This is a genomic window from Agromyces aerolatus, from assembly GCF_031432255.1.
Classification (GTDB): domain Bacteria; phylum Actinomycetota; class Actinomycetes; order Actinomycetales; family Microbacteriaceae; genus Agromyces.
Map to the genome: position 1 here is coordinate 549,487 of NZ_JAVKGQ010000001.1, position 44,010 is coordinate 593,496.

The 44,010-nt window shown below is 71.4% G+C and carries 39 protein-coding genes (1 of these 39 only partly in view); 18 read left to right on the top strand and 21 right to left on the bottom strand.

What is annotated here, in order from left to right; translation table 11 throughout:
• The 11 genes from RH864_RS02510 to RH864_RS02560 all read right to left on the bottom strand — a co-directional run.
• Positions 1 to 611: the 5' portion of a zinc-binding dehydrogenase gene (locus tag RH864_RS02510; RefSeq protein ID WP_310515918.1), read on the bottom strand. It extends 493 nt beyond the left edge of the window; 611 of the gene's 1,104 nt are visible here — the first part of the coding sequence; the start codon lies at positions 609 to 611; its stop codon lies beyond the left edge, outside the window.
• Positions 608 to 1,420 (bottom strand): SDR family oxidoreductase, encoded by an 813-nt coding sequence (locus RH864_RS02515; protein ID WP_310515919.1) that lies wholly within the window; start codon positions 1,418 to 1,420, stop codon positions 608 to 610. Before RH864_RS02515 ends, RH864_RS02510 begins: the two co-directional genes overlap by 4 nt.
• A gap of 31 nt (positions 1,421 to 1,451) precedes the next feature.
• On the bottom strand, positions 1,452 to 2,834 hold the full coding sequence (locus RH864_RS02520) for an FAD-binding oxidoreductase (RefSeq protein ID WP_310515920.1): 1,383 nt from the start codon (positions 2,832 to 2,834) through the stop codon (positions 1,452 to 1,454).
• Positions 2,835 to 2,851: 17 nt separating this feature from the next.
• Positions 2,852 to 4,414 carry an FAD-binding oxidoreductase gene (locus RH864_RS02525; RefSeq protein ID WP_310515921.1) on the bottom strand — a complete coding sequence of 521 codons (1,563 nt, stop codon included), beginning with the start codon at positions 4,412 to 4,414 and terminating at the stop codon, positions 2,852 to 2,854.
• On the bottom strand, positions 4,411 to 5,166 hold the full coding sequence (locus RH864_RS02530; protein WP_310515922.1) for a carboxymuconolactone decarboxylase family protein: 756 nt from the start codon (positions 5,164 to 5,166) through the stop codon (positions 4,411 to 4,413). Before RH864_RS02530 ends, RH864_RS02525 begins: the two co-directional genes overlap by 4 nt.
• Positions 5,163 to 6,134, bottom strand: coding sequence for an NAD(P)-dependent oxidoreductase (locus tag RH864_RS02535; RefSeq protein ID WP_310515923.1), 972 nt, complete (start codon positions 6,132 to 6,134; stop codon positions 5,163 to 5,165). The genes RH864_RS02530 and RH864_RS02535 overlap by 4 nt, the downstream gene beginning before the upstream one ends.
• On the bottom strand, positions 6,131 to 6,622 hold the full coding sequence (locus RH864_RS02540) for a carboxymuconolactone decarboxylase family protein (RefSeq protein WP_310515924.1): 492 nt from the start codon (positions 6,620 to 6,622) through the stop codon (positions 6,131 to 6,133). The genes RH864_RS02535 and RH864_RS02540 overlap by 4 nt, the downstream gene beginning before the upstream one ends.
• Positions 6,619 to 7,521 carry an NAD(P)-dependent oxidoreductase gene (locus RH864_RS02545; RefSeq protein WP_310515925.1) on the bottom strand — a complete coding sequence of 301 codons (903 nt, stop codon included), beginning with the start codon at positions 7,519 to 7,521 and terminating at the stop codon, positions 6,619 to 6,621. Before RH864_RS02545 ends, RH864_RS02540 begins: the two co-directional genes overlap by 4 nt.
• A 1-nt stretch (position 7,522) precedes the next feature.
• Entirely contained in the window at positions 7,523 to 8,338 is an 816-nt protein-coding gene (locus RH864_RS02550; protein ID WP_310515926.1) for an N-acyl homoserine lactonase family protein, read from the bottom strand.
• A gap of 3 nt (positions 8,339 to 8,341) precedes the next feature.
• Positions 8,342 to 9,268, bottom strand: coding sequence for an SDR family oxidoreductase (locus RH864_RS02555; protein WP_310515927.1), 927 nt, complete (start codon positions 9,266 to 9,268; stop codon positions 8,342 to 8,344).
• A 135-nt stretch (positions 9,269 to 9,403) separates the two neighbouring features.
• On the bottom strand, positions 9,404 to 10,240 hold the full coding sequence (locus RH864_RS02560) for an SDR family NAD(P)-dependent oxidoreductase (protein WP_310515928.1): 837 nt from the start codon (positions 10,238 to 10,240) through the stop codon (positions 9,404 to 9,406).
• Positions 10,241 to 10,418: 178 nt separating this feature from the next.
• Here RH864_RS02560 and RH864_RS02565 point away from each other — a divergent pair, with 178 nt between their 5' ends.
• The 6 genes from RH864_RS02565 (at position 10,419) to RH864_RS02590 (ending at position 16,063) form a co-directional block, all read left to right on the top strand.
• Positions 10,419 to 11,120, top strand: a complete 702-nt coding sequence (locus RH864_RS02565; RefSeq protein ID WP_310515929.1) for a GntR family transcriptional regulator — start codon at positions 10,419 to 10,421, stop codon at positions 11,118 to 11,120.
• A 208-nt stretch (positions 11,121 to 11,328) separates the two neighbouring features.
• Positions 11,329 to 12,357 (top strand): ABC transporter substrate-binding protein, encoded by a 1,029-nt coding sequence (locus RH864_RS02570; protein WP_310515930.1) that lies wholly within the window; start codon positions 11,329 to 11,331, stop codon positions 12,355 to 12,357.
• A gap of 85 nt (positions 12,358 to 12,442) precedes the next feature.
• Positions 12,443 to 13,279, top strand: coding sequence for an ABC transporter permease (locus RH864_RS02575; RefSeq protein ID WP_310515931.1), 837 nt, complete (start codon positions 12,443 to 12,445; stop codon positions 13,277 to 13,279).
• Entirely contained in the window at positions 13,279 to 14,130 is an 852-nt protein-coding gene (locus RH864_RS02580; RefSeq protein ID WP_310515932.1) for an ABC transporter permease, read from the top strand. Before RH864_RS02575 ends, RH864_RS02580 begins: the two co-directional genes overlap by 1 nt.
• Before the next feature lie 11 nt (positions 14,131 to 14,141).
• Positions 14,142 to 14,963, top strand: a complete 822-nt coding sequence (locus tag RH864_RS02585) for an ABC transporter ATP-binding protein (RefSeq protein WP_310515933.1) — start codon at positions 14,142 to 14,144, stop codon at positions 14,961 to 14,963.
• A gap of 11 nt (positions 14,964 to 14,974) precedes the next feature.
• Positions 14,975 to 16,063 carry a zinc-binding dehydrogenase gene (locus tag RH864_RS02590; RefSeq protein ID WP_310515934.1) on the top strand — a complete coding sequence of 363 codons (1,089 nt, stop codon included), beginning with the start codon at positions 14,975 to 14,977 and terminating at the stop codon, positions 16,061 to 16,063.
• Positions 16,064 to 16,071: 8 nt separating this feature from the next.
• Here RH864_RS02590 and RH864_RS02595 read toward each other — a convergent pair whose 3' ends face one another.
• Positions 16,072 to 16,551 carry a MarR family transcriptional regulator gene (locus RH864_RS02595; RefSeq protein ID WP_310515935.1) on the bottom strand — a complete coding sequence of 160 codons (480 nt, stop codon included), beginning with the start codon at positions 16,549 to 16,551 and terminating at the stop codon, positions 16,072 to 16,074.
• 132 nt (positions 16,552 to 16,683) lie between these two features.
• Here RH864_RS02595 and RH864_RS02600 point away from each other — a divergent pair, with 132 nt between their 5' ends.
• Positions 16,684 to 17,913: an acyl-CoA dehydrogenase family protein gene (locus RH864_RS02600; RefSeq protein ID WP_310515936.1), complete on the top strand. Its 1,230-nt coding sequence runs from the start codon at positions 16,684 to 16,686 to the stop codon at positions 17,911 to 17,913.
• A 165-nt stretch (positions 17,914 to 18,078) separates the two neighbouring features.
• Here RH864_RS02600 and RH864_RS02605 read toward each other — a convergent pair whose 3' ends face one another.
• The 3 genes from RH864_RS02605 to RH864_RS02615 all read right to left on the bottom strand — a co-directional run bounded on the left by RH864_RS02605 (position 18,079) and on the right by RH864_RS02615 (position 21,151).
• Positions 18,079 to 19,071 carry an alpha/beta fold hydrolase gene (locus tag RH864_RS02605; protein ID WP_310515937.1) on the bottom strand — a complete coding sequence of 331 codons (993 nt, stop codon included), beginning with the start codon at positions 19,069 to 19,071 and terminating at the stop codon, positions 18,079 to 18,081.
• Positions 19,068 to 20,300: an acyl-CoA dehydrogenase family protein gene (locus RH864_RS02610; RefSeq protein ID WP_310515938.1), complete on the bottom strand. Its 1,233-nt coding sequence runs from the start codon at positions 20,298 to 20,300 to the stop codon at positions 19,068 to 19,070. The genes RH864_RS02605 and RH864_RS02610 overlap by 4 nt, the downstream gene beginning before the upstream one ends.
• Before the next feature lie 137 nt (positions 20,301 to 20,437).
• Positions 20,438 to 21,151: an SDR family NAD(P)-dependent oxidoreductase gene (locus tag RH864_RS02615; RefSeq protein ID WP_310515939.1), complete on the bottom strand. Its 714-nt coding sequence runs from the start codon at positions 21,149 to 21,151 to the stop codon at positions 20,438 to 20,440.
• A 269-nt stretch (positions 21,152 to 21,420) separates the two neighbouring features.
• On the opposite strand from RH864_RS02615, the gene RH864_RS02620 reads away from it, so the two are divergent.
• Complete coding sequence (locus RH864_RS02620; protein ID WP_310515940.1) at positions 21,421 to 22,863, top strand: amidohydrolase family protein; 1,443 nt, start codon at positions 21,421 to 21,423, stop codon at positions 22,861 to 22,863.
• A 117-nt stretch (positions 22,864 to 22,980) separates the two neighbouring features.
• On the opposite strand, the gene RH864_RS02625 is transcribed toward RH864_RS02620, so the two are convergent.
• From RH864_RS02625 to RH864_RS02635, 3 genes are all read right to left on the bottom strand, one after another.
• The gene (locus RH864_RS02625) at positions 22,981 to 23,739 is read right to left on the bottom strand and encodes an LLM class oxidoreductase (RefSeq protein WP_310515941.1); all 759 of its coding nucleotides are present in this window, start codon (positions 23,737 to 23,739) and stop codon (positions 22,981 to 22,983) included.
• A gap of 3 nt (positions 23,740 to 23,742) precedes the next feature.
• Positions 23,743 to 24,855 (bottom strand): phosphoribosylformylglycinamidine cyclo-ligase, encoded by a 1,113-nt coding sequence (purM, locus tag RH864_RS02630; protein ID WP_310515942.1) that lies wholly within the window; start codon positions 24,853 to 24,855, stop codon positions 23,743 to 23,745.
• A 63-nt stretch (positions 24,856 to 24,918) separates the two neighbouring features.
• Positions 24,919 to 25,368, bottom strand: coding sequence for a hypothetical protein (locus RH864_RS02635; RefSeq protein ID WP_310515943.1), 450 nt, complete (start codon positions 25,366 to 25,368; stop codon positions 24,919 to 24,921).
• A 115-nt stretch (positions 25,369 to 25,483) separates the two neighbouring features.
• On the opposite strand from RH864_RS02635, the gene RH864_RS02640 reads away from it, so the two are divergent.
• Positions 25,484 to 26,095: a zinc-binding alcohol dehydrogenase gene (locus tag RH864_RS02640; RefSeq protein ID WP_310515944.1), complete on the top strand. Its 612-nt coding sequence runs from the start codon at positions 25,484 to 25,486 to the stop codon at positions 26,093 to 26,095.
• Between the two features lie 20 nt (positions 26,096 to 26,115).
• On the opposite strand, the gene helR is transcribed toward RH864_RS02640, so the two are convergent.
• Positions 26,116 to 28,281: an RNA polymerase recycling motor ATPase HelR gene (helR, locus tag RH864_RS02645; RefSeq protein ID WP_310515945.1), complete on the bottom strand. Its 2,166-nt coding sequence runs from the start codon at positions 28,279 to 28,281 to the stop codon at positions 26,116 to 26,118.
• Positions 28,282 to 28,453: 172 nt separating this feature from the next.
• On the opposite strand from helR, the gene RH864_RS02650 reads away from it, so the two are divergent.
• The 4 genes from RH864_RS02650 to RH864_RS02665 all read left to right on the top strand — a co-directional run bounded on the left by RH864_RS02650 (position 28,454) and on the right by RH864_RS02665 (position 34,865).
• Positions 28,454 to 28,888 carry a PaaI family thioesterase gene (locus RH864_RS02650; protein WP_310515946.1) on the top strand — a complete coding sequence of 145 codons (435 nt, stop codon included), beginning with the start codon at positions 28,454 to 28,456 and terminating at the stop codon, positions 28,886 to 28,888.
• Between the two features lie 104 nt (positions 28,889 to 28,992).
• A complete protein-coding gene (gene purF, locus RH864_RS02655) occupies positions 28,993 to 30,453 on the top strand; it encodes an amidophosphoribosyltransferase (RefSeq protein WP_310515947.1) in 1,461 nt (486 codons plus the stop codon).
• Between the two features lie 104 nt (positions 30,454 to 30,557).
• Positions 30,558 to 34,475: an RHS repeat-associated core domain-containing protein gene (locus tag RH864_RS02660; protein ID WP_310515948.1), complete on the top strand. Its 3,918-nt coding sequence runs from the start codon at positions 30,558 to 30,560 to the stop codon at positions 34,473 to 34,475.
• A 45-nt stretch (positions 34,476 to 34,520) separates the two neighbouring features.
• Positions 34,521 to 34,865, top strand: coding sequence for a potassium transporter Trk (locus RH864_RS02665; RefSeq protein WP_310515949.1), 345 nt, complete (start codon positions 34,521 to 34,523; stop codon positions 34,863 to 34,865).
• A 188-nt stretch (positions 34,866 to 35,053) separates the two neighbouring features.
• On the opposite strand, the gene RH864_RS02670 is transcribed toward RH864_RS02665, so the two are convergent.
• Entirely contained in the window at positions 35,054 to 38,809 is a 3,756-nt protein-coding gene (locus RH864_RS02670) for an HtaA domain-containing protein (RefSeq protein ID WP_310515950.1), read from the bottom strand.
• A gap of 163 nt (positions 38,810 to 38,972) precedes the next feature.
• On the opposite strand from RH864_RS02670, the gene RH864_RS02675 reads away from it, so the two are divergent.
• The 4 genes from RH864_RS02675 (at position 38,973) to RH864_RS02690 (ending at position 43,016) form a co-directional block, all read left to right on the top strand.
• The gene (locus RH864_RS02675; protein WP_310515951.1) at positions 38,973 to 40,211 is read left to right on the top strand and encodes a heme/hemin ABC transporter substrate-binding protein; all 1,239 of its coding nucleotides are present in this window, start codon (positions 38,973 to 38,975) and stop codon (positions 40,209 to 40,211) included.
• Positions 40,208 to 41,293 carry a FecCD family ABC transporter permease gene (locus RH864_RS02680; protein WP_310515952.1) on the top strand — a complete coding sequence of 362 codons (1,086 nt, stop codon included), beginning with the start codon at positions 40,208 to 40,210 and terminating at the stop codon, positions 41,291 to 41,293. The genes RH864_RS02675 and RH864_RS02680 overlap by 4 nt, the downstream gene beginning before the upstream one ends.
• Complete coding sequence (locus tag RH864_RS02685; RefSeq protein WP_310515953.1) at positions 41,290 to 42,117, top strand: heme ABC transporter ATP-binding protein; 828 nt, start codon at positions 41,290 to 41,292, stop codon at positions 42,115 to 42,117. Before RH864_RS02680 ends, RH864_RS02685 begins: the two co-directional genes overlap by 4 nt.
• Positions 42,118 to 42,179: 62 nt before the next feature.
• The gene (locus RH864_RS02690; protein ID WP_310515954.1) at positions 42,180 to 43,016 is read left to right on the top strand and encodes a hypothetical protein; all 837 of its coding nucleotides are present in this window, start codon (positions 42,180 to 42,182) and stop codon (positions 43,014 to 43,016) included.
• Between the two features lie 222 nt (positions 43,017 to 43,238).
• On the opposite strand, the gene RH864_RS02695 is transcribed toward RH864_RS02690, so the two are convergent.
• Positions 43,239 to 43,631 (bottom strand): sterol carrier family protein, encoded by a 393-nt coding sequence (locus RH864_RS02695; protein WP_310515955.1) that lies wholly within the window; start codon positions 43,629 to 43,631, stop codon positions 43,239 to 43,241.
• 96 nt (positions 43,632 to 43,727) lie between these two features.
• Here RH864_RS02695 and RH864_RS02700 point away from each other — a divergent pair.
• Positions 43,728 to 44,010, top strand: a 283-nt coding sequence (locus RH864_RS02700; RefSeq protein ID WP_310515956.1) for a hypothetical protein, incomplete at its 3' end; no start/stop codon positions are given.

Consider the following 44,010-nt stretch of genomic DNA (forward strand, 5'->3'; position numbering starts at 1 on the left):
CGCGCGGCCTGGAGCATCCAGAGCCCGAGGTGCCCGGCGCCCACGATCGCGACCGACTCACCCGGCTGGACCTTCGCCACGTTGAAGACGGACCCGACCCCGGTGGTGACCCCGCACCCGAGCATCGAGAGCACGTCCGAGGGCAGATCAGACTCCACCGGGAAGACCTGGTTGCCCGAGATCGACATGTAGTCGGCGTACCCGCCGACGCAGCCCGCGCACGAGATCGGCGCACCGTCGTCGCCCCGCGCGATGTCGGGATAGACGCCGCCGAGGTCGAAGAGCTCGCTGCACTGCCACGGCTCGCCGATCGAGCAGTAGTAGCAGTGGCCGCACTCGGGCGTGCCCGGCACGACGACGCGCTGGCCGACACTGACGCCGTGCACGTCCGAGCCCACCTCGACGACCTCGCCGATCGAGGCGTGCCCGAGGATCGTCGGCGGGATCTTGTAGAGCAGGCCTTTCCAGTTCTTGACGTCGGTCGAGCAGAACGGGCTCGCGTGCGTCTTCACCAGCACCCGCCCGGGGTCGAGCGGGAGCATCTCGACCTCCTCGATCGAGAACGGCTCCCTGAGCGTGCGCAGCACGCCGGCCCTGCCCCGGACGCTCATGCCGACTCCACCGGGTACTGCTCGAATGCGTGCTTCACGAGCTGCTGCCGTCCTTCCACGAGGTGCCACCAGTCCGGATGGGTGATGGCGTAGAGATCGTCGTTGCGGATCGCCCGGGTGACGATGCGGCCGGCGTCGATCGGATCGATCCAGCGGAGGTCCGCACCCGGGCCCTCCGAGATGTCGACGTCCTGAAGGGCACCCGCCGCCGAGTCGGGCCGATTGCGCAGGCTGTGCTTGATGTTCGTCCGAACCGTGCCGGGCGCGAGCAGGGTCACGTGGACGTCGCTGCCGTCCTCCGCGAGCTCGATCGCGAGCGCCTCGGTGAGCGCGGCGACCCCGAACTTGGTGACCGCATACGCACCCGCGCCCGACATGGGCGCGAAGGAGGCCATCGACCCGGTGTTGACGATGTGGCCGCCGTCGTGATTCGCGGTGAGGATCGGCAGGAACGCCTGCACCCCGTGGATGACGCCCCAGAGGTTCACGTCGATGAGCCAGCGCCAGTCGGCCGTGGTCATGTCGGCGAGCCGCGCGAGCGGACCGATGCCGGCGTTGTTCACGACGATGCCGACGGATCCGAAGCGATCGACCACGGCGGCCGCGAGGGCCTCCACACTCGAGGCATCCGTCACGTCGACCTGCATCGGGACCGCGCCGATCTCCGCCGCGGCCGCGGCGAGCGCGTCCTCCTGGACGTCGGCGATGACCACCTCGGCGCCCTCGGCGATGAGCTGCTCGGCGATGCCGCGCCCGATGCCCGAGGCGCCGCCGGTGACGACGGCGACCCGTCCCGCGATGCTGGTCATGCTGTCCTCCCCCTCACGCCGATCGATCCACTCAATTCCCGAAGGCGAACAGCCGGTCGGGGTCGTAGGTCGCCCGCACCTCGGCGAGCCTGCTGGCCGTCTCCGCGGGCCACAGTCGCGCGAAGACCTCGGCGGTCGGATGTCCCGCCCAGTTGTAGTTGACCTCGGCGTGGGCGTAGCCCGCGACCCGGTCGAACAGCGCCGGGCCCGCCACGGGCAGCGCCTCGTCGTTGAGCCCGGGGATCACCGCGGCGATGGCGAGCAGCGAGTAGGCGGCGTGCCGGCCGCCGATCGCGCTCGGCTGCTCGGGCTCGCGGCCCGCGGCCGCACCGAGCAGCCGGGTCTCGACCGTCGCGAACGGGGCGTCCACCCCGGCGCCCGCATGCTCGAGCAACGCGGAGACGTAGTCCTGGTCGACCTGGTCGAGGAACTCGCCGCGCTCCCAGATGGGCAGCGGCCCGAATGGCTCGGCGTGGATCGTGCCGACCTCGGCGGTCGGCAGGATCCCGACCCCGTCGAGATGCACGGGCGCGATCGCGCGGATCGTAGCCAGGTGCGACTCGCCGCGCTCGGTGAGCTCCGCGGCCGTCGCGCCCGGCTCCACGTAGGCGAAGCGCACGTGGGCGAGCGTGCGGCCGGCGAGCGGCTCGGGCACGCCGACGGGCGGGAGGCGGAGGATCGCGATCGAGGTGTTCACCTCGTCCGGCAGCTCCGCCGTCCAGTCCAGCCAGCCGCGGTGCACGGCCTCGATGTGCTCCTCGGCGAAGAACAGGCCACCGCCGTACACCTCGGGCAGCGCGAGGGCCGAGAGCGTCAGCTCGGTGACGATGCCGAGCCCCACCTTGCCGCCCTTGAGCGCCCAGAACAGGTCGGGGTGCGCATCCGCCGACGCGACGACGACCGAGCCGTCGGCCACCACGACGCGATAGGCGACCGCACGATCGGCGGCCCAGCCCAGCGTCCGGCTGAGCGGGCCGACCCCGCCGCCGAGGGTCAGCCCCACAGCGCCCACGCTCGGCGACGAGCCGGTCACGGCGGCGAGGCCGTGCTCCGCGAGCCGCGGCAGGATGTCCATCCATCGAGCGCCCGCGCCGATGGTGAACGTCCGCGTCGCGGGATCGACGTCGACCCGGTCGAGGCGGTGGGTGCGGATGAGGAGGCCACGATCCACCGGCCGGTAGGAGCCGTGACCCGTCGCCTGCACGGTCACCTCGAGGCCGTGTTCGGCCGCGAACCGCACCGCGAGCTGCACGTCGCGCTCGTCGGCCGCGCCGACGACCAGGTCGGGCGCCATGGGCGAGAGCGAGTTGAAGCCGTCGATCTCGGCCTGGTAGCCGTCGTCGTCCCGGGCGTGGACGGGTCCGGTCAGCGCGTCCCTGAGCTCTGCGACGGCGGTGTCATGTGCGACTGGCATGGGGGTGCTCCTTGTCGTTACCTGCGGTTCGCGGGCCAGATGCCGTGCCGGCCCGGCGAGAGGATGCCGTTCGGGTCGACCGCGTCCTTGATGCGTTCGCAGAAGCGGCGGTACGCGTGATCGCCGAACGAGTACTGCTCGGCCGCGAGCTCCATGAAGTCGAGGTGGGCGCGGTACTCGCCGTAGCCGAGCTTGCCGGCCTCGCGCACCATGGCCTTCGCGGTCTCGAACGCCGTCCTGGTCTGCCGCTCGTCGGTCGTGTCGAAGGCCAGGCCGCTCACGATGAGCGCGCTGCGCTCGCTCGCGACGCAGATGCCGGCGACGAAGTTCACTCCGGCCTGGTTGACGACGATGTCCTCCAGGAGGTCGACCACCTCGCGCACCTGCTCGCCCACGAGGGGCACCGCCGGCGAGAAGCCCACGTGGCCGACGTGATCCGGCAGCGACTCGAGCATGTCGAGGTTCGGGATGCCGGCCTGCACCTTGTCGACGAACGTGACGATCTCGTCCCATTCGTCTCGCAGGAAGGTGCGTTCGTGATCGACCCGAGCGCCCTCGATCGCCGACCAGGCCTCCGTGATGCGGGCCACGTGGTGCGCGACGACGGCCTCGTCACCCCACACGGCGGTGCGCATGCCCCAGCGGCCGACACCCGAGACATCCGCCAGCTCTTGCAGCTGCGCCTCGCTCAGCGTGGCGTTCGCGCCCTGCATCTTGCCGAGCAGCTCGGGGAAGTGCGACGCGAGGGTGATCGTGTTCTGCATCACCGGCACGCCGCGGATCACGCCGTCGAGCCGCAGCTCGCGGAGGATGTCGATCGCCTGCTCGAGCTGGGTGTCCTTCGGCACCGTGAGGAACAGCGGGGCGTATGCGGCGGGCTTGCGCATGAGCCAGTAGCCCATCCGCGTGACGATCCCGTAGTTCGACTGCACGAACAGCGGATCGAGCACCGGCCCGAGGCCGCGCTTGTACACGTGCCAGGCCTTCGAGTCGGGGATCGCGCCCATGCCCGTGCGCAGCAGCGAGCCGTCGGCGAGCACGACCTCCATGCCGGTGGGCGCCTGGAAGTCCGTGCCCAGCGGGAGGTAGGTGACCCCGCTGTCGAGCGTGTTGCCGATCACCGAGCCCCAGCCGAGGTCCGGCACCGAGACCATGAGGTCGTCGTGACCGCCCTCGCGGAGCGCCTCGTAGAGGTCCATCCAGGTCACGCCCGGCTCCACGACCGCGTACGCGAGACGCGGATCGATCTCGAGGACCCGGTTCATGCGCCTGAGGCTCACGAGCACCGAGCCCGCGACGCGGGGCGACGGCCCGCCGTAGCCGTTGTTCCGGCCCTGCGAGGACGTCCAGAGCGGCACCCCGAACTCGTTCGCGATACGCACGACGGCTTGCACCTGCTCGGTCGAGCCCGGGTACAGCACGGCGGACGAGTCGTAGGTGAGGTCGCCCTGGAACCAGTACGGATCGCGGTACGCATCACGGCCGGCGCGGTCGACGACCACGGCGTCGTCGCCGAGGACGTCGCGGAAGCGCTGCTCGACCGCCGGGTCGAGCACAAAGGGCTCGTCGCGGGCGCTCATCGTGCGCGCCTCATCTCCTCCGCGAGGATCGGCGCGGCCTCGAGCACGCCGTGCATGCCGAGCGTCGCCGCGATCTCCATGACCTCGATCAGCTCGGCGGCCGTCGCCCCGTAGCGCACGGCATTCTCCAGGTGGAGACGGAGCCCCTTCGTGTAGAGGTGCGTCGCCGAGGTGTCGAACGCGATGTAGATGAACTCCTTGACCTTCGGGTCGAGGGTGCCGCTCACCCAGGGCACCGACGAGAACTCGGTGTACGCGTCGAAGAACTCCGGGGCGAGCTCGAGGATCTCGTTCCAGAACTCGTGCCAGTAGCCGCGCTTCTCGGTGAACTCGGCCTTCAGGCGCTGCTGGTACTCGTCGAGCTCGGCCGGGCCGGTGCGTACACCCGCCTCCTCGAGGACCTCGGCGAGGATCGGCACCCCGATGTTCATGGCGTGGATGCCGAGCGTCGCGCAGCACTCCAGGACCTCCATGACCTCCGCCGGCGTGGCGCCCGCGTCGAGGGCTCGGCGGATGTGTCCGCGCACGGGCTTGATATAGAGGTGCGTCGCGTTCGCGGCGACCGCGAGGCGGATGAGGTGCTGGAGCTTCTCGGGCAGCACTCTCGTCCTGGCGGGGACACCCTCGAGGCGCGAGTAGGCGGCCAGGAACTCCGGGTCGAGGTCGAGCACGGCCTGCAGCTCGCCCGTCCACTCGCCGTGGGTCTCCTCGTACTCGCGCCGGATCTCGGCGCTCCGGGTCTCACTGGTCACGATGCACGCTCCTGTTCCTGGTCGGTCGCGCCGGGGGCGGCCGCCGTCTGCTCCCGATCCGCCTCGGGCAGCCGCCGGCGGAGCCAGCGCGCCACCTCCGTGTGGTCGGCCCCGGCACCGAGCTCCTCGCTCGCCGCACCCCAGTGCTCGACGACGACGTCGCTCACGGTGTGCGGGATGCCGAGCCGCTCGGCGAGCCCGGTCGCGATCCGCATGTCCTTGAGCATCAGCGCGAGCGCGAAGCCCGAGTCGTAGGTCTCCCCGACGATGAAGTTGGGCCACTTGTGCTCGGTCGATCCGCTTCGGCCGCTCGACCGGTTGATCGCCGCGAGCATCACCTCGGGGTCGAGCCCGAACGCCATGCCGGTCAGCATCGCCTCGCTCGTGACCCACAGGTGCGACGCCGACATCAGGTTGTTGATCGACTTCAGCGCGTGCCCTGCGCCCACCGGGCCGACGTGCGTCGGCGTGCCGAGCACCTCCAGCACCGGGTTCGCACGTGCCGCGTCGTCCGCCGCGCCGCCGACCATGATCGTGAGCGTGCCGTTGACGGCGCCCTTGACGCCGCCCGAGACCGGCGCGTCGATGAGCCGGGCACCCGCGGAGACGACCGCGTCGGCGAGCGCCCGCGTGCGCAACGGCTCCGACGAGCTCATGTCGACGATGAGCGTCCCCGGCGCGACGGCCTCGAGGAGCCCGCCGTCGCCGGTGAGCACCGCTTCGACGATGTCCGAGTTCGGCAGCATGAGGATCACGAGGTCCGCGGCGCGGGCCGCGTCGATCGCGGTGGTCGCCGAGGTGCCACCGGATGCCTCGAGTTGGGCCCGTGCGGCCTCGGACACGTCGAACCCGGTGACCCGGTGACCCGCGGCGATCAGGCGGTCGGCCATGGGCGAGCCCATGTTGCCGAGGCCGATGAAGGCGACCGGGGCACGGTCGCCTGCGGCGATCCGGGCTTCGGCGCTCACAGCTCGCCCGCCGCTTTCATCTCCTCGAGCTTCGCCTCCGCGATCCGGAACGACTCGAGCGCCGCCGGCACGCCGATGTAGATGGCCGCCTGGAGCAGGCTCTCCTGGATCTCCTCGATCGTCACGCCGTTGCGGATCGCGCCCCGCACGTGCACGCCGAGCTCATGCCCCCGGTTCAGCGCCGTCAGGGTGACGAGGTTGAGCAGGCTCCTGGTGCGCCGGTCGAGCCCGTCGCGGTTCCACACCGCGCCCCAGCAGTACTCGGTCACGAGCTCCTGGATGGGTCGTGAGAACTCGGTGACCTGGCCGAGCGAGCGGTCGACGTGCGCGGCGCCGAGCACCTCGCGTCGCACGCGGAGCCCGTCCTCGTAGGTCTGCTGCCTGGTGGTGTCCTGGTCCGTTCGCATCGTCGCCGGCCCTTCTGCTCGTGGTTCATGTCGTGACGGGGTGATCTGCTCGGCGCGTGCGGCCGCGGGGGCCTCGCTCATGCCTCGGAGCCTGATTCGTGCAGCCGGATCCGGCCGGAGATGTCGCCGATCGCGTCGACGACGGTGTTGCTGATCTCGTCCTTGTAGCCGAGGGCGTTCGCGAGCCCGAAGCTCGCCATCGGGCCGGCGGCGTTGAGCGAGTTCACGCCCAGCTCGTGGAGGTGGTCGACGTAGAGCACGACGTCCTTCATCATCAGCGCATTCGTGAGGCCGCCCTTGAGGTAGTCGCCGTGGATGATCTTCGGGAACCGGTTCTGCGTCGCGAAGTTCACCCCCGAGCTCGTGTTCAGCACCTCGAGCACGGTCTCGAGGTCGAGGCCGGCCTTCTTGGCCGCGACCATCACCTCGGCCGTGGCCGCGAGGCTGATCGCGTTGAGGAAGTTGTTCAGCAGCTTGGTGCTGTGGCCCGAGCCGCTCGCCCCCATATGGAAGATGTTCGTGGCGACGTGCGCGAGCGCCGGCCGGACCCGGTCGAGCGCGTCCGCGTCACCGCCGACCATGAGGGTCAGCGCACCGCGCTCGGCGGCGGCGGCACCTCCGGAGATTCCGGCGTCCAGGTACTGGACGCCCGACTCGGCGAGGCGGGCATGGATCGACTGGGTCGAGCTGGGCGCGGCGGTGCTGAGATCGACGACGACCATGCCGGGACGCAGCGCGGCCGAGAACCCGGCGTCGCCGAGCACGACCTGTTCGACGACACGGCTGTCGGGCAGCGAAAGCAGCACGACGTCGCTCGCGGCGACGAGCTCGGCCGCGCTCTCGGCCGGCGTGGCACCCGCCACCTCGACCGCCGCACGGTTCATGTCGAAGCCGAGCACCGGCATGCCGCCGTCGACGAGTCGCCGGGTCATCCGCCCGCCCATGTTGCCGAGGCCGATGAATCCGATGCGGTCGTTCATGTCATGCTCCTGTTCGATCTGACGTGCCGATGGTCGCGGCGATCCCGGCGAGCGGGCCGTCGTCGATGCGCCGGAAGCGGTCGAGCGTGGCGGGATCGTGCCCCGGCACCACGTGCGCGACCCCGTCGGCCATGAGCTCACGGACGCGGTCGAAGCCGGCGTACATCTTCGGGAGGTCGGCGACGAACGCGAACGGCAGGTCGTCGTCGAGCTCCTCGTAGTAGTGCACCGCGTCGGAGGCGAGGAGCACGTCGCCCTCGCTCGTCGCGACGCGTACGGCGGACTGCCCTGGCGTGTGCCCGCCGAGCTCGATCAGCTCGACGCCCGGCGCGAGCTCGAGCGACCCCGTGAACGTGCGGACCCGGCCCTCGGCGTGCGCGAGGCGCAGCTGCTCGATCTCCTCGTCCTCGGTCGACCAGCGGAACTGCGCCCGCTCGCCGAGGCCGCTCGTCCAGAAGTCGTACTCGGCCTGCGCGATCACGATCTCGCCCTTCGGGAACATCGCGAGGTTGCCGATGTGGTCGTAGTGCGCGTGCGTCACCACGATGGTCTGCTCGGCCTCGGTGTCGATGCCGAGGGCGGCGTAGATCTCGGACGGGTCCTTCACGAACGTGCGCTTGCGATTCGCGCCGCCCGCCCGGGAGAACCCGGTGTCGACCAGGATGGTGCGCTCGTCGTTCCGGATGACCCACACGAAGTAGTCCATGCCGATCGGCCCGTCGGGCTGCCCGTAGATGTGATAGTTCAGGTAGACCTCGGCACGGTGGCCCTGTCGGGTGCCGTACTGGGCGATCACGACCTCGTACTGTTCGGGCATCGTTCAGGCCTCCTGGGGCACGGGCGGCCAGGTGTGCCGCCGTTCGAGCATGAGATCGCGGAGCGACCGCGGCGGTCGCCCGGTGAACCGCTCCACCACATCGGTGAGCTTCGCGAGGTGTCCGGCCCGGATCATCCGGCCGAACGTGACCATGCCGTCGCTGCACCACGGCACGGGCGAGGCCGAGAAGTCACCGGTCGCCTCCCGCGGGACGCCGAGTGCGTCCCACATCGCGTACATCTCGTCGTCCGTGAGGTCCACGATCTCGATCGGCGCACCGCTCAGCTCGGAGATCATCTCGCCCACTTGACGGTAGGTCAGCAGCTCGGGCCCCGTGACGTCGTAGCCGGTGTCCGGCTCGCCGTCGCCGAGGAGCAGGCTCGCGGCCACCCCGGCGACATCGTCACGGGAGACGAAGCCCACGAGCCCGTCGGCGGTGTTCCCGATGCTCCGCCCGGAGGTGATCGCGATCGCCGCCTGGTTCTCGGCCATCGCGTCGGCGTACTGGTTGTTGCGCAGGAAGTTCCACGTGAGTCCGCTCGCGGTGACGAGCGCCTCCGTGAACTTGTGATCGGTCACCTCGACCGAGTCCACCTCGGGCTTCTCGGTGCCGATGAACGACGTGTACACGAGGTGCCGAACGCCCGCGGCCTGGGCGGCTTCGACGGCGTTCCGGTGCTGCTGCTGCCGGCGCGGCCCGACCTCCATGGTCGAGATCATGAGCAGCCGCTCGCCGCCACGGAACGCCGCCTCGAGCGACGCCCGGTCCGCGAAGTCGGCGACGCGCACATCGACACCCCGAGCGCGCCAGGTCTCGAGCGACGCCTCGTCTCGGCTCGTGACGATCACCTGATCGGCGGGCACCCGCTCGAGCAGACGCTCGGCCACGGCACCCCCGACGTACCCGCTCACTCCGGTCACGACATACATGCGGCTTCCCCTTTGAAACAGCGCGAATACTCTGGACGACAAGCCCCCGACGGCGAGGTCGCGCCGCCACCATCGTTTCTCGTCTTACGGTCTGATGTCAATACTGTATGACAATCACACCAAATGTGCTCGTCCTCATCCTCGGCCGAACGCCTCGAGCAGCGCGGCGTCGACCGGGGCCGTGTCCCAGAGGCCCGCGCCACCGCCGTAGCGGTTGGTGTTCTGAATGCTCGCGCCGCCGTCGACCGAGAGCACCGTGCCGGTGATGTAGGACGCGTCGTCGCTCAACAGGAACGCGACCGCGGCCGCGACCTCGTCCGGCTCGCCCGCGCGGCGGAGCGGTGACGTGCTCGCGCGCTTGCGCATGTCCTGGATGCCGGCCTCCCCGAAGATCGGTGTCGGGACGATGCCGGGCGCCACGCCGTTCACGCGCACCCCGATCGGCCCCGCGTACACCGACGCCCCGTGGACGAGCCCCACGACACCGTGCTTCGACGTGGTGTAGGCGAGCAGGTCGGCCGCGCCGCGAAGGCTGGCGATGGAGGCGGTGACCACGATGGAGCCGGTCGTACCGGTCGCGACGAAGTGCCGCAGCGCGGCGCGCGTCCCGAGGAAGGGCCCGCGCAGGTTCACGCCCATGACCGCATCCCACTCGTCGACCGTCGAGTCGGTGAGCTGGATGCCGGGCGTGCCGGCGATGCCCGCGTTGAGGTGGTGCAGGTCGGCCGACCCGTAGGTCTGGATCGCCGCCTCGAGATACGCGTCGACGCCCGCCTCGGTCGAGACGTCGGCCCCCACGCCGATCGCCTCGCCGTCCAGCGCGTCGGCCGCCGCCTTCGCCCGATCGGCGTCCAGATCGACGATGACGAGCCTCGCCCCGGCCTCGGACAGCCGAGTCACCACCGCCGACCCGATGCCGCCCGTGCCACCGGTGACGATCGCCACCTTGCCGTCCAGACCTGCGTACGCCATCGTTCCGCTCCATTCCCCGGCCCCCATCGGCCGATCCCGGATCCCGCGTCGAACGGGTTCATCTCAGATTGTCTGACGATAATATATATGGACCAACGAGCCCACCGCCCCGGCGAGCCGCCGTCCGGCAGACGGGCCGACGGTATGATCGCCACCAAGCTGGCAGTAAGGATCCACGATGGCGTCTCCGAACACTCTCGCCCAGGCCTGGCCGAACGCAGCGGTCGACCGCGTGGCGGCCCCGCTGCGCGAGCAGGTCATCACCGCACTGCGGACCGCGATCCTCGAGTTCCGGCTGCGCCCCGGGCAACGGCTCGTCGAGCGCGAGCTCATCGACCAGCTCGGCGTGTCCCGCACGACCGTGCGCGAGGCGCTGCGCGAGCTCACGAGCGAGGGGCTCGTGACCGTCATCCCTCAGCGCGGCGCGGTCGTGACCGCCCCGTCGCTGGCCGAGGCCGAAGACCTGTACGAGATCCGAACCGTGCTCGAGTCGATCCTCGTCGAGCGCTTCGTGGGCCGCGCGACCGACGATCAGCTCGTCCGACTGCGCGAGGCCGTCGAGTACTTCGCCGAGACCACGGCGGACTCCGAGGACATCCTCGTCATCCTCGAGGCGAAGGACCGGCTCTACGAGGTGCTCATCGAGGGTGCGGCGAGCCCGGCGCTGAAGAACATCATCGAGGGGATCCAGGCTCGCGTGCGCCTCCTGCGCGCGACCTCCATGAGCGAGCCCGGCCGCGCCGACGAGGCCGCCGCCGAGCTCAGGCTGGTGGTCGAGGCCGCGCAGGCGCGGAAGGCCGCCGATGCCGCCCGCCTGTACGCGGTACACCTGCGCAACGCCGCGAAGACCGCACTCAAGCAGCTGCGGCAGGCCGGGTAGCTCCCGGCGCAAGCATCGCCGCCCGGAACCGACCCGCCCAGGCGCCGGACGTGACACCCCGCCGGCCTCGACGGCGGTGGCGTTCGGCGAGCCTCTCGCGTGCGCGCCCCGATCGTCGCGGCCTCGACACGCAGCTTGACACCTGACGACATGACCGTACTATTGTCGGACAAAGATAGCTTCTGTGTCTCAATGGAGAGGACTGCACATGACTGCCCCTGCACTGCACCCCCGACGTACCCGCGCCGGGCGGCTCCTCGCCGGCACGGCAGCACTCGGCATCGCAGCACTGCTCGCCGGCTGCTCCGGAGGCGGCGGATCCGACTCCGCGGCGCCCATCGAAGCGGCCGACGTGGACCCGCACGCCCCCGAGGTGACGGAGGTCGCCCTCGCCGGCATCAAGGGCCCGGGGACCATCCCCCTGCAGGTCGCGGCCGATGAGTACGGCAGCGAGTACGGGCTCACGATCGAGCCGTACTTCGTGGACAACAGCGGCGTCGCCGTGACCGCGGTGATCTCGGGAGACGCTGCCGCGGTGAACACGAGCTACTTCGGCGCGATCGATGCCATCAACGAGGGCCTCGACCTCATCGTCATCGCGGAGGGCTGGGCGAGCACGCCCGGGACCGGCTCGCTCGAGGCGCTGCCCTCGTCGGGCATCACGAGCCTCGAGGACCTCGAGGGCAAGACGGTGAACGTCATCTCGCTGACGAGCAGCCACGCCATCAAGCTCCGCGACACCATGCTGAAGGAGGGGCTCGACCCCGAGGCGGTCGACTGGGTCGAGCTGCCCTACGGCGAGGTCGCCGCCGCGCTCGAGCAGGGCACGATCGACGCGTCGAGCGCCGTCGGGCCCACGCTCGCGGCCGTGAAGGGCCTCGACAGCGTGACGGTGTTCGACTACGGCGACGGCGAGTACGTCGACATGGCCGAGTCGGGCTGGGTCGCCTCCCGCGCGTTCGTGGAGCAGAACCCGAACACCATCGCCGCCATCCAGTGCTCGATCTTCGCGGCGCAGGGCGCGCTCGCCGAGGACCGCGCGTTCTTCGAGACGCAGTTCTCCTCGTTCCTCGGCGCGCCGGAAGCGGTCGCGGCCAACGAGGTCATGCTCGAGTACCAGACGACGAACCGCGAGGACATGATCCAGCGCAACGCGGAGGTCTACCACTCGAGCGGTCGCCTGGCCGAGGAGTTCGACTTCGCGCCGTACATCCTCCCCGTGCCCGACAACTGCTGAACCCGGCCGATCGGGCGGGCGCCGCGCGTCACGCGTGCCGCCCGCCCGATCGCCCCGCCCCACCAGAATGACGAAGGAGTCGACGTTGGCGATCGCCACTGACACCAGGCCGGCCAGCCGGCCGTCCGGCCCCAGGCTGAGCCGCCGAGCGACCGCGATCTGGCGGGGCATCGCCGGCGTCGCGGGCCTCGCGGTGATCCTCGAGCTGATCTCCAGGTCCGGCCTGGTCAACCCCGCCTTCCTGCCGCCGTTCTCGAGCGTGGTCGCCGAGGCCTTCGCCCTGTGGGGCGAGCCCGCGTTCCGCGAGGACGTGTTCGCCACACTCCTGACGTACGTCTACGGCATGCTCATCGCGAGCGTGATCGCGATCCCGCTCGGCATCCTCTTCGGCCTGTTCCGTCCCGCGTATCGCGCGGCCAGGGCCACCGTCGAGCTGATGCGCCCCATCCCTCCCGTGGCGCTCATCCCCCTCGTGCTCCTGATCCTCGGCGCCGGCCTCGAGATGAAGCTCGTGATCGTGGTCTTCGCCGCGGTCTGGCCGATCATGTTCAACACCCTCTACGGCGTGAACGACGTCGACCCGTACGCCAAGGAGATGGCGCGCAGCTTCGGGGTCGGCCGGTTCGGCGTCGTGCGCCGGATCATCATCCCCTCCTCGGCGCCGTTCATCGTGACGGGCATCCGGATCGCGTCGTCCATCGCCCTGATCGTGGTCATCACCGTGGAGCTCATCGCGGGCGGCGCGCAGGGCATCGGCGCCTTCATCTCGCGGGAGCGGGCATACGGCGACGCCGACTCGTATCTCGCGGTGCTCGCCGCGACCATCACCGCCGGCATTCTCGGCCTGCTGATCAGCCTCGCCATCGGCTGGGCCGAACGGCGCTACTTCGGCTGGGACTCGACGACCCGGGAGAGCAACTGATGACCGCCACGACTCCGCGTTCCGTCTACACGCACAGCATCCCGGTCGCCCGTCGCCCGCGACGCGGCAAGAAGGCGCTCGTCAGCCTGGCGTACTTCGCCGTTCCGCTCATCGTGCTCGTGGCGCTCTGGCAGCTCGCCACGACCCTGGCGCCCTCCCCCTTCTTCCCGCCGCCGATCGCGATCGCCGAGAACCTGTGGACGCTCCTGTTCGGCGGGGATCAGCTGGTCACCGAGGTCTTCAGGAACGACTTCCTCGCCACCGTGGGCCGGATGCTCCTCGGCTTCGCGATCGGCTCGGCGTGGGGCATCGCCGTGGGCACCGGCATGGGCCTCAGTCGCGCCGCCCGCGAGACCGTGACCCCGATCGTCGAGTTCCTGCGGTCCATCCCCGCGACGGCGACACTGCCGCTGTTCATCATCCTGCTCGGCGGAGGCGACGACATGCGCGTGGTCTTCATCGCGTACGGCGTCTCGTGGTTCGTCCTCATCAACACGGCGGCCGGCGTGGGCTCGATCCACAAGACGATGCTCGACCTCGGCCGCGTGTTCCGGGTCTCTCCGGCCCGCCGGCTCTTCACCATCATCCTGCCCGCGGCGATGCCGAAGATCTTCGCCGGCCTCAGGATCGCGAGCACCGCGGCTCTGCTGCTCGCGATCGTGTCCGAGTTCATGCTGGCCACGAACGGCATCGGCTACCAGCTCGTGCAGGCGCAGGGCCGGTTCCAGCTGCTGAACATGTGGTCGTGGATGCTCGCGCTCGCGATCCTCGGCCTGCTCCTGAACTCCCTGCTCGACTTCATCGAGGGCCGTGTCCTGTCGTGGCACAAGCTCTCCCGCTCCAAGATCTAAGAGGACCGACCATGACCGACACGCAGGCCACCACCACCACCACCTCCGACCAGGTCCCGGGCGAGCCCGGCGCGCTCGTGGTCGTCGACCACGTCTCACACGTCTACAGCGGCGCGAGCGGCACCCACCACGCGATCCGCGACCTCTCCTTCTCGGTGCAGCCGGGGGAGTTCGTCTCGATCGTCGGCCCCTCGGGGGCGGGCAAGACCACCCTCCTGCGGACACTCGCCGGTCTGCTCGTGCCGACGTCCGGCGCGGTCTGGGTCGCGGGCAAGCGCATCACGAACGTGCCTGAGGGCATGGCGATGGTCTTCCAGGACTACAGCCGCTCGCTGCTGCCCTGGCTCACGGTCGAGAAGAACGTGGCGTTCCCGCTCGCCGGGTCGGCCCAGTCCAAGGCCGAGCGCAACGCCATCGTCGAGGAGTCCCTCGCCGCGGTCGGTCTCAGCGGGTTCGAGAAGCGGTACCCGTGGCAGCTCTCGGGCGGCATGCAGCAGCGCGTCGCGATCGCACGAGCGCTCGCGTACCGGCCGAAGCTGCTCCTCATGGACGAGCCGTTCGCGTCGGTCGACGCGCAGACGCGCGAAGGCCTCGAGGACCTCGTGCTGCAGATCCGCCGCGACTACGACATGACCATCCTCTTCGTCACGCACGACATCGACGAGAGCGTCTACCTCGCGAACCGCGTGCTCGTGCTCTCGCGCCCGCCCGCCACGCTCGCCGAGGACCTCAAGATCGACCTGCCGGAGCCGCGCGACCAGATCACGACCCGCGAGGAGCCCGACTTCGTGCACCTCCGCGGGCATGTCGCACGACTCATCCACGGCGCCTGACCACGGCCGCCATGACGACCCGCGCGGCGGTGCTCACCGCGTTCGAAAGCGGCTTCACGCTGGGCGAGGTGCAGCTGCGCGAGCCCGGCCACACGCAGCTCGTCGTGCGCACGACCGCGGCGCCGTTCTGCGCGACGGACTGGATGGGCTGGCGCGGGATGCGTCGCAAGGTGCCGCCGGTCATCCTCGGCCACACGGCGGTCGGCGTCGTGGAGCGGTGCGGCGACGAGGTGGCGGACCTCCGCCCGGGCGACCGGGTCCTCGTCGCGGCCACGCCCCAGTGCGGGCACTGCTACTACTGCGGGATCGGACGCCCCGACCAGTGCTCGGTGCTCATGGACTCCTCGGACCCCGTCGTCGCGGCGTTGCCCGACGGCCGTGAGGTGCGCGCCGCCGGCCGGGTCGGCGCGTACGCCGAGCACCTGCTCGTCGACCGCATCCAGCTGCACCGTCTGCCCGACACGCTGCCGGACACCACCGCGGCGCTCCTCGGCTGCGGCATCTCCACCGCCATGGGCGCCGTGACCACGATCGCCGACGTGCAGCCGGGTCAGTCCGTGGCCGTCGTCGGGCTCGGGCACCTCGGTCTGTGGGCCGTCCAGGGCGCTCGATCGGCCGGCGCGGGCACGATCATCGGCATCGACGGCCACCCCGGGCGCCGTGCAGCGGCGCGGCAGCTCGGCGCCGACGAGCTCGTCGACGCGGCCGGCGAGGATCCGGTCGAAGCCGTTCGGGCGCTGACCGGGGGCCGCGGCGCGGATGTCGTCATCGAGGCGGCCGGGCCCGAGCTGGCGACGCGCCAGGCGGTGCTCATGGCTCGCCGGGCCGGGACGATCGTGCTCATGGGCGTCGCACACTCGGCGACCGAGGTCGTGCTCCCGCAGCTGCAGCTCACGGTTCACGGCAAGCGCGTGATCGGCTGTCAGAACGGGCAGATCACCCCGGACGTCGACATCCCGCGCTGGATCGGCATGCTCGAACGCGGCGAGCTCGATGCCGGCCCGATCCTCACTCGCGAGTACTCGCTCGACGAGATCGACGACGTCGTGCGCGCCTCCGTCATGCTGGACGATCTCAGCGGCGTGTTCACCTCGTTCTGAGCCGGGGTTCAGACGTCGGCGATGCCCGCGGGCCTCGTGCGCGATGTGGCGGCGAGCGCCTCGGCGAGCTCTTCGAGCACCTCGACGGCGATCGCGAGGTGCTCGTCGTCGGCCGTGGAGAGCGAGCCGAGCTGTGTGGCCCACACACCGCGATACCTCGCGAGGTTCGCGACCGCGGCCTCCGTGGGATAGATCCGCACCTCGCGGCCGTCGCCCGGGGCGGTCTCCTTGCGGGCCAGGCCCTTGTCGACCAGCGCGGCCACGCGGGTGCTCGTGTTGCTCTTGTGCTGCCCGAAGGAACGCGCGATGTCGGTGACGGTCGTGCCCGGCTCCTCCATCAGGATGCGCATGATGTCGGCCTCGGAACGCGTCACGTGGATCAGGCCTTCGCGGGGCACGGTGACCTCGCGCTGGAGGTAGCGGAAGGTGTCGATGATGCGCTCACCGAGCGCGCCGAGCAGCTCGTCGCGCGTCGCCTCCCCGGTCATGCGTCGAGTGTAGCGGGGGTCTGACATGCGGCTCCTTGCGTCGGAGGAGGGCGGACCCTATAGTTATAACACGTATAATAAACAGTCCGGCGACCTGCCGGACCGCAACGACGCGAAACCGGAGACGACCCCATGTCGCTGCTGCAGGAAGACCTGGCCACCGACCGCCCCACCGCCGAGCAGCTCGTCGCTCGCGCGGCCGCGCTCCGCGACCGGCTGCGCGAGCTGCAGCCCGAGCACGCGGAGCTCGGCACGTACTCGCCCGAGATCCACGAGGCCTTCGTCGAGGGCCGGCTGTACGACCTCCTGCGGCCGAAGCGGTACGGCGGCCTGGAGGTCGACCTCGAGACCTTCTTCCGGGTCGCCATCGAGATCTCCCGCGGCGACCCCGGCGTCGGCTGGTCCTGGGAGCTCGGCGCGAGCCACGCGTACCAGTTCGCGTCCCACTTCCCGGAAGCGGCGCAGGAGCAGGTGTTCACCGTCTCGCCGTTCGTCGCGCCCTCTCGCGCGTTCCCGCAGAAGGCGCAGGTGACGAAGGTCGAGGGCGGGTACCGGCTCTCGGGTCGCTGGGACTACAACTCGGGCTGCACGTACAGCACGCACTTCATGCCGGTCGCGCCGATCGAGCAGGAGGACGGCAGCAACCCCCTCTTCATGTTCATCGTGCCGCGCGAGGACTACACGATCCTCGACGACTGGGGCGCGGGCCGCACCATCGGCCTGCACGCGTCGAGCTCGAACTCGATCGAGATCGAGGACGCGTTCGTGCCCGACTTCTGCGTCGTGCCGTTCAACTTCAAGGACATCGTCTGGGGCGAGGAGGGCACGCCCGGGTATCGCCTGCACGGCAACCCGCTCTACCTCGGCCGCACCTCGGCCTTCTTCATCGCCGGGCTCACGCAGACCCAGGTCGGCGCGGCGCTCGCCTGCATGGACGAGTACGAGCGCCTCATGGAGCGCGGGTCGAGCTTCCCGCCGCGGATCCCCCGCTCCGAGTCGCCCGAGTACCAGCTCTGGTACGGCAAGATCACCTCGCTCGCCGAGGCATCCCAGACGCTCCTGCTGGGCGCCGTCCGCGAGCTCGAGCGCCGGAACCGGGAGTGGACCGAGGGCGGCCCGGAGTTCACCACCGCCGACGACGTCCGCATCCGAGGCCAGATCGTCCAGGCGGCGAAGCTCGCACAGGAGGCGATCGAGATCGCGTTCACGACGGCCGGCACGACCTCGGCCGCGCTCGCGGGCGCCCGGATGGGCAAGTACTACCTGGACGCGGCCATGTACCGCACCCACATCGGCGCACAGCACGATGTGCTGCTGGCCTCCGAGGGCCGGGTGCTCCTGGGCCAGCCGCTCACCATGTGACCGCTGGGCTCCGCGCACGCAGCTCAGCAGGGTCGCGAATGGTCGCTCGATTCGGGATCGAGCGACCATTCGCGTCCCCACAACCGGATGCCTCGGGCGAGCGCGAGCGCGGGCGCGCGATGCTTCGGGCGGGTGGGCGGGCGGATGCCTCGGGGGCGCGCCGGCTCAGTCGATGCGGGCGATCCAGTCGAGGATGGGCTGAACCGCCTCGTCCGAGTTCTTCTCGAGCATCATGGCGTGACCGTTGCCGCGCACGCCGTGTTCGCCGAGGTTCATGAACTCGGCGCTGCCCCCCGCGGCGTTCACGTAGTCCACGATCTGCGGCGCCCACGCCGTGAACGGCGAGGTCTCGCCGACGACCACGACGACGGGCAGGCCCGAGAGCGCGGGCACCCGACGTCCGGCGCCGAGCTCGGCGGGATCGGCGACGGGCGGATCGTACGTGAGCGGTGCCGCCGTCAGGCCCCAGTCGAGCCGCGAGCCGGGCGCGAACTCGTGGAACGGCGGCCCCATCGGCTCGATCGCGACCACGGCCCGCACCGCCTCACGCCGGGCGTCGGCGGCGAGCCAGCCGGCCGGTCCGCCCGCCGAATGCGTGACGAGCACCGCGGGGCCGATGCGATCCAGGAGGCGTGCGAGTCGCTCCTGATCCATGCGCTGAGACTCGGCGAGGTCCTCGGAGAGGAATCCCATCGAGGCGATCAGCTGGTCGAGTCCCGGGTCGCCGATGCCGCCACCCCAGGTGGACTGGTCGTGGCCTGGGATCGGCGTGTCGAAGAGCCCGATCGCCATCTCGTAGCTGAACTGCGGCCCCGGTGCGCCGACGACGTCGGGATGCGCCCACGACCGCCCGTGCGCGGGCCGGTCGACGAGGTACACGAGGTATCCGGCGTCGACGAAACGGTCGGACCAGCCGGGCCGCCCGTCGGGCGTGCCCCGCCAGTCGGTGATCTGTCCGCCGCCACCGTGCACGAGGACGAGCGGGTAGGGCCTGGTGATCTGCTCGGGCGCCTCCCACTCGACGAACATGGGTGCGCGCTGGACCGTGCCGTTCGCGCCGTCGACGCGTTCGCCGGCGATCCAGAAGTGGCCTCGGCGGACGGTACGGAGCGGGTAGCGGGCGAACTCCTCGGGAAGCGTCGCGGTGGTCATCGTCATGCGATCCCGAGCGCGTCTTTGGCGATCATCCGGAACGTCACATCGCGAAGCTGGGGGTTCCGGTGCCCGGCCGCCTGCGCCATGTCCCGGAAGATGCGCTCGAAGCGTTCGCCCTTCTTCGAGGCGGACGAGCCGATCGTGCGGTAGAGGTCCCGCTCGACGACCTCCCAGGCCTGGAGCATGACCTCTCGGCCGATGCCGCCGAGCAGGTTGTCCTTCGCGGCGCTGAACGGGGCGATGCCCGCCGTGTTCTCCTCCGCGTACCGCAACCAGGTCTCCAGGGCGTTCCAGGTCGCCGCCTCCCCCGTCGCGAGCTTCACGAGCGCGCCGCCGAAGTAGCGCAGGAAGTCGGGATCCTCGGTGCGCGGCACGAACGGCGGCACCGTCGTCTTGCGCGTCCGCATCTGCGCCTCGAACTCGTCGAGCGCTCCGTAGGCGCCACCGAGGCAGAGCACGGCGAGAGCGAGCGCGAACGAGCTCATGTGCCGGGCCGAGTACATCGGGTTGCCGTACGCTCGCGAGCCCGGGCTCTCGCCGTCGTACGCGTAGTCGACGAGGTTGGCGTCCTCGACCATGAACCGGGCGGGCAGGAAGGCCCCGTCGAAGCGGATGCTGTTCGAGCCCGACGAGTTCAGGCCGAGCATGTTGCCCCAGTCGTCGAGGATCTCGTAGGTGTCCTGCGGGGCGACGTAGAGCCCGACCCGCGGCCCGCCGCCCTCGGCGCCGCCCGGCAGGATGCACTGCCCGAGGAAGTACGTCGAGTACGGGATTCCCGAGCAGTAGTTGACGGTGCCGTTCAACTCCCAGCCGCCCTCGACCGGCGTCGCCTTCACGGTCGGTGCGTACATCGACGCTGCACGGAAGTCGCCGCCGTTGTAGACCTCCGCGTGGATCTCCTCCGGGAACCAGTTGGCGAACATCAGCGCGTGGTTCGCGGAGAGGCAGAAGCACCACGCGATGCCCATGTCGCCGCGGGCGAGCTCCATCACCACCTTGAAGAACGTCGTGGGCGAGACCTCGTACCCCCCGTGTGCGCGGGGGATGTACATGCGGTAGAAGCCCGCCTCTTCGAACTTGCGGTGCAACGCCTCGGGGATGTGCGTCACCGCCTCGGCGTCCGCCGCGCTCGCGATCAGCTCGGGCCGCAGGTCTCGCGCGGCCTGGACCAGGCGGTCCTCGAGCGCCTGGGTGTCGATGGCGACCCCACCGGCCAGCTGCGCATCAGTCATGTCGTTCCCCTTCGTCATTGAAGCCGTGGCCGCCGCGGGCTCGGCGAGGCAGATGCCCGCCGGGCCCGCGGTGTCGGTTGATCATACAATCCTACGAACCACGCGAATGCGCAAGAGGGACCCGGCGGATGCCCCGATCAGGTGAGCGCGGAAGCCCGGTCGACGTAGAGGTTCACCGCTGAGACGCCACGGTTGCGCAGCAGGAACTGGGTCGCGTCGACGACGTCGGCCATCGTGGCAAGCGCCCCGCCCGGCGTGCGCCGCTCGTGACCCTCGAGCACCTCGGCGGGCTTGTTCGCCCAGAAGGGACTGTCGCCGATGATCCCCGGGTGCAACGCGTTGACCCGGATCGGCGCGAGCTCGAGCGCGAGCGTGTTCACGAGGCCCGTGACCCCTCCGTTGATCGAGGACACGGTCGTCGAGCCGGGGTACGGCAGGTCTTTCGCCCGGCCACCGAAGAGCACGATCCCCGTCTCGACCGAGGGCTCCATCCGGTCGAGGAGGGCGTGCACGGTCTCCGTGTAGCCCACGAGCTTGAGCGTCACGAGACGGATCGCCCGATCAATGTCGTAGTCGCGGATGGTGTTCGCGTCGCGCTCGATCGCCGCGAGCACGAGCCCGTGCACCTCGCCGACGGGCGCGAGCTGGCCGGCGATCGTCGACGGCTCGGAGATGTCGAGCGCGACAGCGGTGGCCTGCGGCCCGAGCGAGGCCGCGACCTCGTCGGCGCGCGCCTGGTCGCGTCCGGTGATGACGACCCGGTCGCCCCGCGCGATGCTGTCCCGTGCGATCTCGAGCCCGATCCCGGACGTCCCGCCGACGATGAGAATCGTCTTGTCACTGCCTGCCACTCCGCTGCCTTTCCCTGCGTGATCCGAAGCCCGCGCGGTGCAGCGGGCGAACGACGCGCCGGCTGCCCCGGTCGGCACACCGCGGCCCACTCGACGGGCGCCGGAGGGCGGATTGAGCCAAGTGATACTGGACAACCGTGTTCAGCAGTGCTTAACCTGAGTCAAGTCGACCGGTACGGCAAAGTCAAGCGACGCACATCGCTGGCCGCCCCGGGGACGTGCGCGCGAGGCGTGCACGCGACAGCGAATCAAGGAGGATGAGCGTCAGTATGAGCGACAAGCCGGCCCCCCAGCCCGGTCAGCCCATCGTGTTCCGCAACGGGATCGTCTTGACGATGGACGATGCCCACACGGTCCTGCCCGAGGGCGACGTGCTCGTCGTCGACGGCAAGATCGCCGAGGTCGGGCGGCAGCTCCAGGTGCCCGACGGAACCTTCGAGATCGATGCCAAGGGCGGCATCGTCATGCCGGGCATGATCGACACCCATCGGCACATGTGGCAGACCGCCATGCGCGGTTACGGCGCCGACTGGACCCTGACCCAGTACTTCGTCTGGTACTACCTCGAGCACGGCATGAAGTTCCGCCCGCAGGACGTCGCCGCCGGCAATCTCGTGTCGGCTCTCGACGCCGTCGAGTCCGGTGTCACCACGAGCGTGGACTGGTCTCACGGCCTGCGCACGCCCGAGCACGGTGAGGCCGCGTACGAGGCCCTCGCCACGTCGCCCGGCCGTTTCGTGTTCGCCTACGGCAACCTCGCGGGTGCGCCCTGGGAGTGGCTGCGGGATCCCGCGGTGCGCCGCGTCATCGAGCGCGCGCGCGACGACTCGCGTCTGCTCGGCGCCCAGATCGCGTTCGACGTGCCGGGCGACGAGAGCTTCCCCGAGCGCCCCGCGTTCGAGGCGGCACGCGAGCTCGGCCTGAAGATCACCACGCACGCGGGTGTGTGGGGTGCGACGAACGACAACGGCATCCGGATCATGTACGACAACGGCGTCATGCAGGAGGGCAATGTCTACGTGCACGCCGCGACGCTGAGCGACGAGTCGTACCAGAAGATCGCGGCGACCGGCGGAACCGTCTCGCTCTCGACCGAGAGCGAGCAGACCTGCGGCCAGGGCTACCCGCCCGCGCACGCGCTGCGCAAGCACGGCATCGGCGCCTCGCTCTCGGTCGACACCAGCGTGTGGTTCAGCTCGGACATGTTCTCGGCCATGCGCACGACGATCGGCGCCGACCGTGCGCTCGAGCACTACATCGCGCACCAGACCGACGACACCGTCACGCACGCGACCATCCGCGTCGAGGAGGTCGTCGACTGGGCGACGCGCGGCGGCGCGAAGGCGCTCGGTGCGTACGACAAGGTCGGCAGTCTCGAAGCGGGCAAGCTCGCCGACGTCGTGCTGATCAAGAACGAGTACTCGCCGACCATGACGCCGATCCTGAACCCGTACGGGCATGTGGTGTACCAGGCGGGCCGCGGCGACGTGCACACCGTGCTCGTCGGCGGCTCCCCGGTCAAGCTCGACGGCCGCCTGGTCGCGGGCGACCTGCCGTCGGTCCGGGCGAAGCTCGAGGACACGGTCTCGTACCTGCAGGGCGAGCTCGGCGACGACACCTGGAGGGCGGGCATGAACCCGGAGATCCCCGAGACGGAGATCCTCAGCAACCCGTACCAGTACCGCAAGGCGGACGCGGCGCAGGCGAACTGACCCGCACGCGCCGACGCGACACGCACCGAGCAGGCCCCGCGCACGCGGGGCCTGCTCGGTGCTCACTCCGGTTCGGCGGGTCCGCGCTCGACGGTCACGCTCTGCGCGTCGGCCTCGTCACGCATGCAGCCATGTCGCCGTCGTCTCGGCGAACCGCTCGAGCTCGGCGAGCGATCCGGTCGGGGTGATCGCGCGCAGCACGAGCTCGTCGACGACCTCGAACCCGGCGAGGCGCTCCGGTCCGTCGAGCGTCGCCTCGAGCGGGGTGATGCCGAGCCGCGCGAAGTTGGCGGCGTAGGCCGGGATCGCCCCGTACGACGCGGCCTCGCGTTCCAGCGCGGGGCGCGCGGACTCGTCGGCGATGGTGCGCACGTAGAGGATGCTCCGCACGGCATGTTCGCCCGCGTCGCGCCGGAGCTCGCGGTCGGCCTCGGCCGCGGCAGCCGGACTCAACCAGTTGAGCAGCACCCCGTCGGCCCGCTCGGCGGCGAGCCGCCGCATCCTGGGCCCGAGCGCGCCGACGACGAGCCGGGCCTTCGTCCGCTCCCGGAGCTCGGCGAGGCCGCCTTCGATGAGCCCGAGCGGGCGACGCGCACCACCCGATCCGATGCCGAGCGTGGTCCGGTCGGCGGGCAGGCCCGAGAGGTCGAGGTCACCGACCGGCCGGCGATCGAGCGGGATCACGCCGGTCGCGAGCCCCAGGGCCGTCGTGGCCTCGGCCGCGACGCGCAGGCCCGCGAGCGAGTCGCCGCCCGGCACGTCGTTGATCCAGAGCGTGGCGAACCCGAGGCGTTCGAGGCGCGGCGCGAGCGCGCGCACCGCGTCGGCCGGAGTCCGGCCGTGGATGCCGATCGAGACCGCGGTGCGCCTGGCCACGGTCTACCCGGCGTAGCTTCCGACGAGGCGCACGGCTCCGCCGTCGACGCCCTTCGCGCCCTGCTCCCAGGTCTCGCCCGATCGCGGCCGCTCGCCGAGGCTCACGGTGCCCGTACGCCACGCGGGCAGTCCGAGGGCGCCGAGCTCGGCGATGACCGCGTCGGCGGTGTCGGCGGCGACGACCGCGAAGAATCCGACTCCGAGGTTCCACGTGCCCTCGGTCGACTCGAGCGTCGTGCCCGCGAGGTCGTTGAGCACGCGGAACACGGGCGCTGGCGACCACGTCGAGCGGTCGACCTCGGCCCACGACCCGCGCGGCAGCACGCGCGCGAGGTTCGCGGCGAGTCCGCCGCCGGTCACGTGCGAGAGGGCGTGAACGGATGCCCCGAGCCGATCGTGCGCGAGCAGCTTCACGAGCGGGCCGGCGTAGAGCCGCGTCGGCTCGAGCAGGGCCTGCCCCCAGGTCGAGCCGAGCTCGGCCGAGGCATCCGTGTACCCGATGCCGCGCTGGGACAGGATGTGCCTGACCAGCGAGAAGCCGTTGGAGTGCAGCCCGCTCGACTCGATCGCGATGATCGCGTCGCCGTCGGCGACGCGCTCGGCACCGAGCACGCGGTCCGCCTCGACGACGCCGACCGCGGCGCCCGCGACGTCGTAGTCGTCGGCGCCCATGAGGCCGGGGTGCTCGGCGGTCTCGCCGCCGACGAGCGCGGTGCCGGTCTCGGCGCACGCGCGCGCGATACCGGTGACGATCGCAGCGATGCGCTCGGGAACGACCTTGCCGCACGCGATGTAGTCGGTCATGAACAGCGGCGTCGCACCCACCACGACGATGTCGTCGACGACCATGCCGACGAGGTCCTGCCCGATCGTGTCGTGCACGTCGAGCGCCTGCGCGATCGCGATCTTCGTGCCGACGCCGTCGGTCGAGGTCGCGAGCAGCGGCTTGGCGTACTCCTTCACGAACGAGAGGTCGTAGAGCCCGGCGAAGCCGCCGACGCCGCCGAGCACATTCGGCCCGTGCGTCTTCGCGACCGACGCCTTCATGAGTTCGACGGCGAGATCGCCGGCGGCGGTGTCGACTCCGGCCGCGGCATAGGACGAGTTGGCGCTCACCCGTCCAGGCTACCGGGCCACGCCCCCGCGACGATCGCGCGGGTCACCGCGGGTCACCGCGGGTCACCGCGGGTAGGCGCGATTCACGTCGTTCGTGCAGAACAGCCGGAAGTGGACCGCGATGTCGCTGACCCCGTCGTTGAACAGACGGATGTCGCCGACGCCGCCCGCTTTGCCGTCGCCGGCGCCCTGGACGATCGAGTTGACTCTGAGCTGCAGGAAGTACGCAGTCGTGACCGCCTCGGTGCCGAGCGGCATCTGACGGCTGGGGGCGAACTCCTTCTTCTGCCCGATGAGCCAGGGATGGCTCGGCGGGCAGAACTGCGGCTCTGGCCGGACCGGGGTGAGCTTCGCGGACACCGGGACCTGCCACGTCGGAGTGACGTACATGATCTCCGATGGTTCCGAAGCGTTCGCGGTCGCAGCCTCGGCCGCGGCGGGCTGCGCCAGCGTGAGCGCGAGCGCGACCGTCGCCGCTGTCGCGACGGCGGCTCGAATGGTGGTGGCGTACATCGCGGCTCCCATCGGTCGCAGTTGAATTTCTGCATACTAGCATCCATGAGGGAGGGTCGCTCGCTCTCTGCGAGCCGAGCTCGGGCTCGCCGCGGGTGCGCGTAGACTCCGGGCTATGCACGCGGGTGCGACGCCATCGTGGGTGATTCGCGAGAATGCGAGTCGCGCGGTGCTGCTCGCGCTCTACCTCCGCGAGGTCCTCGGCATCGCCTCGCCCGTCGAGCTGCCGCGATTGCGCGGGCTCGCGGCGCTCGGTGAACGGCTGGCGACCGATCGCCAGGACGCCCTCGAACGACAGTGGCGCGCGTGGTGGGCCATGACGGTGGAGCCCGAGGCGCACCCGTCGGAGGTGCCGCTCGAGCTCGTGCCCGAGTACGGTACGGAGATCGCCGTGCCGAGCACCGGCGCGGACGAGCTGCGCTCCGCGATCGCGCCGCTCGCGGACGGCGCGCGGACGTGGGCCGACCGAGCCCACGAGACCTACCGCGCGGCGGCGAGCGCGCGCCACGGCGACTCGTACCGCGCGTACGCGGGAACGATCGCCGAGCACGAACGCGAGGTCGGGCGGCGCGCGCACTCGTTCGAGCTCAATGTCGAGATCATGCCGTTGCAGACCCGCGGCGTCTGGTGGATCGGCAGCATGACCGTCGCGGTCACCGACACGCTGCGCGCCGATCCGGCCGCGTTCGACGACGCGATCCACCCGATCATCGCCGAGCTCGCGTGAGGCTCAGCCGCTCGTGAGGCTCAGCCGCTCGTGAGGACGACCAGCCGCTGCGTCGCACGGGTCATGGCCACGTACCGGTCGACCGCGCCCTCGATGCCGTCGCCGAACCGGTCCGGGTCGACGAGCACGACGAGGTCGAACTCGAGCCCCTTCGCGAGCTCGGGCGTGAGCGATCGCACGCGCGGCGTCGCCTCGAACGACGGAGCGCCGATCACGCACGCCACGCCCTCGTCGTGCTCGGCGAGCCACGCGTCGAGGATCGCACCGAGCTCCGACACGGCGCCGTGGGTGACGGGCACACCGCTGCGACGGATGGACGTCGGCACGTTCGCGTCGGGAAGCACCGCACGGATGACCGGCTCGGCCTCGGCCATCACCTCGGCCGGGGTCCGGTAGTTGACCCCGAGCGTGGCGAGCTCGATCCGGTCGAGCCCGGCCCGCTCGAGCCGCGCGGCCCACGACTCGGTGAACCCGTGCCGCGCCTGCGCGCGGTCGCCCACGATCGTGAAGCTGCGCGACGGGCAACGCAGCAGGAGCATCTGCCACTCGGCGTCGGTCAGCTCCTGCGCCTCGTCGACGATGACGTGCGCGAACGGCCCGGCGAGCAGGTCGGGGGCCGCGCTCGGCACGGCCGACTCGTCGACGAGCGAGTGTTGCGCATCCTCACGGCGCAGCATGGTCACGAGACCGACCCCGTCGTCGCTCGCCGCGTCGGCGGCGATGAGGTCGTCGATGACGTCGGCCATGCGCTCGCGCTGCTGCGCGAGCTCGGCGGCACGGCGTCGCTCGCGTCGCGACGCCTCCGGGTCGCCGATGCGCTGCCGGGCGGCGTCGAGGTACGGCAGGTCGGAGACCGTCCACCGACCCCCGTGCCCGCGCTGGAGCGCGTCGACCTCGTCGTCCGAGAGCCACGGCGCGCAGCGCCGCAGATACGACGGCACGCTCCAGAGGTCCGCGACGACGCCCGCGGGATCGAGCAGCGGCCACGCCCGGCTGAAGGCGCGCCTGAGCTCCTCGTGCTGCGCGAGCACGCGGCGGAGCGTTCGCGGGTCCCCGTCGAGCACGTCCGCGTCGAGCCGGTCGACCACGACGTCGAGCAGGGCCTCCCAGACCTCACCGCGCGCCTCGTTGTGCGGCGTGGCCGGGTCGGCCGCGGCGAACGCCTCCTCCCAGTCGGCCGGCTCGACCTCGAGGTCGAACCAGTCGGTCTCGACGAGCAGGCCCTCGGCGGGCGGCGTCTCGTAGCCCTCGACGGCCGTCGCGACGGCACGCACGAGGCGCCCCGATGCCTTGAGACGCGCGACCGCGGAATCGGTCTCGTCGCGGGCGTCGGCGCCCTCGGGCACGAGGTCGCGCAGCGTGCAGGTCTGGACGCCGTCCTCGCCGAGGCCGGGCAGCACATCGGCGACATAGGCCAGGTACGGCTGGTGCGGTCCGACGACGAGCACGCCGCCGCGGCTGCCGCGCAGGCGCGGGTCGGCATAGAGCAGGTAGGCGGCGCGGTGCAGCGCGACGACCGTCTTGCCGGTGCCCGGGCCGCCGTCGACGACGAGCGCGCCGTGCGAGCCGGCGCGGATGATCGCATCCTGGTCGGCCTGGATCGTGCTGAGCACATCGCGCATCCGCTCGGTCCGGCTGTCCGCGAGGCTCGCGATGAACGCCGGCTGGTCGTCGAGGGCCGCACGCTGCTCGAGACCGTCCGGCGTGAAGACCTCGTCCCAGTAGTCGACGATGCGCCCGCGCGCCCAGCGGTACCGGCGGCGGCTCGCGAGCCCCATCGGGTTCGCGTGCGTCGCACCGAAATAGGGCTCGGCCGCCGGGGAACGCCAGTCGAGCAGCACCCGGCGTCCGTGCTGGTCGGTCAGGCCGAACCGTCCGATGTACACCGGCTCCGAGGCATCCGCCACGACGACCCGGCCGAGGCAGAGATCGAGGCCGAACCGGCTGAGCGTGCGCAGCCGCGCGCTCAGCCGGTGGATCTCGAGGTCGCGCTCGAGCGCGGCCTGCCCCTTGACGCCGGGCGCCCGGCGGGTGCGCTCGAGGCGCTCGGTGAGCTCGGCGATCGTCTGGTCGAGGGTCGCGGCGATGGCCGCGAAGTGCGCTTCGTCGTCCGCGATGAGTGCGGGGGCCGCTTTGGCGGCGAGGCGTTCGGGCAGGTCGAAGACCTGGGTCGCGATGGGGTGCACGGGGTCGGCTCCGATCGAATGTTCGTGGCGTCGGCCGATCATTCTCCGCCATGACCGGGGCCTTGCGGCAAGGCCCCCCATCCGATATATTCTGAACATGGCGAGGTCGTTCCGATCTCGCTTTTTCCGTTCCGGGTTGCCAGGCATTCTCCGGGTTGCCAGACTTTCGCGCATGAGCATCTGGTTCGGCGAGCCCTCCATCGATTGGGCGAACACCCGCAGCGAAGGCACCGCGATCCGCACACTCGGCATCGAGCTGACCGAGCTCACCGCGGACTCGCTGAAGGGCCGCATGCCCGTCGACGGCCGCACACGGCAACCCGGCGGCGTGCTGCACGGCGGAGCATCCGTCGCGCTCGCGGAGACGCTCGCGAGCTGGGGCGCGAGCTTCACGGTCGACCCCGAGCAGTTCTACTGCGTCGGCATGGAGATCAACGCCAATCATGTGCGACCCGTGGCCGAGGGCTGGGTATACGGCGAGGCGCGCCCGCTCACGCGTGGGCGCACCACGCAGATCTGGGACATCCGTGTCACCGACGAGGCCGGCAAGCTCGTGTGCGTCTCGCGCTGCACCATGGCCGTGCTGGCCACACCGTCGCAGTACTGAGTGCGCGACGCGGGGCGAGCTGCGCGGCCGGAGGCCCGCGTGTGCCGTGAGAGGATTGAGCGTCCAGATCGGACCACCCCCACCCTCGAGGAGCCATCGCTCGCATGTGCGGCATCGTCGGCATCGTCTCCACCGAACCGGTCAACCAGCAGATCTACGACAGCCTGCTCCTGCTGCAGCATCGCGGACAGGACTCGACGGGCATCGCGACCGCCGACGGGCCCGTGTTCCACATGACGAAGCAGCGCGGCCAGGTGCGCGAGGCGTTCCGCACGCGCGACATGCGCTCGCTGCTCGGCAACATGGGCCTCGGGCACGTGCGCTACACGACCAAGGGCGCCGCCGAGCGCGAGGAGGAGGCGCAGCCGTTCTACGTGAACGCGCCGTACGGCATCATCCTCGTGCACAACGGCAACCTCACGAACACGCGCGAGCTCTCCGAAGACCTGTTCCGCATCGACCGCCGCCACGTGAACTCGACGAGCGACACCGAGATGCTGCTCAACGTGCTCGCGACGGAGCTGCAGGGTCAGATCGGCAGCGGGCTCGAGCTCGGCGCCGACGAGGTCTTCGCGGCCGTGTCGCAGGTGCACGAGCGTGTCGAGGGCTCGTACGCCGTGATCGCGCTGATCGCCGGGCACGGGCTGCTCGCGTTCCGCGACCCGTACGGCATCAGGCCGCTCATCCTCGGCCGCCGCAGCTCGGCCGCGGGCAAGGACGAGTGGATCGTCGCGAGCGAGTCCCTCGTGCTCGAGAACGGCGACTACGAGATCGTGCGCGACATCGAACCCGGTGAGGCCGTGTTCATCACGCTCGACGGCGAGCTGCTCTCGCGCCAGTGCGCCAGGTCGCCCCGCCTGGTGCCGTGCTCGTTCGAGTACGTCTATCTCGCGCGACCCGACTCGATCATGAACGGCATCTCGGTCTACGAGGCCAGGCTGCGCATGGGCGACCGGCTCGCCGGCACCATCGAGACCCACATGAGCAAGGGCGACATCGACGTCGTCATGCCGATCCCCGACTCGTCGCGGCCGGCCGCGATGCAGGTCGCGCAGAAGCTCGGCATCGAGTACCGGGAGGGCTTCTACAAGAACCGCTACGTCGGGCGCACGTTCATCATGCCCGGCCAGGCCCAGCGCAAGCGCTCGGTCCGGCAGAAGCTCAACGCGATGGGCAGCGAGTTCAAGGGCAAGAACGTGCTCATCGTCGACGACTCGATCGTGCGCGGCACGACCTCGCAGCAGATCGTGCAGATGGCGCGCGACGCGGGCGCGAACCAGGTCACCTTCACGTCCGCCGCGCCGCCCGTGCGCTTCCCGCACGTGTACGGCATCAACATGCCGAGCCGGCAGGAGCTCATCGCGCACGGGCGGAAGATCCCCGAGATCGGGGCCGAGCTGGGCGCCGACCACATGATCTATCAAGAGGTGGCCGACCTGCAGGCGGCGATCACCGAGGGCTCCGCCATCACCGAGCTCGACCTGTCGTGCTTCACGGGCGAGTACGTGACGGGCACGGTGACCGAGGAGTACCTCGAGTGGGTCGAGCGCACGCAGCTCAGCTGAGGCATCCGGCCGACCCCCGCCCGGGGAATCCGCCGACGCGGACGTGACAAGACATCGCACCGCATTGCAGTATACTGGGATCCTTGCCAGTCCAGGAAGTTGCGATGACGTCCCCGAGCCCACGTTCACTCCACCGCCGCGGCGCGGCGGCGATAGCCGGCGCCGTCGGCGCGGCGATCCTCGTGGTGACGGGCGCGTCCCCGGTGTGGGCCGCCGAGCCTGCGGCGGCGGCCTCGGCCGCGTCCTGGGCGGCCGTCGGCGGGTTCGGGCTCGGCGACGGGCTCGAGGCCATGATCGACGAGCAGACCGGCCACGCCGGATTCGAGCTGCCGGTCGCGGGGCTCAAGCTCGGCTGGTCGTCGGCACGCGTCGGCTACGACCGACATGGCTTCGGCGCAGGCTGGCAGGTGTCGGGTCTCACGGCGGTCGATGTGCAGGGCGGGGTGCGCGTCGCGCCGACGAGCGGCGGATCGTACGAAGCCGATGCGAGCGCACCGAGCGGCCTGCGCGGCTATCCGCAGGACGACGTGGTCTTCCGTCAGGCTCCTGGCACGCTCGCCGCGCGCCCCGACGGTCGCGCGGCGGCGCAGGCGTACGCGTTCTCGCTCGCCGAGGCCGGCGGCACCACGACCTACTTCTCCGCAGCGGGCGCACCGATCGGGCGCGTCGACCGGTTCGGCGAGCAGGAGCGCTGGGACTGGGACGGGCCGAGGCTCGTGCGCATCGTGAGCCAGGCCGGCGTCGTCACCGAGCTCGACTGGTCGGACCCCGGCCGCGTCGCGGTCAGCACAGGGGTCGGCGACGGCGCGGGCGCCGGCGCGGGCTCCGGCACAGTGCTCAGCGGGACCATCGAGCTCGACGGCGGCACGGTCGCCGCGGTGATCGATGCCGAGGGCGGGCGCACGGGCCTCCGCACGACCGCGGACGGCCTCGTCACGACGCTGCAGACCGTCGCGGGCAGCACGACGAACCTCACCTGGCGGACCCTGGCGAGCGGGGCACCGGCGATCGAGCGCGTCGCCGTGGTCGACCAGCTCACCGGCGAAGAGGTCAGCTCGCGCACGTGGGAGCCGCTCTCGGGCGTGCCGGTGGCGACCGCCGGCGCGACCGCCGGCGCGACCGCCGGCGCGCCGGGTGCGGCGAGCGTCGAGCTCTTCGCGCCGTCGAGCTCCGAGACCTTCTCGACAGCCGTGAGCGACGGCCCCACGCGCGTGATCTCGCACTACGACGGCAGCGGCCTGCTCGTCGAGCGGTCGCTCGAGGTCGGCTCGTCCGCGGGCGCGGCAACCGTGCAGGCGCAGACGTTCAGCTACCCCGAGACCGACAGCCCCTGGGGCGCGCCGAAGGCGTTCCGCCTCCCGACGCGCGCCGAGGCGACCTTCACCGACGAGCGCAGTGCCAGCCGCACCGTCGCCGAGGAGTTCGCGTACGACGACGCCGGCCGGGTGACCCGTCAGGTCGGCGCCGACGGCACGATCACCGAGACCGAGTACGACGCCACGCCCGTGGGTGAGCACGGGGTGCCGAGCGGGCTGATCCTCGCCCAGCGCACCATCGCGCCCGACGGGCTCACGACCGAGACCCGCTACGAGCCGAACCCCGGGCACACCGCCGCGGTCGCGGTCGAGACCTGGTCGGCCGAGGCCGGCGGCGCGGCGACGCGCACCGGCCGCACCGAGCTCACGGTCGCCGACGACGGCTTCGTCACGCAGCAGCGCGTGTTCCCGCAGGGCGGCGCGGGCACCCCGCTCGTGACCGACTTCACGCGCACCGAACGGCTCGACGAGGGCCGGGTCACCCTCGCCGAGACGGTCGCGGCGGGCACGCCGCTCGCGACCACGACCACCGACGTCGTCGATCTCGTCACGGGTGCGCCGCTCGCGCAGACCTCCGCGGCCGGCACCACGGTCACCACGGACCACGACCGGCTCGGCCGGGTCGTGCGGCAGACGGATGCCTCGGGGCGCACGATCCTCACCGAGCACCGCACCCGGCAACAGCACGGCATGAACGCGCAGGTCGTGACCACGCCTGACGGCGTCGTCACGACGACCGAGCGCGATGTGCTCGGCCGCGACCACACCATCACCGACAATCGGCGGGCCGGCGAACCGGTCGCGGGGCACGTCCGCGTCGTCGAGCGCCGGTCGTATCCGGAGCCGGGAACGGTCGAGGTCACCGACGCGTGGGGCGCGACCACGACGACCCGGCAGGACGCGCTCGGGCGGGTCGTCGAGGTCGTCGCGCCGAACGGCGTGACCGAGCTGACCCGGTACGACGACGTCGCGCACACGAAGACCACGGCGATCACGGCCACCGGCCGGTTCGAGGACGCCGAGACGACGACGACCGAGACCATGGACGCGCGGGGCGCCGTGGTCGAGCAGACCGGCACGCGCGCCGACGGCGGGGCGGTGCCGACGAGCCGTGCGACGTTCGACGGGCTCGGCCGGGCCGTCGAGGCATCCGACGGCACGCGCTACGACTACAACGCCCGCAACCAGCCGGTCGCCGAGCTGCGATCCGACGGCACGCAGGTCGCGACCGGCTACTGGCCCGACCGATCACGTCGCGCGGTGACCGCGGGCGACGCGACCACGACGTTCTTCTGGGACGACACGACGCTCGTCAACGAGACCCACACCGCCGCGGGCGGCACCGCGACGGCCGCCTACCTGCTCGGCGCCACCCGGCACGCGCGCACGCTCAGCGACGGCACGACCACGCGCACCGAGCACGTCGTGCACGACCGGCACGGCAGCGTGCGCGAGCTCATCGGCGGCGATGGGTCGGTGGTCACGAGCACCGACTACTCCGACTACGGGGTGCCGCGCATGAGCGGGGCGGATGCCTCGGGTGGGGCGCCGTTCGCCGGACTCGGCGAGGCCGCGCGCAACCCGTTCCAGTTCGCGGGCGAGTACACCGACGACCGCGGGCACCAGTTCCCGCGCACGCGCGTCTATGACCCGCACACCATGGTGTTCACGAGCCAGGACGAGGCCGACCTGCTCAACCGCTACTGGTACGCCGACGCGAACCCGATCATGAAGATCGACCCGAGCGGACGCGACGCCGTGCAGGACTTCATGCACGACTGGGGCGGATTCATCGCGGGCGTCGTGCTCACGGCCATCGGCATCGCGGCGTCGGTCTACACCATCGGCAACTCGCTCGCGCTCCTCGGTCTCGGCCTCGAGCTCGTCGGCACCGGATTCGCGACGGCACGCGTGATCGACGACCAGGTCGACGACTTCATGTCCGACAAGCTGAACGAAGGACTCGGCTGGGGCGAGGTCGCCATGGGCCTCGGGGCGATGGCGAGCGCGTGGTCGGCCGGTGCGCGGTTCGGCCTGCGGCCGTCGAAGAACGTCCTCGGCTGGACCGATCAGGCCTCTCCGGCGATCGTGAGGCTCGACGACTTCGCCGGCGATCAGCTGTCGGTCGCCCTCTCGAGCGCGGTCCAGACGAGTGGCGCGAACCGGGTCGAGTTCATCATGATCAAGCAGAAGGCGCCCGGTGAACTGCAACCGCACTACTCGATCGTCGTCGGCTCGTACCACGCACCCATGCGGCGAAGCGGAGACGTGGGAAAACCCACGTGGCGCACGGAATCCGCGAGCAACCACGAGATGCTCGCGGAGTTCGCCGGGCAGAACGTCTCCCGCACCCCGACCTCGCCCAGGTACTACGAGCGGAAGAAGCACATCTCCGGCGGACTCATCTCGCTCCCGTATCAGAAGGAGGGCAGGTGGACGGTTCGCATCGTCGACGACTCGGGCCACTTCGCCAGCGAGCGACCGGACAAGTTCTGGTCGGAGAATCGTCGCAAGGCCCTCGTGGAGTACTTCGGGAAACGCGGATACGCGGTCGAATCGAGTAGGTGGGACGCGGAGTACGCAGACGAGATGAAGGCAGCGGCGGCCGCGAACGCGAACGACATGAAGGCGCTCTACCGCAACACGCATATGGTGCACGGCAGGCTCGAGATCGCCGCCAAGACGATGAAGTTCACCGACGACTGAGCCGGGCGCACCCATCGCCTCGCGGCGCGGTGAGACAATGACCTGGTGAGCAACAACCACCACGAGCCGCACGAGCCGCAGGAACCGTTCGAGACCGAGGTCACGGGCGAGACGGTCAATGTTCGGCGTGCGCCGCGGTACGGGCGGTTCATCCTGCTGGGCTTCGCGCTCGGTGTGATCCTCGCGCTCATCCTGACGTTCGCGTTCCCCGAGAACGACGAGTTCGACCGCGGCCAGGTGTTCGGGTTCCTGCTGCTCGGCCTCGGCACGCTCGGCGTCGCGTTCGGCGCGGCCGCCGCGCTCATCTTCGACCGCGTGCTGGCGAACAAGTCGGGCCTCGCGATCGCCGAGCACGAGCAGACCCATCACCGCCCCGACGACGAGCACTGACCCGCCCCTGCCGCTTCCGCCGAGTGTTACCGATCCGTCGCGAACGTGGCCGAGTTTGATCGCCACTCGTGCCCTTTCGGTAACACTCGCCGGTAGAGGGCGGGGGTGAAGAGGGGGACGGTGGGGGTGGGCGGGCGAGAGGCCGCCCCGCCTTGCGGCGGGACGGCCTCTCAGTGTGAGTTCCGCGCTTACACCGTCGCGCGACGGCGACGCGTGATGAACACGGCACCGGCACCCAGTACGAGCAGCATGAGCGCGATCCATCCGCCGGTCAGGTCCGCGCCCGTGGACGCGAGCTTGCCGTCGGTGGTGCTGTCGCACGGCACCTCGGCGCCGAGCGGGAAGGTGAACGACACGGGGTCGAGCGCCTGACCGGCCCGGTAGAACCCGCCGAAGGCCTCGGCGCCGGCCGCGGTCAGCGTGGCGGACGCACCGTTCCAGCTGATCCGGTCACCCACGACGGATGCCTCGGGCAGACCCAGCGACGCGATGACCACGCCGGCCGCGTCGACGCCGGCTGCACCGTTCAGGCCCGTCGACTTCAGGTCGGCGATGAGCGACGCGGAGCCGCCGTTCACCTGCACGCGCGGGTTGGCGATCGTCAGGTCGAGCTGACCGCCGTGGCCCGTGAAGTGCACCGAGCCGCTGTAGGCGACGCGGCCACGCTCGGCGTCGGTGTTGTACGCACCCGAGCCGCCCGTCCAGCGGAAGCCGTCGGCCGTCGCGGTCGCACCCGACGTGCTGATCGAACCGCCCGCGATCGGGCCGGTGACGTACGAGCGGAAGCTCGCCTTCACGCCCCAGTCGAGCGACGCGCCGTTCACCGCACGGGCCACGCAGCGCTCTTCGACCGGTGCAGCGGGCTCGGGCACGATCGCGGACGCCGCGACCGTGAACCCGGCCGAGGCGGTGCCGCTGCGTGCGCCGCTCAGCTCGACGCGGTGGTCGCCGGGTGCGAAGCCCGCGGGAACCGTCCAGCTGAACGCGACCGAACCGCTCGCGTCGACGGCCTGCGTGCCGACCACGACCGGCTCCGAGAACACCGTCGCGGTGACCTCCTCGCCGAGGCGGTAGCCCGAGCCCGAGAAGGTGAGCGTCGTGCCCGGCACGATCGCGCCGGCGGGACCGGCGACGGTCACGGCGGGCTCCTGCGCCTCCCACGCGAGCGCGACGGGTGCCGGCGGCTTCGTGAGGTTCGCCGGCGAGGTGCCGGACTGGTAGTAGAACGCCTGGATCGCGGACGGCACGGCGAGGATGAACTCGTTCGCCCACGCGCTGCTCCAGTTCACGCCGCCGCCCGCCGACCAGGTGCCGGGGGCCACGGTGTCCGTGTAGTCGAGCTCGAGCGAGGTCGAGAGCGCATCGCCCGAGAAGTCGAGCGGGTCAGCGTCCGTGATGGTCGTCACGGTCAGACGCGGGGCCGGGGCGGCCGCGTCGTACGTGGCCACACCAGAGCGCACGCCCGCGGTCCACGCGCCGTTCCCGTCGCCATCGATGACGAGCGCCGGGTCGACGAGCTCGACCCACTGTCCGTCGGCGGGGAAGAAGCTCTCGTAGGCCTGCGTGCGCAGCGTCCCGGTGAACGAGACCACCGTGCACTCGTCGCTCACGTGTGCGGTGCCGTTGGAGAGCACGAACGTCTCACCATCGGCCACGACGTTGCCGCCGGCGACCTTGGTCCAGGCCTCGGAATACTCCGACCAGCCCCACTCGGCGGTCACACCCGTGAGCACCTCGGCACCTTCCGGCGCCTCGCAGAGTGCCGGAAGTGCCGTGTCGACGACGCCGTAGTGGGTCGTGATCTGCCCGATCGAGCCCTCGAAGTCGTTGCTCGGCACGAACTGCGCGCGCAGCGAGTGCCCGCCGGCGACGAGGTCGTCCACGACGACGCGCGCGGTGCCGTCGACCACGGCGACCTCGGCGACGATCTGCTCATCGCCCGCGGCGGGCGTGTCGAGGAAGCGAACCGTGCCGGGCACGGTCGAGGGCGAGACGGATGCCTCGAGGGTGACGTCCTCGCCGAGCACCGAACGCGTCTCGGGCGAGACCGTCGCCGTGGTCGTGGTCACCGCGGGCCACGCGAAGTCGACGCCGATCGGAGCCGGGGGCTTCGTCGCATTGCCGGGTGTCTCGCCGGTCTGGTAGTAGAACGACCGGACCGCCTCGGGAGCAGCCAGGACGAACTCGGCCGGCCAGGCGTTCGCGTACGCCTCGTTCCAGGTGCCGAGCGCGACGGCGTCGACATAGTCCAGGTTCAGTGTGCGCGGGCCGGGCTGACCCGGGCCGCCGACCGTCTGGCCGCTGAAGGTCGCCACGGTCGTGCGCGGCGCGGCGAGCGTGTCGTCGTACGCGCCGAAGCCGCTGCGAACGCCAGCGGTCCATGAGCCGCTGCCGTCGGACGACATGGTCAGCGTGGGGTCGACGAGCTCGATCCACTGCCCGTTCGGCGGGAAGAAGCCCGCGTAGGCCTCGGTGCGCAGCGTGCCTGTGAACGAGATCTGCGCGCAGACGTCATCCGCCGTCGCCACACCCTCGGTCAGCACGAACTCGCCGTCCGTGACGCTGACGTTGCCGCCTGCGACCTTGGTCCAGCCGTTCGCGTACTCCGACCAGCCCCAGGTCGCGGTCGCGCCCGTGTCGCCGACGATCGCGTTGGCGCCGGGGGTGCAGGTCGCGGGCAGGGTCAGGTCGACCACGCCGAAGTTCGGCGAGACCGCGCTCTCCGAGCCGAGGAATCCGTTCGAGCCCGGCGTGAAGCTGGCGACGAACCGGTGCCCGCCCGCGGCGAGCGTGCTGGTCTCGATCGAGGCGGCGCCGCCGTCGAGCGCGGCCGAGCCGAGCGAGACGCGCGTGTCGGTGCCGACCGCGATCGAGAAGAACTCGACCGACCCGGCGGGAGCCGTCTCGGGGTCGTCGACGTTCGAGACGCTCGTCGACAGCTCGACCGCCGTGCCCATCGTGACGGGTGCGGCCGGATCCGCGGTCACCACGGCGGTCTCGGTCGCGTCGGCGTCGGGTGCCGGGATGGCCGTGACGCTGTAGGGCAGCGCGTCCGAGGCCGAGCCGAGGTAGGCCGCGGCGTCGGACGGCGTGAACGTCGCGGTCACGGCGTGCTGGCCGGGCGTCAGGGTCGACGTCGTGGTCGATGCGGTGCCGTTCTGCACCGCGACCGCGCCGCCGAGCGCGCCGGCGGCGGTGGAGAACTGCACGCTTCCGGCCGCGGCGGGCGTGACCGTCGCGGTGAAGGTCACCTCGGTGCCCTCCTGCGCGGTGCCGGCCGGCGCCGCCGAGAGCGACGTGGTGGTCGCGATCGGGTCGGGCGTGGGGATCGTGTACGGGAGCGAGAAGCTCAGCGGGTCGAGCGCATCGCCCGCGTTGTAGAACTCCGCGAAGGCCACGGCGCCGTCGGCGGTCAGCGCGGCGGGCACGTTGCTCCAGGTCGCCACGCCACCCGCGATGCTGGGCGAACCGGGCGTGAGGGTCGCGAAGGCGACGCCGTCGACGTCGTAGTCGGAGCCCGAGAGCGCCTTCGAGGTCACGTCGGCGAACAGGGTGCCCGAGCCGCCCTGCACCTCGACGCGCAGGTTCTCGATGCGCATGTCGAGCTGTCCGCCGTGTCCGGTGAAGTGCACGCCGCCGCCGTACGACACCTCGGCCGACGGGGCCGCGTCGTCGATGGTCCCGGAGCCGCCCGACCAGCCGTAGCTCGAGCCGTTGTTCGCCACGCCGCCGATCATCGTGACGGTGCCGTGCGCGATGTTGCCCGTGATGTAGTTGCGGAACGACTCTTTGAGTCCCCACGAGAGCGTGGCGCCTGCCACGTCGCCTGAGGCCGCGGAGGCGGGCGCGACAACGCCGCCGACGGCCGCGGCCGACGCGATCAGTGCGCCGGTGAGCACGCTGGCGAGCGCCCTCCGCCGACTTCGGACTGGTGTTCTGGACATGCGGGTCCCTTCGGACTTCAGTAGGGGGAAGGTGAGGCTTACCTTAGTGAGCCTTGCCTAAGGTAGTCTTACCTTACTTCGCGAAATTCGCACAATACTTCCGTTTCCTTCGGCGTCGAGACACCCCGTGTTTTCGGCCCGGCGCACCCCGAAACACGAGCGCATGACCCGACTCAGCATTCCCCGTCCGCGTGCGGCAGCACGTCGCCGCACACGCGTCACCGCGGTCGTCATCGCCGCGACACTGCTCCTCGCCGGCTGCGCGAGCGGGGCCCCTTCCGGCCAGTCCTCGGGTGAGGCATCCGGCCCTGAGACCGCGGCCGTCGCGACGTGCGCCGCACCCGCCCTGCCCGACGGTCCGATCGACGCCGCCGACCAGACCGGCCCGGCGACGGCCTGCACCGCCGAATCCGACCTGCACTCCCCCGCCCCGGCGACCCCGGCGATGCCCGTGACCGTGACGGACGCGCAGGGCACCGAGGTCACCGTCGCGAGCGCCGACCGCATCCTCGCGCTCGACCTCTCCGGCACGCTCGCGAGCACGGTCTTCGCCCTCGGGCTCGGCGACCGGGTCGTCGGGCGTGATGTGTCGACGGGGTTCGCCGAGGCATCCGACCTGCCGCTCGTGACGCAGAACGGCCACCAGCTGAACGCCGAGGCGATCCTCGCGCTCGACCCCACCGTGATCCTCACCGACAGCTCGATCGGCCCGTGGGACGTCGTGCTGCAGATGCGCGAGGTCGGCATCCCCGTGGTCGTGATGCCGTCGAAGCGCTCGATCGGCACCATCGGCGAGCTCGTGACCGACGTCGCGGCCGCGCTCGGCGTGCCCGCCGAGGGCGAGCGGCTCGCGGCCGAGGCCGAGGCGGCCGTCGAGGCGTCCACGGCCCGGCTCCACGAGGTGGCGGATGGGGCGGATGCCCCGCCGCGCATGATGTTCCTCTATGTCCGCGGGCAGGCCAACGTGTATTACGTCTTCGGCGAGGAGTCCGGTGCCGACGAGCTGATCCATGCGCTCGGCGGCATCGACGCCGCCGCCGAAGCCGGAATCACGGGCATGCGCCCGCTCACCGCCGAAGCGATCGTGACGGCCGCCCCCGACCTCGTGCTTCTCATGTCGAAGGGGCTCGAGTCGGTCGGCGGCGTCGACGGGCTGCTCGACGCGGTGCCCGCGCTCGCGCAGACCCCCGCGGGTGAGCAGCGCCGGTTCGTCGACATGGCCGACCACGAGATCCTGAGCTTCGGGCCCGACTATGCGGCCGTCATCGACGCGCTCGGCGCCGCGGTCTACGCGCCCGGCGTCGGCGTGTCGGGCGCCGCGTCCGCCGAGGGCGACGCCGCGTCCGGCTCCGCCGCGCCCGACGCCACGCCCGCCCCCGCCGCGACCGGCGCCGCCCGATGACCGCGGCGACCGTCGGAGAGAACGTCGTCGACGAACCCGGGCACGCCGTCCGCGGCCGTGCCACCTGGCTCATCACCGGGCTGAGCGTCGCGCTCGTCGTCGCCGCGATCGTCTCGGCCGGCGTCGGGCAGCTCCCGCTTTCGCCGGTCGAGGTGCTCGACACGCTGCTGCGCCCCCTCGGCCTCGATGTGGGCGCGCCTGCCGCGCAGCCCAACGCCGAGGCCGCGCTCTGGACCATCCGCCTGCCGCGCGTGACCATGGCGATCCTCGTCGGCGCCGCGCTCGCGGTCGCCGGGCTCCTCATGCAGGCCGTGTTCGGCAACCCGCTCGCCGAGCCCGCCGTCGTGGGCGTCTCGTCGGGCGCCGCACTCGGCGCCGCGGCCTCGATCGTGCTGGGCTGGACCGCCCTCGGCGGCTGGGCCACCGCGGCCGCGGCCTTCGCCGCCGGACTCGTCACCACGTTCCTCGTCTACGCGTCCTCGCGCGCGGGCGGGCGCACCGAGATCGTGACGCTCGTGCTCACCGGCATCGCCGTGAACGCCGTCGCGCAGGCGGGCCTCGCGCTCTTCGTCTTCCTCGGCGACACCCAATCGCGCGAGGAGATCGTCTTCTGGCAGCTCGGCAGCCTCAACGGGTCCATGTGGCGCGAGGTCGGTGTCGTGCTGCCGATCGTGCTCGTCGCCGCGATCACCGCGGCGTTCCTCGCGCGACGGCTCGACCTGCTCTCGCTCGGCGAGCGCTCGGCACGCCACCTCGGCGTGAACGTCGAGGCGCTGCGCGCCGGAACCATCGTGCTGGTCGCACTCCTCGTCTCGGCCGCGGTCGCGTTCACGGGCATCATCGGCTTCGTCGGGATCGTGATCCCGCACCTCATGCGCATGATCCTCGGGCCCGCGCACGGGCCGCTGCTCGCCGCGAGCCTGCTCGGCGGAGCCCTGCTGCTCACGCTCGCCGACCTCGCCGCGCGCACGATCGTGCCGTACGCCGACCTGCCCATCGGCATGCTCACGGCACTCGTCGGCGGGCCGTTCTTCTTCTGGCTGCTGCGGCGCACGCGAGCCAAGGCCGGGGGCTGGGGATGAGCACGGCCCGCCCCGAGGCATCCGTCGCCCAGACCCGCGCCGCCCAGACCCGCGCCGCGATCGACGCGCGCGGCGTGACCGTCGCCATCGACGGCCGAACCGTCCTCGACGCCGTGGACTTCCGCGCGGAGCGCGGACTCGTGCACGCGCTCATCGGCCCGAACGGCGCCGGCAAGTCCACGCTGCTCTCGGCGCTCGCGGGCGACCTGCGCCTCACCGCGGGACGCGTCGACGTCGACGGACGCGAGCTCAGCGGATACCGCCTGCGCGACCTGGCTCGCATCCGCGCCGTGCTGCCGCAAGAGCACGGCGTGTTCTTCCCGTTCACGGTCGGCCAGGTTATCGAGATGGGGCGCAGCCCCTGGGCGCGAACCGAGGCCGAGGCGCGCGACGACGAGATCGTGCGCTGGGCGGCGGCGACGGCGGATGTCTCGCACCTCGTCGACCGCACCGTGCCCACGCTCTCAGGCGGCGAACGCGGCCGCGCGGCGTTCGCGCGCGTGCTCGCCCAGACCACGGGTGTGCTGCTGCTCGACGAGCCGACCGCGGCGCTCGACATCCGCCATCAGGAGGCCCTGCTCACGACCGCGCGCGAGCGCGCCGACGCCGGCGACGCGGTCGTCGTCGTGCTGCACGACCTCGGAGCAGCGGCCGCATACGCCGACGTCGTGACCCTGCTCTCGCACGGGCGCGTCGTCGCGACCGGTCCCGTCGCCGACGTCATGACCGCCGAGCGGCTCACCGAGATCTACGGGCACCCCATCGACGTGCTGCCCGGGCCCATCGTCCTGCCGAGGAGAACCCCGAGAGGAAGCACCCCATGATCCGATTCGCCCGCCCCCTCCGCTGGTCGAGTAGCGAGCGCCAGCGAGCGTATCGAGACCCGGTGCGCAGCCTCGATACGCCGCGCTCCTCGACCAACGAGCGCTCCCGCCGACCGCTCGCGGTCACTGCGCTGGCCGCTGTGCTCGCGGCCTTCGCGCTCGGCGGCGCGGTCGCCCCCGCCCAGGCGGTCGGCGCCGGCACCGTCACGGTGTCCGTCGTCGGCGACCCGTCGAAGGTCGGCGTGGCCGACACGGCCGCGCCGACGAAGCTCGTGGTCTCCGGGAGCGGGTTCCAGTCGATCGAGGGCGGCTTCGGCGGCGTCTACGTGCTGTTCGGCTGGAACTCCGGCCCCGGCTGGGAGCCGAGCGCCGGCGGATCGACCGGGGCGACGTACCGGTACGTCGCCGATGACCCGAACGCGCCCGCCGGGTATCAGCTGTTCGTGCCGTTCCCCGGTTCGGCGACCGAGTCGGAGGGCAACGGCGGATCGCTCAACCCCGACGGCACCTGGTCGGCCGAGCTCACCATCGCCGGCCCGGTGTTCACGCCGGTCGACGCGGTCGACACGGGTGAGACCATCGACTGCACGCAGGTGCAGTGCGGCATCATGACGATCGGCGCGCACGGCGTCGTGAGCCCCGCGAACGAGTCGTTCACCCCCATCGCGTTCGAGGACTTCACGGCGCCCACGCCGACGCCCGAGCCCGAGCCGACCGTCGAAGACGAGCCGACCGAGGCGCCGGCCGCTACCGCCGAGACCGAGCCCACCGCGTCGGACGCCGGCGACGCCACCCCCTGGATCATCGCGGGGGCTGCGGGGCTGGCCGCGTTCGCCGCCGCCATCGCCGCGCTGATCGTCGTCCGCCGCCGACGCGCCGCGCACTCGCCCACCGAGTAGCCCCCGCCGCATCCGCCGCCGCGTCCGCCCCCGCCGCATCCGCCCCCGCCGCGCCCGCCCCGCCCGTTCGCCCCGCCGCGGCCGCCCCCGCCCGTTCGCCCCGCCGCACCCGCCCCCGCGCGCGCGATGTGTTGGAGGTCGAAAAGTGTGTGGGAGGTCAGGGAGAACCGACCTCCAACACACTTTTCGACTTCCAACGCGTTCTCCGCGCGGTGGGGGAGGTCAGACGCGGATCACGGGCAGCAGGGTGCCGAGGTCCGCCCGCTGACCTGAGGCGTGCACGCGGCCGGTCGCGCGGGCGGCCTCCCACGGCTCGGCGCCGGTCGCGAGCGCGAGCCAGGTCGCGGCATCCGTCTCGATGACGTTGGGCGGCGTGCCCCGTGTGTGTCGCGGGCCTTCGATGACCTGCACGGCACCGAACGGCGGCACGCGCACCTCGACGGTGCCGCCGGGCGCGCGGTCGGCGAGCAGCTGCAGCGTCCAGCGCACCGCGAGCGCAAGCGTCGCGCGGTCGACGGATGCCTCGCCCACGCCGCCGTGCGCCGTGTTCTGCTGCTCGCGCCACGCCTCGACGGCCGCACGTCCGTCGTCGTCCGAGATCTTCGCCTTCGCCATCTCCCCATTTTCCCGCAGGCGCCCCGGCAACGTCCGCCACGGGGGCGACCCTTCCCCGGCCAGCCGCGGCCAGCCCCGGCCCAGAAGCCTGCGGGCATGGCCGCGACCCCGGAGTTCGCCACCGTCGACGACTACCTCGCGAGCTTCCCGCCCGAACGCGTCGTGGCGCTGCAGTCCGTGCGCGACGCGATCCACCGCGGGGTCGGGCCCGACGCCGAGGAGCGCATCCGCTACGACCTGCCGGCCATCATGCTCGGCGGCAGGTACGCGATCCACCTCGCCCGCGCCACCTCCCGCCGCCCGCGCCACCCTCCGCCACCCGCACCACCTCCCGCCGCCCGCGCCACCCTCCGCCACCCGCACCACCTCCCGCCGCCCG

What these genes read in the sequence shown, in the direction of transcription:
- RH864_RS02515 (WP_310515919.1), bottom strand. Translation starts at nt 1,420, where the DNA reads ATGACCAGCATCGCGGGACGGGTCGCCGTCGTCACCGGCGGCGCCTCG.
- RH864_RS02520 (WP_310515920.1), bottom strand. Translation starts at nt 2,834, where the DNA reads ATGCCAGTCGCACATGACACCGCCGTCGCAGAGCTCAGGGACGCGCTG.
- RH864_RS02525 (WP_310515921.1), bottom strand. Translation starts at nt 4,414, where the DNA reads ATGAGCGCCCGCGACGAGCCCTTTGTGCTCGACCCGGCGGTCGAGCAG.
- RH864_RS02540 (WP_310515924.1), bottom strand. Translation starts at nt 6,622, where the DNA reads ATGAGCGAGGCCCCCGCGGCCGCACGCGCCGAGCAGATCACCCCGTCA.
- RH864_RS02545 (WP_310515925.1), bottom strand. Translation starts at nt 7,521, where the DNA reads ATGAACGACCGCATCGGATTCATCGGCCTCGGCAACATGGGCGGGCGG.
- RH864_RS02550 (WP_310515926.1), bottom strand. Translation starts at nt 8,338, where the DNA reads ATGCCCGAACAGTACGAGGTCGTGATCGCCCAGTACGGCACCCGACAG.
- RH864_RS02555 (WP_310515927.1), bottom strand. Translation starts at nt 9,268, where the DNA reads ATGTATGTCGTGACCGGAGTGAGCGGGTACGTCGGGGGTGCCGTGGCC.
- RH864_RS02560 (WP_310515928.1), bottom strand. Translation starts at nt 10,240, where the DNA reads ATGGCGTACGCAGGTCTGGACGGCAAGGTGGCGATCGTCACCGGTGGC.
- RH864_RS02565 (WP_310515929.1), top strand. Translation starts at nt 10,419, where the DNA reads ATGGCGTCTCCGAACACTCTCGCCCAGGCCTGGCCGAACGCAGCGGTC.
- RH864_RS02570 (WP_310515930.1), top strand. Translation starts at nt 11,329, where the DNA reads ATGACTGCCCCTGCACTGCACCCCCGACGTACCCGCGCCGGGCGGCTC.
- RH864_RS02580 (WP_310515932.1), top strand. Translation starts at nt 13,279, where the DNA reads ATGACCGCCACGACTCCGCGTTCCGTCTACACGCACAGCATCCCGGTC.
- RH864_RS02585 (WP_310515933.1), top strand. Translation starts at nt 14,142, where the DNA reads ATGACCGACACGCAGGCCACCACCACCACCACCTCCGACCAGGTCCCG.
- RH864_RS02590 (WP_310515934.1), top strand. Translation starts at nt 14,975, where the DNA reads ATGACGACCCGCGCGGCGGTGCTCACCGCGTTCGAAAGCGGCTTCACG.
- RH864_RS02595 (WP_310515935.1), bottom strand. Translation starts at nt 16,551, where the DNA reads ATGACCGGGGAGGCGACGCGCGACGAGCTGCTCGGCGCGCTCGGTGAG.
- RH864_RS02600 (WP_310515936.1), top strand. Translation starts at nt 16,684, where the DNA reads ATGTCGCTGCTGCAGGAAGACCTGGCCACCGACCGCCCCACCGCCGAG.
- RH864_RS02605 (WP_310515937.1), bottom strand. Translation starts at nt 19,071, where the DNA reads ATGACGATGACCACCGCGACGCTTCCCGAGGAGTTCGCCCGCTACCCG.
- RH864_RS02610 (WP_310515938.1), bottom strand. Translation starts at nt 20,300, where the DNA reads ATGACTGATGCGCAGCTGGCCGGTGGGGTCGCCATCGACACCCAGGCG.
- RH864_RS02620 (WP_310515940.1), top strand. Translation starts at nt 21,421, where the DNA reads ATGAGCGACAAGCCGGCCCCCCAGCCCGGTCAGCCCATCGTGTTCCGC.
- RH864_RS02635 (WP_310515943.1), bottom strand. Translation starts at nt 25,368, where the DNA reads ATGTACGCCACCACCATTCGAGCCGCCGTCGCGACAGCGGCGACGGTC.
- RH864_RS02640 (WP_310515944.1), top strand. Translation starts at nt 25,484, where the DNA reads ATGCACGCGGGTGCGACGCCATCGTGGGTGATTCGCGAGAATGCGAGT.
- RH864_RS02650 (WP_310515946.1), top strand. Translation starts at nt 28,454, where the DNA reads ATGAGCATCTGGTTCGGCGAGCCCTCCATCGATTGGGCGAACACCCGC.
- purF (WP_310515947.1), top strand. Translation starts at nt 28,993, where the DNA reads ATGTGCGGCATCGTCGGCATCGTCTCCACCGAACCGGTCAACCAGCAG.
- RH864_RS02660 (WP_310515948.1), top strand. Translation starts at nt 30,558, where the DNA reads ATGACGTCCCCGAGCCCACGTTCACTCCACCGCCGCGGCGCGGCGGCG.
- RH864_RS02670 (WP_310515950.1), bottom strand. Translation starts at nt 38,809, where the DNA reads ATGTCCAGAACACCAGTCCGAAGTCGGCGGAGGGCGCTCGCCAGCGTG.
- RH864_RS02675 (WP_310515951.1), top strand. Translation starts at nt 38,973, where the DNA reads ATGACCCGACTCAGCATTCCCCGTCCGCGTGCGGCAGCACGTCGCCGC.
- RH864_RS02680 (WP_310515952.1), top strand. Translation starts at nt 40,208, where the DNA reads ATGACCGCGGCGACCGTCGGAGAGAACGTCGTCGACGAACCCGGGCAC.
- RH864_RS02685 (WP_310515953.1), top strand. Translation starts at nt 41,290, where the DNA reads ATGAGCACGGCCCGCCCCGAGGCATCCGTCGCCCAGACCCGCGCCGCC.
- RH864_RS02695 (WP_310515955.1), bottom strand. Translation starts at nt 43,631, where the DNA reads ATGGCGAAGGCGAAGATCTCGGACGACGACGGACGTGCGGCCGTCGAG.